The organism is Janthinobacterium sp. GW821-FHT03C08 (genome assembly GCF_059420905.1).
Genome location: NZ_JBWKUP010000003.1, coordinates 344,546 through 391,535, shown reverse-complemented (window position 1 = coordinate 391,535; position 46,990 = coordinate 344,546). Strand labels below are relative to the sequence as shown.

Genomic DNA, 46,990 nt, shown 5'->3' with positions numbered 1-46,990 from the left:
CTGCGTCGAAACCCTTGTTTCATCGAACACTCCTTCTCTGTAGCGAAAAAGTGTCAACTTATTCCAGGATGGGTCACGGACAAGAAAAAAGGCGCCAGAGGCGCCTTTCGGAAGGAGGACGGGACACGTTCAACCGCCCGCCACCACCATGCTCTCGATGAGGATGGACCCGGTCTGCTTGGTGCCACGGCGCAACACGTCGGCGCCGACGGCAACGATGTTGCGCAGCATGTCCTTCATGTTGCCGGCGATGGTGATTTCTTCCACCGGATACTGGATCACGCCGTTTTCCACCCAGAAACCGGAGGCGCCGCGCGAATAGTCGCCCGTCACATAGTTGGTGCCCTGCCCCATCAGTTCCGTCACCAGCAAGCCCGTGCCCAGCTTTTTCAGCATGGCGACAAAATCGTCGGTGGCGGCCGTCTGCGTCGACGTCAGGTACAGATTGTGCGAACCGCCCGCATTGCCCGTCGTCTGCATGCCCAGCTTGCGGGCCGTATAAGTCGACAGGAAATAACCTTGCACCACGCCATCTTTCACCACGTCGCGGCTGACGGTTTTCACGCCTTCCTCATCGAACGGCGCCGAACCGACGCCGCCGATCACGTGCGGGTCTTCGAAGATCTGCACGTGCGACGGCAGCACCTGCGTGCCCAGGGAGTCCAGCAGGAAAGTGGACTTGCGGTACAGGGCGCCGCCCGAGGTCGCTTGCACATAGGTCCCCAGCAAGCCGGCCGCCAGCGGCGCCTCGAACAGCACGGGACAGGTACGCGTGCCGAGTTTACGCGCATTCAGGCGCGACAGGGCGCGCTCGGCGGCGTAGCGGCCGATGGCTTCCGGGCTCGACATCTTGGAGGCGTCGCGCACGGAGGAATACCAGTCGTCGCGCTGCATCTTCGCCCCCTTGCCGGCGATGGGCGCCACGGACAGGGTGTGGCGCGAAAAAGGATAGCCGCCGATGAAGCCGCGCGAATTGGCGGAAACAAAATGCGATTGCTGCACGTGTACGCCCGCCCCTTCGCTATTCGTGATGCGCGGATCGACGGCAAAGGCGGCCGCTTCGGCCCGCTGGGCCAGCGCGACGGCTTCCTCGGCGGAAATGCGCCACGGATAATACAATTGCAAGTCGCGGGGGGCCATTTCCAGCATCTCCGCGTCGGCCAGCCCCGCACAGTCGTCCTCGGCCGTGAAGCGGGCGATGTTGTAGGCAGCATCCACCGTGGCGCGCAGGGCGGCGAGGGAAAAATCGGAGGTGCTGGCATTGCCGCGTTTCTTGCCGACAAACACCGTCACGCCCATGCCCTTGTCCTTGTTTTGCTCGATCGTCTCGATCTTGCCTTTTCGTACAGAAACGGACAGGCCGCCGCCTTCGCTGACTTCAACGGCGGCATCGGTGCCGCCCGCGTCCCGCGCAAAAGACAACACATCACGGACCAGTTGCTGCAATTGCTCTTGACTATGGGTAAATACGGAGTCGTTCATGCGCTGTTTTCTTCGGAAAGCCGCTAAAAAGGTTATCATAGCAGTCGTTTACAGTTTACAGGAGCGGTCCACAAGTCCTCTCCCGCCTTATATATCATGCCAAATCCAAACCGGGGAGCTTGCGGCTTCCAATCGTCCGAATTCGAACAGGAATATGAACGTCCGTCGAAATCGGAACTCAAGCGCCAGATGACCGTCCTGCAAAAGCTGGGCGAAGAACTCGTCAATGAAGCACGCGACCGCGTCAAGCGCGTCCCGATGCCGGAAGACGTGCGCGACGCCATCCTCGAATGCCAGCTGATCAAGGATCACGAAGGCCGCCGCCGCCAGCTGCAATACGTGGGCAAGAAAATGCGCACCCTGGACGAGGAAGAAGTTGCCGCCATCCAACGCACCATCGATAGCTGGAAAGGCTTGTCGAAAGCCGACACGGCCGCCATGCACGCCATGGAACGCCGCCGCGACAAGCTGCTGGCGGACGACAAGGCCCTGACCGTCCTGCTGTCGGAAAACCCGGAACTGGACGTGCAGCACCTGCGCACCCTGATCCGCAATGCCCGCAAGGAACAGGCCGAGAACAAGCCGCCGAAAGCCTACCGCGAAATCTTCCAGATCCTGAAACAGATCGCCAAGAAACAGAACGGCGGCAAGGATGAGGCGGATGAAGACGGCGTCGAGCCGGAAGACGACGAGTAAGCAACTGGGGGCAGGCCCGGCGGGTCTGCCCCCGAAAGCAGCTAAAAACCGGGATCATCCCGGTTTTTTTACGACATAGACAGGTGCCCCATGACCACACTCGAAGACGAATTGATTATCGGCCTCGTGTCGATCTCGGACCGCGCCAGCGGCGGCGTGTATGAAGACCAGGGCATCCCGGCCCTGGAAAGCTGGCTGGCTGCCGCCATCCGCACGCCCTTCCGCCTGGAAAAACGGCTGATCCCGGACGAGCGCTCGCAGATTGAAAATACCCTGATCGACATGGTCGACCTGAACCATTGCCACCTGATCCTGACGACGGGCGGCACGGGTCCGGCGCGGCGCGACGTGACGCCGGACGCCACGCTCAGCGTGGGAAGCAAGGAAATGCCCGGTTTCGGCGAACAGATGCGCCAGATCAGCCTGCAATTCGTGCCGACGGCGATCCTGTCGCGCCAGGTGGCCGTGATCCGCGAAACGCCCGAGCGCGCCGCCCTGATCATGAACCTGCCGGGCCAGCCCAAGGCCATCAAGGAAACCCTGGAAGGCTTGAAGGATGTTAATGGAAATCAATTGGTAAACGGCATCTTTGCCGCCGTGCCATATTGCATCGACCTCATCGGTGGCCCCTACATGGAAACCGACCCGGCCATCTGCAAGGCCTTCCGTCCCAAATCGGCGCTGCGTCCGGCGCAACCTTTACCTGAGGAAAATACATGAGCACCTTGCTGGAAACCATAGAACTCGACAGCGCACCGAATCCCACCGTTTCCATCATCTGGATGCACGGCCTGGGCGCCGACGGCAACGACTTCGTGCCGCTGGTCAAAGAACTCGACTTGCGCGGCTGCCCCGCCATCCGCTTCATTTTCCCCAGCGCCGGCACCATGCCCGTCACCATCAACAACGGCTATGTGATGCGCGCCTGGTACGACATCCTCGTAAGCGACCTCGTGCGCCGCGAAGATGAAAGCGGCCTGCGCGCCTCGCAGGCGCAGATCGAAGCGCTGATCGCGCGCGAAAAGGCGCGCGGCATTCCCGCCAGCCGCATCATCCTGGCCGGTTTCTCGCAAGGCTGCGCCATGACCCTGCAGACGGGCTTGCGCCATCCCGAGCCGCTGGCTGGCCTGATGTGCCTGTCCGGCTACCTGCCGCTGGCCGACAAGACGGCCGCCGAGCGTACGCCTGCCAGCCTGCAGACGCCGATCTTCATGGCGCACGGCACGGCCGACCCCGTGGTGCAGATCGCCCGCGCGCAGCAATCGCGCGACTTGCTCACCGGCATGGGTTACCAGGTGGAATGGCACGAATACATGATGCAGCATTCGTTGTGCCAGGAAGAAATCGATGCCATCGGCGCCTGGCTGAAAAAAGTATTGGCTTAAAATAAAACAGGCGCGGTGTGCGCCGCGCCTGTTGTTGTACGGAACGCCGGGAGCTTAGTTGCTCGCCGGCGTTTTTTCATTCCATATTTTCAACATGTCGGCCGACGCTTCCGAGCGGATGCCGTTGTCCGTCAGCACCGATTCCGTCGCCGCCAGCATCTCCTTGCGGGGCACGACGACCATTTCCGCGTCGCGTTGCTGGAAGCGGAAGGTCAGCAAGTCATCCTTCTGGTCGCGCAGCAAGGCCACCAGGTGCGCCAGGCTGCGCACGCGCACGCCATTGACGGAATCGACGACGGAGAAGAAACGGGTGCTGTAGCCATTCATCAGCTTGTGCGGGAAGAACGGCGCGGCGATCACCACCAGTTCCTCGCGCTCGGCATCGGGCGCATCGCCGCGGCGCGTCGCCAGCGGGTTGCCGGCAAAACTCATGCCCGCCAACATGCCCGCATTGCTGTTCGGCCCTGCCATGAATTCCGTGGTGGCGCGCGAAAACACCATCGGCCCAAAGATGAAATACGAGGGATAGTTGCCCTGCAAGCTAGGAATGAGCATGGGGTGCGATGCCGACACGGGCACGCTGATTTTCAGAGGCGTGCCCTGGCGCACCACCGTCAGCGGCAGCAGGCCGTTTTTCGCCAGTTGCTGCACGCGGTACTGGAAGCGTACGCGGCTGTTGGCATTCAGCTTGACCATGCCCTGGTTATCGATGGGAAACTCGCCGATCTGCGTGATGACGTCCCACTCCTTGAGGGGGTAGGCGGCATCCTGGCTGGCCGGCGTCATCACGACGGCGCCCTCGACGCCCTTGGCCAGCTTCAAATAGGTGCGCAGGGCGGGATTTTCCAGCGTCTGCGTCACGTCCAGTATGGCCGGCTTGCCCTTGGGCGCGCCACTTTCCTGATCGCGCAGGAACAGCTCGATTTCCTCGTTGGGGATGATGTAGCCGATATTTTGCGCATTGAGCATGCCGGCGAAGGCCAGGCCGATCATCTTGTCGCCGGCAATCACGGGGCCGCCGCTATTGCCCGGATTGATGGCCGCGTCGATCTGGATGCGCAGGCCGGAAACGGGGAAGTTGTAGCGCACGAATTCGATGCGCGAGACGATGCCCTTGGTGATCGACAGCGAAGTGCCGCCCGTCGGATAACCGTAGGCCAGCACGGCATCGCGCACGTCCGGCAGGACGTTGGCCCGCGGCACCGGCTTGTGGCTGGCAAAAAAGCTGTCGTCGTCGACCTTCAGCAAGGCCAGGTCCATGCCGCGCGAAATGGCCAGCACCGTGGCGGGAATCTTGTCGCCCGAGCCATTCGCCTGGATCTGCACCTGGCTGGCATAGCCGACCACGTGCGCGTTGGTGAGGATGCGGCGGCCTTCGATGACGACGCCGGAACCCGTCACTTCCTGCGGCTGGGCCTTGCTCCAGGGCTTGTAGGGATCAGGCCCGCGCAGGGTGGAAAATACCTTGACGACGGAATTTTCCAGCGCGGAGGCGCTGGCCGTGGCGCTGGTCTCGGCGGCAAGCGCGCGCACCGTCATCAACGGGCAAAAAGAAAGGGCCAGCGCCAGGAAGGCGCGGCCCATCAGGGTGAAGCACGGACGAGTTTTCATTGAGCAATTTAGCAATGGAAGGGAAGCAAAATTATATATTGAATAATTGCAACTTCATTACATTTTGTCCATCTTCGTCCGAAGAACTCCTCTAATCAGACAGGCAGCGGCGGCACGCCCAGGGCGGGCACGGCCGTCTGCGCGCCGTTCATCACCATGGCCAGGAAAGTGTAGTAGCCATTGATGCCCATCAAGTCCACCACGCCCTGCTCGCCGAACAGCGCCAGCGCCCGCGCATAGGTGGCATCGCTGACCCGCTTGTTCTGCTGCAGTTCGATGCAGAAGTCATGCACGGCTTGCTCGTCGTCTTGCAGAGCCAGCGGCGCGCGCCGCTGCGCGATGGCGTCCACGGCCGCTTGCGCGATGCCGTTCTGCACGGCCAGCGGCGCGTGGATGGCCCACTCGACCTGCTGGTCCCACTGGCGCGCCGTCACGAGGATGGCCAATTCCGACAGGCGCGTGCCGATGGCGCTGCGGTAACGCAAGTATTCTCCCATGCGCTGCGCCGTTTCCATCAGCTCGGGGCTGCGGATCAGGGGCACGAAGGGGCCATACAGGGCCCCGCGCGGGCCGTCGATGATGGCTTGCGCAGCGGCGCGCTGCTGGACGTCGAGCTGGTCCAGGGGCAGCGGCGGCAAACGGTCGATGTCGCTACCGGCCATCAGGCGGTCCAGGCGACGACGTCCTGCTGCTGCTCGCCCAGGCCGGCGATGCCCAGGCGCAGGCTGTCGCCTTTTTTGAGGAAGCGCTGCGGCTTGCGGCCCTGGCCCACGCCCGGCGGCGTGCCCGTGGCGATGACGTCGCCCGGTTCCAGGGTCATGAATTGCGACAGGTAGCTGACGATTTGCGCGACGGTAAAAATCATGGTTTGCGTATTGCCAGTCTGCATGCGCTTGCCGTTGACTTCCAGGTACAGGTCCAGGTCTTGCTCATCGATGACTTCATCGCGCGTCACCAGCCACGGACCCACGGGGCCGAAGGTGTCGCAGCCCTTGCCCTTATCCCACTGGCCGCCCCGCTCCAGCTGGAACGAGCGCTCGGAAATATCGTTGACGACGCAATAGCCGGCCACGTATTTCAGCGCATCGTCTTCGCTCACGTACTGTGCGCGCGTGCCGATGACGACGCCCAGTTCCACTTCCCAGTCCGTCTTTTTCGAGCCTTTCGGCAGCACGACATTGTCGTCGGGACCGTTCAGGCAGCTGATCGCCTTCATGAAGACGATGGGTTCGGACGGGATCGGCATGCCCGCCTCGGCCGCGTGGTCCGCGTAATTGAGGCCGATGCCGATGAACTTGCCGACCTTGGCCAGCGGCACGCCGAAGCGGGGATTGCCGCGCACCAGGGGCAGCGTCTTTTCGTCGAGCTTGGCCAGCTTGCGCAAGGCCTTGTCGGACAGTTGCGCGCCGTCAATATCGGCAATCACGCCGGACAGGTCGCGCAATTTGCCTTCTTCATCGATCAGGCCCGGTTTTTCCTTGCCTGGACGTCCATAACGAACGAGTTTCATAGTCTTCCTTGGAGTTGATCATTGCCGCTGTGCAGGCTGCCATTTTACCGGATGGTCTGGCGCACCTGCAGGGGGCCATGAAAAACACGGGAATCAGGCCATGCCTGCGCAGGGAGACGGCATGTCGCGCCCTCAGGGCACGGGCTTGCCGCCGGCCACGCCCAAGGGGGCCACGCGCGCAAAGGCCACCTCGCTGGCGCGGCTTTCCGTGACCGTGAATCCCTTGCAGTCCTGCGCTGCCAGGCACTGGAACGTCACCAGGCCGAATGGCCAGGGGCCAACGAAGCTCTGCTTGCCGAATGGCGCCAGCGCGATGTCGCCGCGCGCATAGCCCAGCACCACGCTGCCATCCCTGGCCGTGACGGTGTAGAGCGCATGCAATTCGTCGCTGTAGTATTCCCCCAGCAAAGGCTGCAGCTCCTGCGCGGACAGCCGGGCGGGCGCAAGGCGCCTGGCCCGCACGGCCCGCGCGTTACGCAGCCAGGTGCCGCCGCCGATGACGCCGTCCGCATCGGGCGCATCGAAACGGAAGCTGGCGTTGCTCAACTTGACGAAAAACTCGCGCTCGCCGGCCGGGTAGAACTGCATCTTGTCGTCGCCCGCCGTCCAGCCGAACAGATGGTCTTGTTCCCTGACAAAGGTGATCGCCGAACCGTTTTCCAGCGCGTAGGTGCCCAGCAGGGCATCCATTCGGGCGGGCGCGAGCGGCACCTGCACGCCGTCCGAATAAGTGGGCAAAGGTTTCGGCAAGGGTTCCAGCTGGCCATCGAGATAGATGTCGGCGATGCGCTGGCCCAGCCGGCTGGCTTGCACATCGGCACCGTTCGCGGCGACGATGACCGTCAGCCGTTGCTGGGGAAAGTGGGCCAGATAGCTGCGAAAGCCGGCATCGGCGCCGCTGTGATCGATGCTTGTCAAGCCGCGGTACGTGCCGACCTCGACGCCGCCGCCATAGCCGGTAGGCTTGCCATCGTTGAAGACAGCCGATGTTTGCATCTGCGCAAGCAAGGCAGGGCCACCGACCCGGCCATCGTCGAAATTGTTTGCCCACAGCACCAGGTCATCGGCCGTCGTCAACACGCTGGTGGGGCCGACCGTGGAATACGACAGGGCAACACCGGCATAGCCGCCCGCCGGCGCCGGCTGGTAAGACTGCGCGCGGCGCGCCACCAGGGTGGCATATTGCTCACGGAAAACGGTATGCCGCATGCCGAGGGGCTCGAAGATGCGTTCCCGCGCAAACTCGGCCAGCGGCTTGCCGGACACCTTCCGGACGATGGCCGCCAGCAGCGTGTAGCCGGTATTGTTGTAGGCGAAATCGCTGCCGGGCGCGAAATTGAGGGCGCGCTGGCGGCGCACGAGGCGCATCACATCGTCGTCCGTGATGACGTCGTCCATGCGCCAGCCCGCCATCACCAGCAGATTCCACTGGTCGCGCAAGCCGCTCGTGTGGCTCAGCAGGTGTCGGATGCGTATCGTCTGGCCGAAGTCCGGCAGTTCGGGCACATACTTGCGCACGTCATCGTCGAGTGACAGCTTGCCCTCCTGCGCGAGCAGCAGGATCGCGAAGGCGGTGAACTGCTTCGACAGCGAAGCGACGTGGATGGGGGTCAACGACGTCATCGCGCGTCCCTGTTCGATGTCGGCCATGCCGACATTGCCCCGGTAGACGACGCGGCCATCCTGCACCACCAGCACCGCGGCGCCCGGGGAATCGGGCCGGTCCCATCTGGCAAACAGGGCGTCGACCAACTGCCCCCGGGCGGCATCCTGGCTAGCCGACGGCACTGCGGGACTGGCCCAGGCGGACGGCGGCAGCGCCAGCAAAGGAAAAACGAACGCAAGATATGGGAGTAACTTCATGTCGATAATTTCTCTACGGAAATGATTGATAGCGGGGATTGTATAATATTTAATTATCAAAAAATACAAAATATTGATGCACCAGCGAAAGATTGATGCCGCGGGCGGCAATCGGCGGATGGCAGGCGACGGCGCGGGCGAAGCCGGCCTGCCAGCAAGGGTGCGCAGGGGGCAACTGCAATGGCAGGGCAGGATGGTTCCTTGCCCGGTGACGGGCACGGCGGCCAGCGTGGCTAGTCGTCCTTGGCCTTGAGCATGGCCGCCGTACCGGCCCGCAGCGCGCCCGAAGTGCGCGCACGCTGGCGCATGAAATACATCGCCGGGCCCGGCAATTGCAGCGCCACCAGCACGCCGAACGCCGCCTGGTAAGCCTGGGCGGGGTACTGCTGGTGGCTGTTCAGGGGCCAGCAGCCGAGGACCAGTCCGAAACCGGCCTGCACCAGGAAGGCTCCCGTAAAAATGAGCAGGTTCAGGCAGGTGGCCGCCCTGCCCGTCAAACTGGCCGGCATGCTTTGCGCGACGATTGCATACTCGAGTCCCGTGACCGTGCCCAGCAGGGTGAACAGGACGGAGAGCAGGGGCAGGCTGGGCACGGCATTGCACGCCATGGCCACTTGCGCGCCGACAAACAGGACGATGCCGGTGGCGGCAACCTGCATGGTGTCGATGCCGCGCCGGCCCGCCCATTCCGTCAGCATGCCCATGCCGATGGCGCCAAAGATGACGGCAGCCATGCCCAGGTACAACAGATACGCCACGTTATCCTCGGACAGGCCGCCCACGTCGGCCAGCCAGCGCCCTATCCACAAGCCTTGCACGCCAAAAAACACCGTGTGCGGCAACAGGATCAGCGCGATGGTGCGGCGAAATTGCGCGTCGGCATATACGCTCCAGACGCTGGCCTTGCTGGCGGCCGCGGTCGGGACAGGCATGGCGGGCGACAGCAGGCGGATCAGCAAACCGATGGCCAGCGCCGCCAGCGCCAGCCCCAGGAAGACGCCGCGCCAGTCCGTGTAGTGCAGTGCCAGCTTGACGGGCATGGTGGCCGTGGCCGCGCCCAGGCCGCCGACGGCAATCAGGTAGCCGTGCACGGAAGGCAGGCGCGACGGCGCGATGGCGCACGAAATCGCTTTCACGGCGGCCATGAAACAGCCGCCCAACCCCGCCCCCATGAGGGCGCGCGCCCATATCAGCTCGGCAAAACTGTGGCCCCGGCTGAACAGCCACACGCCCAGTGCCGCCAGCGCCATCAGCCAGGCTTGCACGGCGCGGGGGCCGTAGCGGTCCAGCGCCATGCCGACCGGCAATTGCACCAGCGCAAAGGCAAGAAAGAAGGCACTGGTCAGCAGTCCCAGCTGGGCTGGCGTCAGGGGCACGGCGCCCAGCAGTTCGGCCGTCAGCACGGCATTGACGCCGCGCAAGAGACAAGACAGGTAGTGCCCCAGCGCAAACGGCAGGAAGACCAGGCAAAACACGGCCACGCCGGAGCGGGCTGGCGCGCCGGCGGCGTGCATGTTCAGGCCGCCTGCGCCAGGCGGATGACCTTGTGCGGCAGCTGCGGTACAGGCTCATCCGTCTCGAAGAAAAATTTATCGTGGCCAAACGCCGGCTGCAGATGGTCCATCCACGTCGCTTCCGCATCGAACTTCGCATAGAACGGCCGGCGCACCCAGTCCGGGTTACGCGCCTGCAAGAATTGCAGGGCAAACAGTTTCTCGCCATTGATGGTGACGATGCCATCGATGACGATCTTGCCGGGAAAAGCGCTCATGGACGGCCCCCGCACCGTGCGCGACAGGCCGGACACCATCTGGTAGGCGGCCTGGAAAATCTCGTGCGCCTTTGCCAGCGGCAACTCGAAATAACCGCGCGGCCCCGTGTCGCGCTCGACGAACATGTAGTACGGAATCGCCCCCAGGCGCGTGCCCGTCTGCCACAGCTCGGCCCAGCTTTTCGGGTCTTCATTGATGTGGCGGATCAGCGGCCCCTGCATGCGCAGGGTGGCGCCCGTGGAGACGATGCGCTTGACGGCTTGCTGCGCGATGTCCTGGCGCAACTCGACGGCGTGGCTGTAATGGCCCATCACGGCCAGGTTCTTGCCCGCCTTGACGATGCGCTCGAACAGGCGCAGCAAGTCGTCCGCGTCGCGGTCCGAGACGAAGCGCTGCGGCCAGTACGCCACCGACTTGGTGCCGATGCGGATGTTCTGGATGTGTTCCAGGCCCGGCTCCAGCAGCGGCTCCAGGTAGGCAGCCAGCTGCCGCGTGTTCATGATCATCGGATCGCCGCCCGTGATCAGCACGTCGGTCACTTCCGGATGCAGTTTCAGGTAGGCGGCCAGTTCATGCGATTCGCGCGCATCGAATTTCATGTCGTCCATGCCGACGAACTGGGGCCAGCGGAAACAGAAGGTGCAATAGGCGTGGCAAGTCTGTCCCGCGCTGGGGAAAAACAGCACCGTCTGCGCATATTTGTGCTGCAAGCCACGCACGGGGGCATCGTTGACGCGGGGCACGTTATGCGTCATCTGCCCGGCGGGATGGGGATTCATGCCCAGGCGCAAGCCATGCACATAGGCATCGATGGCGGCCTTGTCCTGTTTGACCAGCACCAGGTCGCGCAAGTGCGCGTACTGCTCCGGCGGCAGCATGTCGCGGTGGGGAAAGACGAGGCGGTAGATGGGATCGTCCGGAATGTTGTTCCAGTCGATCAGCTGATCGAGCACATATTCGTTGGTGCGAAATGGCAACACATGCGACACCACTTGCACGGCTTCGCGCTGCTCTTCCGGCAGCCAGGCCCACTGCCGCGCCTGCTGAATGGTTTGCCGCGTATACGGCTTGAATTTGGATGGGAACGGCTCGGTAATGAGTGCGGACACGGTCGGCTCCTTGCCAGTAAATGACGATAACTTCCACGAAATCAGCCCAACATCAGACTATCTCGCCCTGTTTGAGTGCACGCCACGTCACGCGGCATGCTGCGAAAGTCATCATAGTTCTTGCCGCAAGGAACCAAATTGCCACACATCAACAAGCGCTGCGATATGCCGCAAGCTGCCTTCAAGCAACACCTTAGTTTGTTCCATCGCAACTTGATGCCAGCCACACCGACGTAAATTACGACTTGGCAACACATCCCTCGATCTCAAAGGAGTTTTCATGAAACGCTTATTCACGGGTAGCCTGCTGTGCCTGGCATTTGCCAGCGCCAGCGTCAGTGCCGCGGTCGAACCGACGGAAAAAGACGCCATCGCCATGGCCGAACGGGGCGCCGCCTTCATGAAGGCGCATGGCAAGGAAGAAATGATGAAAAAGATCACGGCGAAAGATCCCGATTTCGTGCAGGGTTCGCTGTATGTGGACATGCGCGACATCAAGACGGGCATCGTGCTGGCCCATCCCATCAATCCGTCCATCGTCGGCAAGGACCTGACGGACGTGCCGGATGCGAATGGCAAGAAATACCGCCGTGAAATCATCGAACTGGCGCAAAAACAGGGCAAGGGCTGGGTCGACTACCAGTACAAGAATCCCACCAGCGGCAAGATCGAGCCCAAGACCACGTACATTTTGCGCGTCAACGACGTGGTGCTGGAAGCGGGCATCTACAAGAAATAAGCCCTCCCGGCGCCGTGCGGGCGCGGCAGCTGGCCGCTGCGGCGCCCCCGGCGTGTACAGTCCCACTGGCAGGAGTCAGACATGCTCAATCGACTACGCATCGGACCAAAATTACTGCTGGCGCCCGCCCTCGTGCTGCTGCTGCTGATACTCAGTTCCAGCGGCGCCTGGTATGGCATGGTGCGGCAAAATGCTTCGCTGGAAAACATGGTGCGGGTGCGCATCACGCACCTGAAGGCGGCTTCCGACGTGGCCGGTGACGCCAAGCATGTACACGGCAATATGTACCAGTTGCTGTCATGGACCAATGGCAGCTTCGCCAAGGCCCGTATCGATGCGCTGGAACAACAGATCAAGGCGCGCCACCTCGCCATCGGCAAGCAGCTGACGGCGCTGCGCAGCACGGCCACGGGCGCCGAGCGCAGCTTGCTCGATGCGGCCATCCAGGCCCTGTCCGGCTACCGCAACGCGGTGCTGGAAACCATGGAAATGGCGCAGATGGACCAGTCCATCGCCACCAATTCCATGCAAAAGGCGGAAACGCAGTTCGTCCAGCTCAGTACGCAGCTGGCGCAACTGTCGGCGCTGGAAACCACGCTCAGCAGCCAGGCGCACGCGACGGCCAGCGCGGAATTTCGCAGCCTGGGCTGGAGCATGCTGCTGACCGTGCTGCTCTCCATCCTCGTTTCCATCGTCGTGACCATGCTGGTGCGGCGTGCCATGCTGGGGGAAATCCGCGGCATCGCCGACGCCGTGCAAGACCTGGCGGCCGGCAAGCTGACGGCCGGCGCGCCCAAGCAGGGCAGCGACGAAATCGCCGACACGTCGCGCGTGCTGGACCAGACCATCGCCAACCTGAACCAGACCTTGCGCACCATCATGGATGCCGTGCAATCGATCGACACGGCCTCGCGCGAAATTGCCAGCGGCAACCTGGACCTGTCGGCGCGCACGGAAATGCAGGCCAGTTCGCTGGAAGAAACATCGAGCGCCATGGAAACGCTGACGGAAGCCGTCAACGACAATGCCAACAATGCCCAGCTGGCCTGCGACCTGGCCGCGCAAGCGTCCGGCCTGGCCGTGCAAGGGGGCGCGGCGATGCAGCAGGCGGTGGCGACAATGGCGACGATACGGGCCAATTCGCGCCAGATCGTGGAAATTATCGGCGTGATCGACGGCATTTCCTTCCAGACCAATATCCTCGCCCTGAACGCGGCGGTGGAGGCGGCGCGCGCGGGCGAGCAAGGCCGTGGCTTTGCCGTGGTCGCCTCCGAAGTGCGCACCCTGGCGCACCGCTCGGCGCAAGCGGCCAAGGAAATCAAGACCCTGATCGCCACGTCCGTCACCACCATCGATGGCGGCAGCGTGGCCGTGCAGAAGGCCGGCGACAGCATGGGTGCCATCGTTGCCTCGGTACAGCAAGTCAACGACATCATCCAGCGCGTGAAACAGGCCAGCGCCGAGCAGGCGTCGGGCATCACGGAAGTCAACCAGGCCGTCACGCAAATGGATGATGTCACGCAGCAAAATGCCGCCCTGGTGGAACAGGCGGCCGCGGCGGCGGCCAGCCTGCAGGACCAGGCCGTGACACTGTCGGCCGCCGTGGCCGTGTTTACCCTCGATAGCCAGGCGACATCGCCCACCGTCACTGGCGAGGAGCAGGCGTTCCAGGACCCGGCCAGTCTCGTGACAGGCGCGCATGCGGAACGCCGCGCACTGCACAGTCCGCTGCGCGGCGCCCCCCGCCATGGCGCCACCGCCGGCGCAGGCCGCACCCCGCACCGTCAGCGCGGCGCCTGATACCGGCCCGCGCCCTAGCCCGCAGGCACGCGCATGGGCTTGCTCAAATACGGCGACCCGGCCAGCACGAAGCGCCACGGCGTCTCCATCGCCCTGGAAATGCCGATGCGGGGCCCCGTTTGCACGATCACCTCCTCCTCGCGCGCCAGCAAGGTAAACGGCGGCGCATCGAGCGCCAGGCGGTTCTGCAGGTGGCTCACGCCCAGCGCCTGGCACACCTTGCCCGGCCCCGAGCACAGCAGCCGCAGCGCTTCGATCCCACGCCGTTCGCGCATGATATCGATGCCGGCCAGTGGCTCGATGGCGCGGATCAGCACGCCCGCGCCATGGCCCGGCTCGCGGCAGACAAAATTCAGGCACCAGTGGATGCCATACGAGCGGTACACATAGGCATGCGCGGGCGGGCCGAACATGGCCGCATTGCGCGGCGTCATGCCGCCATACGTGTGCGACGCCGGGTCCAGCCGGTCATACGCTTCCGTTTCCACGATGCGTCCGCCCACGCCATCGACCAGCACGGTCACGCCGATCAGCTGGCGCGCCACCGTGCTGGAATCGGCCGCGAAATCTATACCGGCGAGAATTTTTTTCATGTGGCAATTGTAGCGCCGCCCTGCCCCATGCACGCGCCCGACAGCCTTGAAAACAAATAAAGCTTACCTTTTCAACCATGGGAACCGCTGGAATGGGCGTCGCAAAACGGCGAAAAGCAGGCGCTAACGGGAGAAAAAGGGGGATTTTTTCATCAAACCATTGCTGAGATGAACTATTGCCATGCATAAACAGCGATAATCGTCCGGCACTGCGCTGCACGCCCCGCGGCGGCCGGCGGCAGCGCACGACAGAATATCCACCAGCAATGCAAAGACAACGATGATGAGAGCGGCAGCGCAAGCCCAGATAGTGCAGGAAGATCCGGTCGACGCCCTGATGCGTTCCATCCGTATCCCGCCGCGCCCCAGCCTGCTGGTCGACCTGCAGCGCGAGCTGGCCGAGGAGGACCCGTCGCCGCGCCGCATCGCGCGCATCATCGCCGACGACGTCGGCATGTCCGGTGCCTTGCTGAAGCTGGCCAATTCGCCCTTCTATGGCGCCGCGCGCAAAGCCAAGTCCGTCGAGCAGGGCATCAACTTTCTCGGCATCAACCAGTGCAGCGCCATGATGACGGGACTGCTGGCGCGCCAGGCGCTGGAAGCGGAAGGCGTGGAACTGACCAATTTCTGGGACGTGTCGGCCAAGCGCGCCCGCGCCGTCGTGTTTACCTCGCGCAAGCTGCGCATCGCCCCGCCCGACATCGCCCACACTTTCGGCCTGTTCTGCGATATCGGCGTGCCCCTGCTGATGAACCGCTTCCCCGACTACGTCAACACCTATGCGGCGGCGGCGAACGATGCGCACAACTGCTTTACTGCCCTGGAAGACGCGCGCCACCAGACCAACCACGCGGCCATCGGCTGTCTGCTGGCGCGCAACTGGGGCCTGTCCTCCGACGTCTCGTGGGCAATCTTGCACCACCACGACTACACGGTGCTGGCGGACCCGTCCACGGACGATGCCATCCGCTCGCTCGTCGCCCTGTCCCTGCTGGCCGAAAAGGGCATTCAGCGCTACCATGGCAACAGTACCTCGCTGGAGTGGGACAAGGGCGGCAGTCTTGCTTGTCAGCATCTCGGCCTGTCGGAAGAAGAGGCGGCCGACCTGCTCGACGAACTGCACGAGATGTTCGATACCGACCATTGATGTCCCAGGCTGTATGATCTGTCCCGGCGCCAGGCCCAGCCTTGGCGCCCGTTCCCGTTTGCCTGACCCGAATTACTTAACCTGTTGATCGCCATGCCCAAAAATAAGCGCCCTGTCCCCCGTAAATCCGCCAACACGCCTGAAGATAAGGATGAAGCCGTCACGCGCATGCTGTGCACGATGGCCCTGAACCTGGCGGAACAGGAAGACAGCGAATCGCAGGGCACGGTGCTGGCCGAGCAAGCCGTCGAGTTTGGCCGCATCATCCGCAAGGCCTTGAATCAAAAGAAGGATGAAATCCTGTACGACGCCATCGAGCGTTCCAAGTACGAAGACGTGGGCGCCTGGCAGTACCTGCGCAGCCATATCGAGGAAGCGGCCTCCATTTCCGTGATTCGCCGCGACAACGCGCCCGCCATGGAAATCAACGCCTTCGTCGTGCCCCTGCTGGTGCAAAGCACGGGCGGCCTGAAGGAGGAGGACAGCTTCCAGGACCAGGATGCGTTCGAAGCGCTGGTGCAGAGTTTCCAGCAAGCCGAACTGGAAAGCGCCAAGGCCAAGGTGGTCCTGATGAGCCATGCCTACGACCTCGATGAAATCGACCGCATCACCTACAGCCACCTGCATGAAATGGTGCGCGATGCCTACGCGTCGATGACGGACAAGAAGATCGTCGCCGCGCCGGGCCTGGAAAGCAGCATCGTGGGCTGGAGCGCAACGGCCTTCGGCGCGCAGGACACGGCCGTCGAGCTGCGCTTCCTGCTGGGCTTTGCCCTGAAACGCGTGGACGACCCGTTCTATGCGGAACCGCAGGATGAAGCGGCGCTCGACGCCTGGTTCGACGCCCGCATGGCGCGCTACCAGCAGTGGACGACGAAAGTGGGCGATCTGGTGAAACGCTGCCTGGCGCCGGCCGGCACGGCGCTGGAAGTGAGCTTCTTGTACCAGGACCTGTTCCACGGCGGCAAGGAACAAGGCATGAGCGAATACGCCATGCTGCAGATGATGTCGGGCATCAACCACGCCCTGGCGGAACACGAAGTGGATGCCGCCGACGCCGCCGTGGTCGTGGGTCCGGCCGACGAGCATGGTGAAATGTTGCTGCGTGTCAACGTCCATGCGGCGGGCGGCGCCCTGCTGCACAGCGCCGACAAGCCGCTGGACCTGGCCGCCGACCTGCAGGACGAAGTCGACGACATCTGCGACGCGCTGGCCACCATCGGCGTGACGCAACTATCGGTGGCGCTGCGCTTCGACGCCCAGGGGCAGCCGTTGGAAGTGCAGGCCTACACCCCGGCCGCCTGACTCACCGTTCCAGCTTGAACAGGCTGACCAGCTCCGACAGCTGATGCGCCTGTTCCTGCATGGCCTGGGCGGCAGCGGCAGCCTGCTCCACCAGGGCCGCGTTTTGCTGGGTCACGTCGTCCATGCTGATGATGGCCTGGTTGACCTGCGCGATGCCCTCGCTTTGCTCGTGCGTGGCCGTGCTGATGTCGTGCATGAAAGCCGTCACCTTGGCGATGCTGTCGACCACGTGCTGCATCGCGGCGCCCGCCTGGCCGGCCAGCTCGCCGCCCGCCTCCACCTGCGTCACCGACACGCCGATCAATTCCTTGATTTCCTTCGCCGCGCCGGCCGCGCGCTGCGCCAGGCTGCGCACCTCGCCCGCCACCACGGCGAAGCCGCGCCCCTGCTCGCCCGCGCGCGCCGCTTCCACGGCCGCGTTCAGGGCCAGGATATTCGTCTGGAAGGCAATCGCGTCGATGACGCCCGTGATGTCGGCGATCTGGTTTGACGACTGGCGGATGGCGCCCATGGTGTCGACCATGCGCGCCACCACGGCGCCGCCCTGGCACGCCAGCTGCGAGGCATCGCCCGCCAGCGCGCTGGCCTGCTGCGCATTGCCCGCATTCTGGCTGACGGTGCCCGTCAGTTCCTCCATCGAGGCCGCCGTCTGCTCGAGCGAGCTGGCTTGCGCTTCCGTGCGCGCCGACAGGTCCAGGTTGCCGTTGGCGATTTCCTGCGATGCCGTGGCGATGGCCGAGGCGTTGCCGCGGATCTGGCGCACGGTGCCGGCCAGGTCCTGCTGCATGCGGGCGATGCTGTGCAGCAGGCTGGCATTGTCGCCCGCCCGCAGGTCCACGGGGGCGGACAGGTCGCGCCCGGCGATGCGCCGCGTGACGTCGCCCGCGTAAGCCGGCTCGCCGCCCAGGGCGCCCAGCACGCTGCGGATCACCTGCCAGCCCAGCGCCGACATCACGGCCAGGGCGGCGAGGAAGAACCACAGGAACTGCATCGCCGCATGCCAGAAGGCATTCTCGATATCGTCATTGAAAAAACCCGTGCCTATCCACCAGCCCCAGGGCTGGAAGGCGATGATGCCATTGAGCTTGGCGACCAGCTGGCCTTCACGCTTGCTCTTGACCGTCACCAGGCCCACCTCGCTGCTGGCCAGCGCCTCGACGTAGGCCTGCGAATCGGGCCGGCCATCCATGGTTTCGCCCTCGGCGATCACGCCGATATTCTTCGGATTCGGGTGCACCAGGTTCAAGCCGTTCGGCAGGCGCGCCCAGTAATAGCTTTTGCCGTCATTATTGAGCTGCGTCAATGCCTCCTTGGCGGCCGCCTGCGCCTGCTCGCGCGTCAGCCGGCCCGCCAGTTCCTCGGCGTGGTAATGGGCGGCCAGGTGTTCGCCCATCTTGAGCATGTTGACGATCTGCGCCTCGCGGTCATGCCGCATGGCCTGGTACAGATTGCGCAGGCTGTAGGCGCCCAGCAGGGCCATGCCGAGCAGGGCGGCGCCAACCAGCAGAATCAGACGGTGAGAGACTTTCATGGGTATCCTTTGGAGCAATCAGTGTGCATGGCTGCGCGCCATCGGCCACGACAGACGTGGCTATCCTTGCCCGTCAGCCGGCAGCGGCCGGCGGGCAGGCGCGGGGGCGCGCAGGGACGCTAGCGTTTGGGTTTGACGGCGAGATGCGGCATGAAATATTCAGGCCGCAGTTTGCGGGTAATTTCCAGCACCGGCAGCACATGGTCGAGGTGGCTGCGCATGGCCGTGACGGCGTGCTGCGGATCGCCCGAGGCGACCGCTTCCACCACGTCACTGTGTTCGGCCATGACATCGCTCATGCGCCCTGCCAGGGGCAGGGTCAGCTGGCGATAGCGGTCCATCTGGGTCTTGGCCTGCAGGATCATGGGCCACACGCCGGGATAGCCGGACAATTCGGCGAGGGCGGCATGAAAGCTCTCGTCGGTGCGGTGAAACCCGCGGATGTCGTTCTGCGCGATGCATTCGGCCTGTGCCGCCAGGATGGCGCGCAGGCTGGCGATGCCTTCCGGCGTCGCCCTTTCCGTGGCCTTTTCGATGATGGCCGTCTCCAGGGCGCAGCGCACGAGCATGGCTTCTTCCAGCGAGTCGAGCGGGATGCGCGCGACAAAGGTGCCCACGCGCGGCAGCACTTCGATCAGGCCTTCCTCGGCCAGGCGCTGCACGGCTTCATGCACGGGCGTGCGGCTGGTGCCCAGTTCATCGGCCAGCTCCTTTTCCACGATGCGCGTCCCCGGCAGCATGCTCATGTCGACGATACGCTGGCGCAGCAATCCATACACGCGGCGCGCGGCGCTGACACCGGTTTCGCCATCGGCAGGAGGAAGAGAGGACGTCAGATTCATAGACTTATTTTAGCGAAACGGCAAAGTTAAACAGGAAAAACAGTGTAATCGATGATACAGGGTCTGCGATCATCCGGCAGGCATTTCCGTGCGCGCGATGATGGCGCCGCGCTGGCCGATCACGCAGGCGGCGAGGCGGTGCCCCGCGGCGGCGGCCATGGCTGGCGCTTGTCCCGCCAGCCGCGCCGCCACATAGGCTGCGCCGAACGAGTCGCCGGCCGCCGTGGTATCCACCACCTTGGCCACCGGCCGGGCCGCGACTTCCTCCACGACGCCGTGGAAACTGACGATGCAGGGCTGCGCACCGCGCTTGAGCACGATCTCGGGCACGCCCAGGGCGCCGGTGCGCGCCAGCACTTGCGCCACGTCCGCCGGGCCATACAAGGCGTCTTCGTCGTCCAGCGTCAGCAAGGCCAGCGACGACAGGCTCAGTACGCGATGGTAGACCGAGGCGGCCGCATCGGCGCTTTCCCACAGGCGCGGACGGTAGTTATTATCGAAGATGATCTGTCCCCCCTGCGCCTGGCACTGCGCCAGGGTCGCCAGCAGCAGTTCACGGTCGGCCGGCGACAGGATGGCCAGGCTGATGCCGGACAAATACACGTGGCGCGCGCCGGCCAGCTGCTGCAGGATGGCCGGCGCCTGCTGTCCGCGCAGCCAGTGGCGCGCGGCCGAATCGCTGCGCCAGTAATGGAAGCGGCGCTCGCCCCGCGCATCGGTCTCGATCAGGTACATGCCTGGCAGCTTGTCGGCCAGGCGCTGCACGCAGCGCGTGTCGATGCCCTCGTCCTGCCAGCTGGCGCACATCTCGTCGGACAGGCTGTCGCTGCCCAGCGCCGTCACGTATGCCACCGCGTGCCGGCCCGCGTCGAGCTGGCGCGCCATGTACACGGCCGCGTTCAGGGTGTCGCCGCCAAAGCGGTAGGCCATGGCCTGTTCCTGCTCCGCACGCTGCAATTCGATCATGCATTCGCCGATGACGAAAACGGTTTGTGGTGCTTGCATTGCGGTGTCCTCCCGATTTTTCATCGATTCAGAGCGGCGCCGCGCCGGCATCCCGAAAGATGGCCGGCGCGGCGCGTGCTACGTTTGTGCTACCCGGGCCTGCGTGGCAGGCTTACTTCTTGTCCCAGGTCGAACCGAACAGGTTCGACTGGCCGATGGCCGGGAAGTCGACAAAGGCCTTGCTGCAATCGACCACTTTTTCCACGTCGACCGCCTGCGTCGCCGTGCCGCTGACCGTCACGCGCTCGGCCGCATTGGCGAAGATCGGCAGGTTGGTGCCCTTGATCGTCAGGTTGGCATCCGACGAGGTCATCGTCGTGGCGTTCGGCGAATCCGTCACCACGTTGTTCAAGGTCATGACCAGCGGATACTGCGGATTGTCGAAGCCGCCCGTGTTGGCCTTGAAGCCCTGCAGCTTGATGGCCGTGTTGCCCAGAATACGCACGTTATCGAGGGTGATGTCGTGGAAGTTCGGGTACAGGGGACCTGCCGTTGGCAATGCCTTGGTGCTGTAGTAGGTGGTAAACAACAGCGCATTTTGCGCATCGCGGATGCAGATATTGCGGTAGTGGACGTTGCTCACTTCGCCGCCGCGCGCGTAGTCGGACTTGATGCGCAAGCCTTCTTCCGAATGCGTGAACGAGTTGTCATACACCTCGACGTTGGTCACGCCCGCATTCGTTTCGCTGCCGACGGAAATGCCATGGCCCCAGTAGATGTGGTTATGCGCGATGACGATGCCGTGCTTGCGGTCCGAGCGCACGTCGCGCTTGCCGTCGATGGCGAACAGGCCCGAGCCGGCCGGCGACGGATTGGCACTGCCTTTCAGGGCCACGTCATCGTCGCCCGTGCTGACGAAGTTGTACGCGAAGACGAAGTTCTTCAGGTAGCCGTCGAACGACACGGCGCCCGTCGACGTGGTCTTGCTGCCCGTGGCCAGCTTGCCGGAAATGGCCTTGCTTGCCGCGCCCGGATCGAAGGCGTCCGTGTTCTTGACGTTGTCCGCGTTCCAGGTTTCGCCGTTGTACAGCGGGTTGCCGTTGCCGGCCGGGTTGGCGAATGCCGCCAGGGTCGGCGTCTGCACCTTCACGCCCCACACCGTCAAGCCATCGACGCCACTCGGCACGACGTGGAAGTTGGCGCTGTTATTGAGCGAGATGCGGTACAGGGTCAGGTTTTTCGCGTAGTTGAAGACCATCATGCGGAAGTTCGACTGCGAGCCCGTGCCCGTCACGCCGTTCTGCACCATGTTGCCCAGGAAGGCCAGGTCCCACCAGCTCATGTTGCGCGCCGAGGATTTGGAATCGACGATGGTGCCGCCGTTATCGCACGACACGCCGTCGGCCGCCTGCTTGCCCGTGGCATACATGGCGTAGGTGTTCGAGCAGGTCATGTCGACCTTCATCAGCGGATACAGCTTGTTGGTGGTGACGATTTCCGCGTAGGCGCGGCTGTCGATGGAGCCATCGCCCATGACTGCCGAGTTGACCAGGTTGGAGCCGTTGATCAGCGCCGAGCAGTTGCCCGAGCTGCCAGCCTTGCTGGAGCTGACGGCCGTGTTGCCGCAGTACGGGCCGGCCGGATTCGGCGAGTAGGTGGTGACGTCGCGCGAGGCGTACAGGGTCACTCCCTTGTCGATCCACAGGGTCACGCCCGACGGCAGGGTCAACGGACCGCTGATGAAGCCATCGCCCACGCCGGAGCTGTTGACCACCAGGCGCACGGCAAACTTGCTGCCGCGGTATTCCGGCTTGGCCAGTTCCTCGCCCGACACGCCGGCGATATTCACGTTCTTGACGTTGGCGGTCTTTTGCGCGGCCGTGGCGGCGGCATCGGCGGCGGCGATCTTCGCGCCCACTTCGGCATCGACGGCGGCGCCGCAGGCGTCCAGCGCGGCCTGGATGCGGGCCTGGTCCGGATTGGCGGTGGCGGTGGTGACCACCGCGCCCACGCCCGGCTTCGACGGGTCGGCTTCCGGCGGCAGCGAGCCGTCCGGACGGCGCACCAGGTTGCTCGACGCTTCCAGCGTGGCGCATACCTGCGTGTCCTTCGGCAGGGTCGGTTCTGCCGGCAGGTCCGGGTCGAACGAGGTCGTGCCTACCTGGTAGACGCTACCCGGGTTATACGTGGTCGACGTGGCGCCGTCGGTGCTGCCACCGCCGCCGCAAGCGGCCAGCATGGCGGCCAAGGGCAATGCGACGCATGCCTGCGTCCAGCCTGAGTTGAGTTTTTTGCTACCTGACTTCATGAATGCATCTCCTGATATAAGCGCCGCTCTGAGGTGGCAACGCTGTATAAATAAGCCGCTCACGCGGTTCCGCTGGAACCGGTGGCCGGCGGTGTCCCGGCTTGCGCCGGACTACTTCAGAAACGGGCGATGAAGCCGAAACCGACGGCGCGCGGCGAATTGCCTGGCGCGAGGAAGGCATCGTCCTGGCCCGAGTTATTGCTGTGCAGCGGCGACTGGCCCAGGTTGACGTTTTGCTGCGACTTGTTGTTGATGCGCGTGAAGTACACGTAGGGCATGAACTGCTCGTCGATCTTGTAGGTCGCGCCCAGAGAAATCTGCGTCGCGCCGAAATCGTCCGGCTTGGCGAAGGTGGTGTTGTCCAGCTTGCCCAGCTTGCCGGCGGCCAGCATCACGGTCACGTCGTAGCCCACTTCCTGGCTCAAGGAGGCCATCACGGAGCGCTGTTTCATGCTGCCCGTGGTCAGCGAGGTGTAGATGTTGCCCGGGGTGGGCAGCGACTGCACCGCATAGCCATAGCTGCCCGACTCGAAACCGAGGCCGACCGAGGTCTTGGTGGGGAATTTGTACGTCGCCAGCACTTTGTAGAACGAGGTGTTCACGCCGCTGACGGTGGTGTTGCGCATGCCGAAGCCCTTCGACAGGTTTTCCACGTCCACGCCCGTGTTCTGCTGGCGGTCGTAGCCGGCGCCGATGGAAAACGCGCCGATGCTGTACTTGGCCGCCAGCGAGTAGCGCGCGCGGTCGTCGCCCGTCGTGCGCTGCTCGTCAAAGCCGTAGGAAGCGCCAGCCTGGAAGCCGCGCCATTCCGGCGACAGGTAGTGCGCCGAGTTCTTGTAGCGCGCTTCGCCGCGGCCGAACAGGCTGTCGGCGTTGCCGCTCAACTGGGCCGAGGTGTTGTTCCACACGTCGACGCCCTGCACCGTCAGGCCCAGGTTGCCGCCCAGGGCGCCGCCCGAGCCCACCAGGCTGCGGTAGACGGAGTCGTTATTGCCGACGATGAAGCGGCCGAAGCGCTTGCTCTCGATACCGACAAAGGTATTGCGCGATTCGATGGTGGCCGACTTGCCCTGGCCATTCACGCCGCCTTCGTCGAAGTTGTTCAGGCTGCCCTCGATCTGCCAGATGCCGCGGAAATCGTCGCGCAGGCCGATCGAACCGGCGAAGCCGATGCGCGAATTGCCGTCCGAAATGCGGCCACGGCTGGCGTACGGCGTGGCGCCGCCGACGGCTTTCACCGATTCGATCTCGCCGTTCAGGAAACCGTAGATACGGGTCTCGACGTGGCGGTTTTCCAGGATGCCTTCGGCCAGCGCGCCGCCCGACAGGGCGGCCAGGATCGCCGCCGCCAGGACCCGGCGGGTGCAACGGTTGTTCTGTGGTGTCATGTGCTTCTCCTCTTCTCGCGCCTTCATTGGCGCATATGTATAAACATCAAAAAAACGGCTCCCCGCCGCACCGCGTGGTGCAGGAAAACGGCGGGGAAAATTCAGGGGTGGTCGTCAGGTACTGAAGGCAGGCTTGGCCAGCGGTACGCCGGGCGCCATCTTTTCGCGGATCAGCAGGCAGACGACGGCGGCGGCTACCAGGTCGAACACGGCCAGCAGCATGAACAGTGGGCTGTAGCCGACCAGCGTCACCAGCACGCCGAACACCAGCGTGAAGATGGTGGCGCCCAGGTAGCCGGACATGCCGGCCAGGCCCGTGGCCGTGGCCACTTCATTCTTGCCGAAGACATCGGAAGTGATCGAATACAGCGCGCCGGACAGCGTCTGGTGGGCAAAGCCGCCCACGCACAGCAGGGCGATGGCCGCGTACGGGCTGGCCACCAGGCCGATGCAGGCCGGGCCGATCATGCACACGGCGCCGACGACGACGACCAGCTTGCGCGAGGTGAACAGCGACACCTTCCAGTACTTGTGAAACCACGGGCTCAGGTAGCCGCCCAGCACGCAGCCGATGTCGGCGGCGAGGAACGGCAGCCAGGCGAACATGGCGATTTCCTTGATGTTCATGTTGCGCTCGGTGGCCATGTACAGGGGAATCCAGGCATTGAAGGTTTGCCAGGCCGGCTCGGACAGGAAGCGCGGGATGGCGATGGCCCAGAAATTGCGGCTGCGGACGATCTGGTGCCAGCGCGCCTTGAGCGCCTTGTCGCTGTGGTGGGTCGCTTCCTGGCCTTCCAGGATGAAGTCGCGCTCCTTGTCCGACAGCAGTTTCTGGTCGCGCGGATGCTTGTAGAAGGCCAGCCACAAGCCCGTCCAGACGATGCCGATGGCGCCGACGATGACGAAGGACATCTGCCAGCTGCCGTGCAGGATGGTCCACACCACCAGCGGCGGCGCGCACAGGGCGCCGATCGAGGAGCCGATGTTGAACCAGCCGATGGCGATCGAACGCTCCTTGGCGGGAAACCACTCGGTGGTCGCCTTCACGCCGGCGGGAATGCCGGCCGCCTCGGTCAGGCCCAGCATGCCGCGGAACAGCGCCATGCTTTGCCACCCCGTCGCCATGGCCGCGCAGGCGCAGGCCACGGACCAGGCCAGGGCGAAGACGGCAAAACCGATCTTGGTGCCGATGGCATCGATGACGTAGCCGGCGATGGGCTGCATCAGCGCGTAGCACACCTGCCACGCCACCACGATGTACGAGTACTGCTGCGTGGTGATATTGAGCTCGCTCATCATCGTGGGCGCTGCCACCGACAAGGTATTGCGCGCCAGGTAATTCACGATCAGTCCAGCCGTCACCAGGCCGACCATCCACCAGCGCATGCCGCGTATTTTAGTCATGTTGTCTCCCTCTATCCATCCAAGGCGGCGCAGCTGCGCCGCCACTTTTTGGGCCGTTCAGCCTTCCTGGGGAAGTGCCTTCGGCCTCGGTTCTTATGGGTGCTGCGGTAGTGCTGTGTTGCGGTCCGGCTGTCCTACACGGCCTGCAAGGCGCCGCGCATGCCCTGCGAGGCGATGTCCTGCAAGGCCGTGGCCACGGCGTGCGCCAGGCCTGGCACCGCGTTCAAGTCGCGGCCCCACACTCTTTCCTGCGCCAGCCAGCCCTGCGCCAGTTGCGGCACGCTCAGGTGGCCGGCATCGACATCTGCCCAGGCCTGGCTGAACCACGCCAGGGTGGCGGGATCGTCGGCCAGGGCGATGACGTCGCCGCGGTACAAACGCATGGTGGCGGCCAGCGCCAGCACCAGGCGTTGCGGCAGGCGGCCATGCAGTTCCACGTAGCGCAGCAGCTGGGGCGCGATGCGGGCGGCGAACTTGCTCCAGCTATTCAGCGCGATGGACGCCAGGCGGTGCTGGATATAAGGGTTGCGGAAGCGCAGCAGCACATCGCGCGCGAACTGCTGCAATGCGTCCTGCGGCAGGGGCAGCGCGGGAATGATTTCCTGCGCCAGGGTGTCGGCCAGGTAGCCGCCCACCTGCGGGTCGTTGACCGCCGCGCCCACCGTCTCGAGTCCGGCCAGCAAGGCGACCGGCACGAGCGCCGTATGGCCGCCGTTGAGGATGCCCACCTTGCGCTTCTTGTAGGGCGTGATGTCGTCGACCAGCACGATATTCAAGTCCGCACCCGCCAGTTTCAGTTCATCGGCCAGCGATGCCGGGCCTTCGATGACGAACAGATAATAGTATTCGGCGGCCACGAGGAACTGGTCGCGGTAGCCGAGCTGCTCCTCGATGGCGGCGGCGTCTTCCTGCGGATAGCCGGTGACGATGCGATCGACCAGGGTCGAGCAAAAGACGCAGGCATTGCCGATCCAGTCGGCAAAACCCGCCTCGAGCTGCCACAGGCGGGCAAAGTGCAGCACGGCCGCCTTCAGGGCCGGGCCATTCTGTTCGATCAGCTCGCACGGCAGCAGCACGACGCCTTTCGTGCGGTCGCCCTCGAAATACGCGTAGCGGTCGAACAGCAGGCGCGCCAGCTTGGCGGGAAAGCTCGACGGCGGCGCGTCGTCGAAAGCATCGCTGTCGTTGGTGACGATGCCCGCTTCCGTGGTGTTCGAGACGATGAAGCGCAGCTCCGGCAGGCTGGCCAGCGCCAGGTAGTCGCCATACATGGTGGCCGGATCGATTTCGCGCTGCACGCAGGAGATGGTGCGGCAGGTGCTGACGGCCTGGCCGTCTTCGTCGAGGCCGCGCACGACGGTGGTAAACAGGCCGTCCTGCACGTCGAGCAGGGGTGTAGCGCTGCCGCCGCGCGGACGCACCACCACCACGCCCGCGTTCAGGCCCGTGCGTTCGTTGAGCAGGTCGACCTGCCAGTCAAAAAAGCCGCGCATGAAATTGCCCTGGCCGAATTGCAGGATCTTGATCGGCAGGTCGAACGGCGCGCTGCGGCGCAATGCTTGCATGGGGATGTCGTTCACAGTGAAATGTCGCGTTTCCAGAAGATGAAGTCATATTGCTGCAGGCGGTCCGCCTTGGCCTGGTACTGGCCGCCGGCGGTGGCCACCACCATGTCGAACAGGCCGTTGGCCACTTCCGGCAGGGGCGTGCCGTCGATCACGGGGCCGCAGTCGTAGTCGATCAGGTCCGACAGCTTTTTCGCCACCCGCGTGTTGCTGGAGATTTTCAGCACCGGCACGATGGGGTTGCCCGTCGGCGTGCCCAGGCCCGTGGAAAACAGCACCACGTTGGCGCCGGAAGCCACGATGCCCGTCACCGACTCGACGTCGCCGCCCGGCGTGCACAGCAGCGACAGGCCCGGTTTCGGACTCTGCTCGCCGTAATCGAGCACGGAAACGATGGGCGAGGTGCCGCCCTTCTTCGCCGCGCCGGCCGATTTCATGGCGTCCGTGATCAAGCCGTCGCGGATGTTGCCGGGGCTGGGATTGTCGGCGAAATGCGTGCCCACGGCTTCGGCGCGCGCCTCGAAATCGCGCATCAGGCCCAGGAAGCGGCGCTTGTCGTCGTCGTTTTCGCAGCGTTCGATCAGGTTCGCCTCGACGCCGCACAATTCCGGGAATTCGGCCAGGATGGACGAGCCGCCCACGGCCACCACCATGTCCGACACCAGGCCCATGGCCGGGTTGGCGGAGATGCCGGAAAAGCCGTCCGAGCCGCCGCACTTGACGCCAATTTTGAGGTGCGACAGCGGCACCGGCTGGCGCCGCACCTTGTTCGCTTCCTTCAGCTGCGCCAGGGTATCCGTCAGCACGGCCTTCATCATGGCCTCTTCGCTGTCCCATTTCTGCTGTTCATAGATCAGGCAGGGCTTGTCGAAGTGCGGGTTCTGTTTCGCCAGCGCGTCCTGGAACATGGCGATCTGCGCGTTCTGGCAGCCGAGGCTGAAGACGGTGATGCCGGCCACGTTCGGGTGGTCGGCGTAGGCGGAGAGGATCTTGCACAGCGAGCGCGCATCGGCGCGCGTGCCGCCGCAGCCGCCGTTGTGCGTGATGATGCGCACGCCGTCCAGGTTCGGGAACGGGCGCACGACGGGCTTCGGCGCTTCCATGTCCTCGCCCAGCAGGGAAAGGGTAAACGACGCCAGGTCGTTGCGCGTGTAGCCCAGCGGCGCCTCGAGCGCGTTGCGCAGGTGCTCGACGTTGCGGTTTTCGCAGAAGACGAGGGGGAAGATCAGCCAGTAATTGGCCGTGCCCACGCGGCCGTCGGCGCGCACCACGCCGGGGAAGGTGGCGCCATCGAGACGCGCCACGTCGGGCGGCGTCCAGCTGTACGGCGCTTGCGGCGCGAGTTCCACTTCGGCCGCGTAATGGTGCAGGTTTTCCGTGGTGACGGCTTCGCCGCGGCGGATGGCCAGCGTGGCCTTGCCGACTGGCACGCCGTACAGGCGCAGGATGTCGCCGGCCGCGAAGGCGCGGCGCGCCAGCTTGTGCTTGGTCTTCACGGCACTGCTGATGAGGATGGACTCACCCTCCCAGTTCACCACCTCGCCGGCGGCCAGATCGGACAAGGCGACCAGCATGTCGTCTTCTGGATGGATACACAACACTTTTTGCATGACTAATTCCTGGCGGCGGCTAAGGGCTTACAGCTGAAAATACTTCTGCGCGTTTTCGTAGCAGATGCCGCGCACGATGGTGGCCAGCGCCTCGAAATCGTTCGGGTATTCCCCGCCGTGCACCCATTCGCCGATCTGGCGGCACACCAGGCGGCGGAAGTAGTCGTGGCGCGGGTAGGACGCGAAGCTGCGCGAATCGGTCACCATGCCGACGAACACGCCCAGCACGCTGTGGTTGCCGAAGCCCACCAGCTGCTGCAGGTTGCCTTCCTTGTGGTCGTTGAACCACCAGGCCGGGCCGAATTGCAGCTTGCCGGCCACCGTGCCGTCCTGGAAGTTGCCCACCATGGTAGACAGCACTTCGTTCATGTTCGGATTCAGGCAGAACAGCATGGTCTTCGGCAGGCGGTCGTCCAGGTCGAGCGCGTTGAGCAAGGAGGCCAGGCCGGCGCTGCAGCTCATGTCCGAGATCGAGTCGTAGCCCGTGTCAGGGCCCAGCAAGCCGCGCATGCGGTCGTTGTTGTTGCGCTGCGCGCCGATGTGCAGGCACATGGTCCAGCCGTAGTTCGCATACACGCGGCCAATCGCTTCGAGCAGGCCGCGCAGGTACAGGCCGTTTTCCACGTCGGTCAGCAAGGTGCCTTGCAGGCGCTTGGCGAACAGCGCTTCGAGTTCCTCGGCGCTGGCCGCCTGCACGGGCAGGGTCACGTCGACGGCGTGGTCGGAGATGCGCGCACCGCGCGAATGGAAGAATTCCACGCGCACGGCCAGCGCGGCGATCAGCGAGGCAAACGAGGTGACGGGAACATCGGCCACGGCGCTCAGGCGCTGCAGGTACTCGGGGAAGCGCGGCTGGTTGATGCGCATGGCCTTGTCCGGACGGTAGGCGGGCAGCACGCGCGTCTTCAGGCCGGAGGCGGCGATTTCCGCGTGCTGCAGCAGGTCGTCGGCAGGATCGTCGGTGGTGCAGGCGATTTCCACGCCCGCCTGTTCCAACAGAGACCAGGTGTCCATGGTGGCCAGCATGGCATTGGCCTGTTCCCAGATGGCGTCCGCATTCGCTTCGTTGATCAGCAGGTCGATATTGAAGATGCGGCGCAGTTCCAGGTGGCTCCAGTGGTGGATCGGATTGCCGATGGCCAGTGGCAGCACCTTGCAGAAGGCGCGGAATTTTTCCTGGTCCGAGCGCTCGCCCGTGATGAATTCCTCGGCCACGCCGGCCGTGCGCATCAAGCGCCATTTGTAGTGGTCGCCAGCCAGCCACAGCTCGGCGATGTTGCGGAAGGTCTTGCGGCTGGCGATCTCGCCCTGCTGCAAATGCGAATGGTAATCGATGATCGGCAGGTCGGCCGCCACTTCATGGTACAGCTTGCGGGCCGTCTCGGTGGTGAGAAGAAAATCCTGATTCATGAACTCGGTCATCGTAGCCATCTCCTTGCTGCGCGCGACTGGCATCGCACTGTGTTTTTGTGGTGGCACCAAACTGGCGCATTCTGATATATCAGGATATTAAATGTAATATATCAGTAAAGGCAAGCGCAAAAAGCAAGTGGGGGTGGTCGATGGGCGTGGAAACAACAGACCGAGCAAAGGAGGCACCTTCTTCCCGGCATCGCCGTTGACCTGAAGAAGGAGGCCAGCGTCGCTCAAGCTGATGCCGCTGAATCTGTCAAGCCGGGCGAAGTACAATGGAAAATCCCTGGAACGCTTGCACAGCAATCGCAGATGGAAAATGGCTACGGTGCGCCTGCCGGCTCCCCCTGCAACAGGGAACCGGGCGGCGCACGGACACATTGGAAGTTGTCGATACTGAGCAACGATAGCGACCTCGCACAGTCGTGCTCCCGCCACATTGCCATCAGAACGCGTGCCCGTGCATCCACTGAAACGCGCCGTTTTACCTCTTGTGCAGACCTTATCCGCCATTACTCGCGCAACAGCTGGCAGAGCCGCAATTTTTCAGAATCGGGCAGAGTGTCGGCAGGAATGCTCGGCGGCGGCTGAACGAAGCGATAGCGTATCGCATGCCCGGCGCTTTCCGGGCCAGGTGCACCGCCGTGGCGCCATTAGCGGCGATAGTGGCCAGATCGGGCAAGTGAGAAAGCAGTGCGAGCAGGTGATTGTCATTGCAGTGGCGCAGGCTACCCTGTGATGTGCTTCTACAACCACATCCCACCATCCACGATGCCGCGCCCACACGGCATGGTGGCGTGCGGCAGGACGAGCGGCAGCACCTCCGCACCCGCCGATTCCAACATCAACAAGCCGAAGCGCTTGATATCTTGGCCAATGTGACACCGGCGCAATAGACGCGGAGTTTTTCCATCAAGCGCACGGCTCGCTCGGCATGGACTGGCTCGCTTGCAGTAAAACTCTTTTATGTAATCACTGGCTGATCAAATTAGCCTACCGAGTTTGCCTCAGCACTTCCTGCACGCTCACGGCACGCGTCTTGTCGCTGAGCAGCTCCGGGTTCTGCACGCAGACTATGGGAGCCTGCTTGCCTGGAATGACATAATCGGCAATCTCACGAGGACCGCTGGGTACGATAATGGGAATATAAGTGGCGCCCACCGTGCGCATAAATCGGCTTACGTCGCTGTCCTCACGGCGCACTGCCTTTTCATCGATGAGAATGCGCTCGCCGACATAGCGCATTTCCACGAAGTACTTTTCATGCATGCTGGAGCACAATTGTGCCGCCCTGGTTTTCCAGCCATTTTCCACCCACGCCAAATCCGTTTTACGGCTGCCGAAAACAGCCACATACCAGGACTTTTCCGCCAACGGAATTTCCTGATAACCGGTATCGCCGGCAAATGGACCAAAAAGTATTGCGGCAGACGCGTCCGCCGCACAGGCCCCCTGGACTGCGCCGCCCATCAGTGCCAAGAAAAGAACGGTGATATTGAGTTTCATCCTGAATTCCTTAAGCGGATTGTTTCGAACTGGCCAGATACCAACGGCGCAATTGATTCAACATGGGGTACAAGGCTTCCGAGTCGAAGTTATTCCATACTGTACGAGGATGATTTACCGCCAACAGCACTGTTCCCGTCCGGCCATCAGTCACGCGTACGCCCACCATCATTCTGGCGTCGCCAACGAAACGATAAACGGCTTCAACCAGTAAAACAGGCGCCACGGTATTCGAAAAACGCTGAATTGCGGTGCCGTCCAGCTTATCGCCGTCAAACACGACATGGCGATCTGCGGCAAATTTCTTGAACTCCGCCGGGTTAAACACATCCGTGGCATTCAACTGGGCCAGTGCCGTCCGCATTGTGAATTCGAAAATGGAAGCGCGATTATTGGAATTTGCAACCAGCAGCACGACCGGGAAGATCTTGGGATTCACCTGGGTGTTGTAAGCGAGCACGCCACCCGGATCCACCTGGGTCGAAGTTGGATACGCCAAGGATTTTTCATCCAGATGTAACGGTACATATTGATGGGCACATCCTGACAGCATTATGCAAGCAAGTAATGAACATAAGCACCAATGGCGCATTCGGCATCCTTTATGAATTGAGTTAACTGCCAAAGAATATCATTAGTATCTACATGGCAACAACATTCAGCACAGCTAATTGCCGCGCCAGAGAAACACTTCCAGTCATGAATGCCGACATCAGTACCCACGTAACACCTGCCACCGCCGTAATTTTTCAACGTAAGACAAGGTATAAGCCGGGCTGCTCGACGGCAATTCCACGATCCGATAATGCGCGGCGCCCGCATCGAGTATCTTCCTGCCCACCTTGGCGGCCGTGCCGCCGTTGAAGGCGATGGCACGGATGCCTGGGAAGCGCGCCAGCAGGCCGGGCAGGTCGTTGTCGTCGCGGTTGCGGATATTGCTGTCGAGACTGCCAGTGCGGTGCGCCTGCGCCACCACGTCCCACAAGCCCACGCCGTGCGCCAGCACGGTGGCCAGGCGCCGCTCGTAGGGCAGGCTCGTCAAGTCAACGTCCAGCACCTCGCCCAGCAGCATCCAGAACCTGTTTTGCGGATGGGCGTAGTACTGGCTGTGTGCCAGCGATTTTTCGCTAGGCAAGCTGCCCAGTATCAGCAGACGCGTGCCGGCGTCGATCACGGGATCGAAGCAGCGCTTGCGCGTATCGTCCAGCGGCGCTGGCGCGGAAAGGGAAGAGCTCAAGGCGGAGGTCCCGGCAAGATCAAAGGGAAGCATTTTACCTGCTGCCCGGCAGCAAGCCAGGGGCAACACGCCGGTGTAGAATTACCGGATAACCATTCCTACAAGAGACGGCCCCATGCGTACCATCGACACCCTGCTGGCCCGGTATGGCGAGAGCCACCGCAACCACGTCAATGAATGGGTGCACATCGTCTGCGTGCCCCTCATCGTTTTCAGCCTGCTGGGCCTGCTGTGGAGCGTGCACGCCAGCGTGGCGCTGCTCGGCAGTATTGTTGCCCTATACTATTATTACAAGCTGTCGCCGCCGTTTGCAGCGGGCATGCTGGGGATGCTGGCCGTCATGCTCGCCATACTGCTGGCCATGCCGGCGATGACCATCTTGCCCGTATCGCTGGCGCTGTTCGTGCTGGCCTGGATAGGCCAGTTCATCGGCCACCAGATCGAAGGCCGGAAACCGTCGTTCCTCGAGGATCTGCGCTTCTTGCTGATCGGTCCGCTGTTCGTGCTGGGTTTCCTGTACCGCCGCCTGCGCCTCGCCTATTGAGCAGCAGACGGCCGCACGTGCCCGTAACAGATTTTTACTATTCGCAACTAGTTATCTTAGGCAAGTGTCCTTATGATAAGTCATGACTTTTTTTCATTGCCGGTCGATGCAATCGGCATACCAACTTTTGTCCAAGGGAGTTCCATATGAAAGCACCAATTATTGCAGTGGCATTGCTCGCCACCCTGGCCGGCTGCGCCGTTCAACCGAACTCGGCGAATATTTACAATGCACGCCAGGCACAAAATGAGCAATCCGTCCGCATGGGTACGGTTGAATCCGTCCGAGAAGTGACCATCGACAAGGGCGAAACGGGCACCGGCGTGCTCGCCGGCGCGGCCCTGGGCGGCGTGGCCGGTTCGGCCGTGGGCGGCGGCAAGGGCGCCATCGCGGCCAGCATCCTCGGTGCCGTCGCTGGCGGCATGGCCGGCCAGAGCATCGAAGCGAATGCCGCCAACAAGCGCGGCCTGGAAATCACCGTGCGCCTGGACAATGGCGACATGCGCGCCATCGTGCAAGATGCGGACGAGCTGTTCCGCCCGGGCGAACGCGTGCGCCTGCTGTCGGACGGCCGCAAGACCCGCGTCACCCACTGATCCAGTGGCCAGCTTGCCGGCGCATGCGCCTTAGCCGAAGGCGCCGGCAGCCATCAGCCAAGCCGAGGGCGACATGCCCTCATGCAGCCAGATGGCAAGCAAGGTGGCGACAATGACGTAGACAAGCACGCTCCAGACTTTGATGTGCAGCGAGGCTGGCATGATGCGCTCCCTTACTGATGCAATTAAGAAAATATTTACTTAATAATAATATAAATATTTTCATTAATTCAACATTTCTTCTGCAGCACTGCGCTGGCTCAAGGTCCGCCTGCCTCCTGCCCGCGGATTTCACCGGGTCGCGCCCGTTCCTCCCCGCGCATCCGTAAGCAAGCCCGACCGGGACTCGCTATCCCCGCGCGATGTCCGTATACTTGCGCGATGTCCTCTCCTCTCCTCTTTATCATTGCCTGCCTGATCTGGGGCTCCACCTTCTGGGCCATCACCTTGCAGCTGGGCGATGTCGCCCCCGCCGTGTCCGTGGTCTACCGCTTCGGCCTCGCTTCCGCCACCCTGTTCGCCTGGTGCGCCCTGCGCGGCGACACCTTGCGCCTGCCCTGGCGCGCACAAAAATGGATGCTGCTGCAGGGTCTCGCTTCGTTTGCCCTCAGTTATGTGTGCACCTACAGCTCGGAGCAATACCTGGTGTCCGCCCTCGTCAGCGTGCTGTTCGCGCTGATGGTGTTCTGGACGCCCTTGCTCAACCGCATTGCCTTCGGCACGCCCATCACCTGGAGCACCTGCTGCGCGGCCTTCGTCGCCATCTGCGGCATCGTGCTGCTGTTTTACCAGTCCATCGGCGCGGCGCTGAGCGATATCATGGGCGGCGGCAATGGCCACTTCCTGCTGGGATTCGTGCTGGCGCTGGTGGCCACCATCTCCAGCACCGCCGGCAACGCCCTCGTCATGAAGGTGCGCGAACAGTCCGGCAACGTAATGCTGACCATGGCCTGGACCATGCTATGGGGCACGCTGATGGTGGCCATCTGGGCTTGCGCCACGGGCCAGCCCTGGCACTTGCCGACACGGCCCAGTTACTGGATGGGCTTGATGTACCTGGCCATTTTCGGCTCGGTGATCGCCTTCAGTGCGTATTTCACGCTCATTGCCCGCATCGGCACGCAAAAGACCGTGTACATCGGCGTCGTCACGCCCGTCATTTCCGTGCTGCTGTCGGTACAGTTCGAGCATTACCGGCCTGCCCCCATCGAATGGCTCGGCATGGCCTTGTGCCTTTCCAGCGTGGCCTGGGCTTTGACCACGGGCGCGCGCAAGACGGCCGCCGCCGCTTCCCTTTCCACCTCTCCCTCAGCAAAGGCAACATGAACAGCTCCGTATCCCCTCTCGCCATCCGTCCCGCGACCGCATCCGACGTGGCCGCCATCTTCGGCATGATCCATGAACTGGCCGTGTTTGAAAAACTCGAACACATGATGATCGCCAGGCAATCCATGCTGCACGACAGCCTGTTCGGCCCGCACCCTGCCTGCGAAGCGCTGGTGGGCGAGGAAGACGGCAAGGTCGTCACCTTCGCCCTGTTCTTCCACAATTTCTCCACCTTCCTGTGCCGCAAGGGACTGTACCTGGAAGACCTGTATGTGCAACAGGCGGTGCGCGGCAAGGGGTATGGCAAGCAGATGCTGGTGGCGCTGGCGCAACTGGCCGTCGAGCGCGATTGCGGCCGCTTCGAATGGTCAGTGCTGGACTGGAATGAAAACGCGATCAATTTCTACAAGGGCATGGGCGCGGACGTGATGCCGGACTGGCGCATCTGCCGCGTCGCTGGCGATGCCTTGACGCAATTGTCGGCGGGTACGCCAAAGCCGGCCTGATTGGAAAGGGAACGGTAGCGAGCGGATGCGGTGTGTGGCCGGGAAGCGGAACGGTACGCGAGTTACTGTGAGCATCGCAGGCCGCAAGGCGCGCCGCGCAGCAACTTTCCAAAAAAAATCCCCGCGGGCTAGCGGCACCGCGGGGTGAACCCATTGTCAAGTGGGAGGGGGAGAATGCAATCAACGGTTATCAATATAAACGCTACGACTGGTCACCGCCCGGACCTTTACATTTGCTTACCGGGCCTTACATTTCCCTTAAACCTGCTAACAAATGGCCATCCCGGGGCCACCATGGGCGCCAGTTTATTTCCGTGGCTCAATCAATGTGCCATGCAAGCCGATATGTTGTTGCGCAACACCACCACTGCCCTGCGATTTTCTATAGATTTGGTACACTGTCAGGCAGGCGATGCAGCCAGCAACCACGGCAAAAATGACCATGCGACGCTCCTTGAGTATGCTTGAAGGTATCGGGCCTGCGGCAGATACTGGGTAGTGCAGGCAGAGAAGATTCAGTGTGGCATCTTCGGCTGGTGGGGCATTGCGGAATATCAAACGCGCGCCGTTGGCGGCACAATCGCGTTTGATGCGACGCAAAATGGCAGCATTCCGCTCACACAAAATGAACGAATCGCTACGCACTGGAGCCACATCATGAATGTCTCTGCCAAACCGCTCGTCATGAAAATCTACCGCGCCTATCTGCGTTCCCGCCTGGAACGCTACACGCGCGACTTGCAAGCCATCGCCGAACAGCGCGAGAACGACTTCCAGGCCGAACGCATCCTGCACCAGGCCGTCGTTTCCGTGCGCTCGAAACTGCACTCGCTGTAACCGTGATGCCGTCAGTGCTGCCGGCCGGCCACGGCCCAGCGCTCCACCAGCTCGAACAGGCCTTGCGTCAGCAGGGCCAGCACGGCTGCGGGGATCGCACCGGCCAGCAGCATGGCATTGTCATTCAGCGCCAGGCCGATGGTGATGCGTTCGCCGTAGCCGCCCGCGCCGATGAAGGCGGCGATGGTGGCCGTGCCCACGCTCATCACGGCCGCCGTTTTGATGCCCGCCAGTATCACCGGCATGGCCAGCGGCAAGTCCACGTGCAGCAGGCGGTCGCGCCGGCTCAAGCCCAGCGCCAGGGCCGCCATGCGCAAGCCGTCCGGCACCTGCAAGATGCCCGTGCACGTATTGCGCACGATGGGCAGCAAGGCATACACGAATAGGGCCACCAGCGCCGGCACGGTGCCGATCATGCCCAGCACGGGAATCAATATCGCCAACAGCGCCAGCGACGGCACCGTCTGCAATACACCGACGAAGGCCAGCACCGTTTGCCGCAGCGGCGCCGAAAACGCCGCCAGCACACCCAGCGGAATGCCGAGCGCGCACGCCAGCGCCACCGACAGCAGCACCAGCGTCAGGTGCTGGCGCGTCAGGGTCCACAGATCGTCACCGATGATTTTATCGAGCAGATTGCTGCGCACGGCGGCCGCAGGTGTATTTGCCTGCGTGCCGGAGGCCAGCCACTGCCGCGCCACGTCCGCAAAGCTCTTGCCATCGATTTCCACAGCCGCATTCATGGCGATCATGTCGCCCTCGCTGATGCGCCCCTGCAGCGCTTGCAAGGCTTGCCAGGCGGCGGGAAAGCGCGGCGGCAGGTCGAGCCGGTACAGCAGCATGGCGTCGTAGCGGGGAAAATACTGCTGCGTGTCGGCCAGCACGCGCAAACCATACTGGCGGATCTTCGCATCCGTCGAATAAATATCGATCACGTCCACCTGGCGCTGCGCCAGCGCTTCATAGGCGATGCCGTGATCGAGCCCGCGCGGGCGCTGCGGCAAGCCATAGCGGGCGGCCAGGCCGGGCCAGCCGTCGACCCGGCCGATGAATTCATGCGACAGGCCGAATTTCAGGGCGGGATGCTGGGCCAGCTGCGCCAGGCTGGCGATGGATTTTTCATCGCCGCGCATGGCCAGCGCATAGGTATTGTTAAAGCCCAGCGGCACGGCCACGCCCAGGCCCAGCGACGCCAGCTCGCGCCGCATCTGTGCCAGGTCAATGGCCTTGTCGTGCTTGAGGATTTCGCTGGCGATGGTGCCCATGTATTCGGCATACACGTCGATGCTGCCCGCCTGCAGCGCGGCCAGCACGATGGCCGTGTTGCCCAGGCCCTGGCGGTGCTCCGCCTTGACGTGCGGCGCGGCGCTCTGCTTGATGATTTCGCCGAGGATGTAGGATTCCGTAAAGCGTTTCGAACCCACCTTCACGGTGCCGCCGTCCAGGGCAAGGGAGGACATGGGTGCGGCGGCGAAGACCAGTAACAACAGCAAGTAAAACGGCAAATAAGCAGCACGCACGCGGCGCTCCAGGGCGGATGATCAATCCGGCAAGCTTACCACCGGCGCGCGCCAGACACCGCCATGCACCACGGCCGCGCACGGGTTCAGGCCCAGCGCATAGGCCAGGTCGGCCGGACGCGCGATGCGCCACAGGGCGAAATCGGCGCGCTTGCCGATGACCAGGCTGCCCGTTTCCTGCTGCAGGCCTAGCGCGCGCGCCGCATGGAGCGTGCAGCCGGCCAGCGCTTCCTGCGGCGTCAGGCGCCACAAGGTACACGCCATGTTCATCGCCAGCAGCAAGGACGTCATGGGCGAAGTGCCCGGATTGCAATCGGTGGACACGGCCATCGGCACGCCGGCCGCGCGCAGCGCCGCGACAGGCGGCGGCTGCGCCTCGCGCAGAAAATAATACGCGCCAGGCAGCAGCACGGCCACCGTGCCGTGCTGCGCCATGGCGGCGACGCCGTCTTGCGACAGGAATTCCAGGTGATCGGCCGACAGCCCCCCATAGCGGGCGACCAGGGCCGCGCCGCCCAGGTCGGACAGCTGCTCCGCATGCAGTTTCACGGGCAGGCCCAGCGCTTGCGCCGCGTCAAACATGCGCTGAGTTTGCGCCGGCGTAAAGCCGATGCGCTCGCAAAAGGCATCGACGGCGTCGACCAGGCCATCGCCGGCCAGCGCGGGCAGCATCTGCGCGCACAGCAGGTCGACATAGGCGTCCGCCTGGCCCGCATACTCGGGCGGCAGCGCATGCGCGCCGAGGAAGGTGGTGCGCACGGATACTGGCAGCGTTTGTCCGATCCTGCGCGCCACGCGCAGCATCTTCGCCTCGCTGTCCGCAGCCAGACCGTAGCCGGACTTGATTTCCAGGGTGGTCACGCCCTCGGCCAGCAGCGCCAGCACGCGGGGCAGGCTTTGCCGCAGCAGTTCGTCATCGCTGGCCGCGCGCGTGGCCCGTACGGTGGACATGATGCCGCCGCCGGCGCGGCTGATGTCTTCATAGCTGGCGCCATTCAGGCGCGCCTCGAATTCGTCGCTGCGGTTGCCCGCATGGACGATGTGCGTATGGCAGTCGATCAGGCCGGGCGTCAGCCAGCAGCCCTGGCCGTCGAACAGGACCGCGCCGCTGGCGGGCAGCTCGTCGCCGGGGCCGAACCAGGCGATGCGGCCATCCTTGACGGCGATGGCCGCATCGAGCAGTTCGCCGTAGCCATGCTCCATGGTGGCCAGGTGGACGTTATGGATGACCATATCCCAGTCTTGCATCTGCTTTCCTTCACATGAATAAATCGACGCGCAATATGGCCGTGCGCTGCAGGGCGTCGAGCTGCCATTCCTGCGCATCGTCGGCGTCGAGCAGCAGCGCGTCGTAGCGGGCCAGCGCGAACTGCTGGCCGTTCGCGCGCGCCAGCACGGCACCGTCGCCGGCGACAAACAGCAGGGTCGCCGCACTGCGCCGCGTCAGCTTGCCCGGCGCCGTGATTTTCTCCAGCTGGTGGCGGCAGCGGTCGCGCCGCGTCATCACGTTGAAATCCGTCGTGATGCCCTTGACCTGAGCAAGCACGGCCGCCTCGCCGGGAAACCACAGCATGGGCTGCGCCGCTGTCAAGGCCACCGTGCGCGCACCGTCCAGCGTCAGCTGCACGCCGGGGCCATCGACCAGCATCAGGCTGCGGTCGATGCCGGGAAAGCTGGAAAAGGGCCCGTCGGCCGTGATCGTCGCCAGGCTGATACGCCAGTCAAAATCGTCGAAACCGGCGTCCGGGGGAGAAATGGCGATTTCCGTCGTGCTGCCGCCGCCATTTTTCCACGGCGCGGCACGCAGGCATTCATGGGGGATGAAGGTGGCCATCAGAGCGTCCTCAGTTGCGCCAGGGTGCGCTTGTAGGCCGCCGCGATGGCATCCTGCGCCACGTGACGCCCGCCGCGCACCTGCCACTGGCCGCCGCACAGCACGTCGCGCACCAGCTTGTCGTTGCCGCAGAAGAGAAAACTGCCCAATACATCGTCGATGGCCACGCCGCACAGGTTCACGTGGGCGTCGTCGAGTACCAGCAGGTCGGCGCGGCAGCCTGGCGCCAGCGCGCCCAGCTTGCGCCCTGCCGCCTGCGCGCCGCCCCGCAGGGCCGCCTGCCACAGATAATCTCCCACGCGGCGCTGGTCCGGCGTGGCGGCGACATTGCGCTGCTGGCGCTGCAAACGCTGGCCATATTCGAGCCAGCGCAATTCCTCGACGGGCGACTGCGACACGTGGCTGTCGCTGCCGACACCGAAGCGCCCGCCGGCGGCGATGAAGTCGGCCAGCGGAAACAGGCCGTCGCCCAGGTTTGCCTCCGTCGTCGGGCACAGGCCCGCCACGGCGCCGCTGGCGGCCATCAGCGCCACCTCGTCGGATTGCACATGCGTGGCGTGCACCAGGCACCAGCGCGCGTCGACATCGACCTGGTCGTACAGATACTGCACCGGGCGCATTCCGCTGTAGTCGAGGCATTGGCGCACCTCGCCCTGCTGCTCGGCGATATGGATGTGGATGGGGCGATCCGCCGGCAGCGCTGCCACCACTTCGCGGATCTGTGCCACGCCGGCGGCGCGCAGCGAATGCGGGGCAAAGCCCACTTCCACCTGCCCGCCGCGCTGCGGCGCCAGCGCCTCGACGATGCGCAGCACCTCCTGCGCATCGGTGCGGAAGCGCGCCTGCTCGGGCTTGAGGGGCTGCTCGCCGAAGCCCGCATGGCTGTATAGCACGGGCAGCATGGTCATGCCGATGCCGCTGACGCGCGCCGCCGCCAGCACCCGCTCCGCCGTTTCGGCGGGGCGCGCATACAGCGCGCCGGCCGCATCGCGCTGCAGGTAGTGAAATTCGCACACGGCCGTGTAGCCATGGCGCAGGCATTCGGCAAACAGCTGCGCGGCGATGCTTTCCATCTGTTCCGGCGTGATGTGGCGCGCGAAGCGGTACATCAAGTCGCGCCAGGTCCAGAAACTGTCCGGCCCGTCACCCGCCATCTCCGTCATGCCGCCCAGCGCCCGCTGGAAGGCATGCGAATGCAGGTTGACCATGCCGGGCAAGACGTATTGCGCCACCTCAATACCAGGCGGCGGCGCGGCGTTCTCTTTAATGTGCGTCAAATCGCCCGCCGCATCCCATTCCAGCAGCACGTCGCGGCGCCAGCCCTGCGGCAACAGTGCGTGGCGGGCAAAAAGGGCCGTGCTCAACGCGCCACCCATGCCACGGCCGCTTCCATCGTGCGGCGCAGCAGCGGCTGCACCTGCGCGGCCAGGTCGGGCCGGTAGCCGAATGGCGCTGTCTCGTCCATGTACAGGCACTGGCACATCTCGAGCTGGATCGCATGCACGCGGCTGGCCGGCTGGCCGTAATGGCGCGTGATGTGGCCGCCCTTGAAGCGGCCATTGAGCGCCACCGTAAACTGTTCCTGCGCGCGCGCGAAATCGACCACGGCGGACGTCAGGCCCGCATCGCAGCTGGCGCCATCGGCCGTGCCAAAGTTCAGGTCGGGCAGCTTGCCGTCAAAGAAGCGCGGCACGCGCGAGGCGATGGAATGGGCATCCCACAGCACCACGGCGCCATGCACGCGCAGCAGGCGGTCCAGTTCCGCGCGCAGCTGCCGGTGGTACGGCGCCCAGTAGCGCTGCAATCGGTGCTGCACATCGGCCGCATCGGGCTCCTTGCCGGCCAGGTACAGCGGCTCGCGGTGGAAGGTATCGCTGGGCAGCAGGCCCGTCGTGTCCTGGCCCGGGTACAGGTTCGTGTCTTCCTGCGGGCGGTTCAAGTCGATGGCGTAGCGCGACCAGCGCGCCGACAGCACGGACGCGTCCATCTCCTGCAAAAAACCGTACAACTCGCGCAGATGCCAGTCCGTGTCGGCCTTGAGCAAGGCCTGCGGCGTCATACGCGCGGCGATATCGTCGGGTATGTCGGTGCCCACGTGGGGCATCGACACGAGCAGCGGGATGCTGCCTTCGTTGAAGCGGAAATCCATGCTTGTCTCCTCGCGCCCGGCGCTTGCCCGAGGGCCGGCCGGGCGTCAGTTCATGTCTAGGCGTACAGCGGGGCGAACAGGCTCTTGCAGGTGGTACTCAGCTCGCCCCGCAGCACCATCTGCTTGGCCGCTTCGATGTCGGGCGCGAAGAAGCGGTCGGCATCGAAGAACGGCACTTTCTGGCGCAGTTGGTGGTGTACGTGCTCCAGGTGCGGCGAGGTTTTCAGCGGACGGTGGAAATCGATGCCCTGCGCGGCGGCCAGCAGCTCGATGCCGACGATGACGGCCGTGTTGTGCGCCATGTCGTCCAGGCGGCGCCCGGCGAAGGTGGCCATGCTCACGTGGTCTTCCTGGTTGGCGGACGTGGGCAGGCTGTCGACGCTGGCCGGATGCGCCAGCGACTTGTTTTCCGAGGCCAGCGCGGCGGCCGTCACGTGGGCGATCATGAAGCCGGAATTGACGCCCGGGTCGCGCACGAGGAAGGGCGGCAGGCCGGACAAGGTGGCGTCGATCAGCAGGGCGATGCGGCGCTCGGCCAGCGCGCCGATTTCCGAGATCGCCAGCGCCAGCGTGTCGGCAGCAAAAGCCACCGGCTCGGCATGGAAATTACCGCCCGAGACGATTTCCGCCTGGCCGTTGGGACCATCCTGGAAGATCAGCGGGTTATCCGTGACGGCATTGGCTTCGATCAGCAGGGTGCGGCCCGCGTTGCCGATCAGGTCCAGGCAGGCGCCCATGACCTGCGGCTGGCAGCGCAGGCTGTACGGGTCCTGCACGCGCTCGTCGCCTTCCAGGTGCGAGGCGCGGATGGCGCTGTGCGCCACCAGCTGGCGGTACATCTGCGCGGCGAGGATCTGCCCCGGCTGTCCCCGCACGGCGTGCACGCGCGCATCGAACGGCGCATCGCTGCCCTTGGCCGCGTCGAGCGACAGGGCGCCCGTGACCATGGCCGCTTCCAGCAAGCGCTCGGCCATGAACAGGCCATGCAGTGCCAGCGCGTTCGACACTTGCGTGCCGTTGATCAGCGCCAGGCCCTCTTTCGCCGCCAGCACCACGGGCGCGATGCCCGCCTGCGCCAGCGCCTCGGGCGCCGCCATCAATTCGCCGTTGACGCGCACCTCGCCCACGCCCAGCATGGCCAGGGTCATGTGCGACAAGGGCGCCAGGTCGCCCGAGGCGCCGACGGAGCCCTTGGCGGGAATGGCCGGCATGATGCCCGCGTTGTACAGGGCGATCAGGGTGTCGACGATCAGCGGACGCACGCCGGAAAAGCCGCGCGCCAGGCTGCCGATCTTCATCAGCATGATCAGGCGCACGACGGCGTCCGACAGCAATTCTCCCGTGCCGACGGAGTGCGACAGGATCAGGTTGCGCTGCAATTGCTCGAGCTTTTCATCGGGAATGCGCGTCTTGGCGAGCAGGCCGAAGCCCGTGTTGATGCCGTAGGCCGCATCGCCCTTGGCGACGATGGCCTGCACGGCGGCGGCCGACGCCTCGATGACGGGATAGGCCTCGGCGGCGAGGATCAGTTTGGCGGGTGCGGCCCAGACGGCGCGCAGGTCGGCCAGGGTCATCGCGCCCGGCTTCAGGGTCCAACTTTTGGCATGCTGTGTCATAGTCATTCGCATCAAGGTCTCAAGGAAGCATGGGAAGAATCAGGCCGTTGCGCTTGGCGCAGGCGGCCGCCGTTTCATAGCCGGCATCGGCATGGCGCATCACGCCGGAACCGCTGTCGTTGACCAGCACGCGCGCCAGGCGTTTCGCCGCGCTTTCCGTGCCGTCGGCCACGATGACCATGCCCGCATGCTGAGAATACCCCATTCCCACGCCGCCGCCATGGTGCAGCGAGACCCAGGTGGCGCCGCCGGCCGTGTTCAGCATGGCGTTGAGCAGCGGCCAGTCGGAAACGGCGTCCGTGCCGTCCTTCATGCTTTCCGTCTCGCGGTTCGGACTGGCGACGGAACCCGTGTCCAGGTGGTCGCGGCCGATGACGATGGGCGCCTTCAGCTCCCCCGTGCGCACCATCTCGTTGAAGGCCAGGCCAGCGATGTGGCGCTCGCCCAGTCCCAGCCAGCAGATGCGCGCCGGCAGGCCCTGGAAGGCGATGCGCTCGCGCGCCATGTCCAGCCAGTGGTGTACCTGCCTGTGGTGCGGGAACAGCTGCTTGATCTTCGCATCCGTTTTATAGATGTCTTCCGGGTCGCCCGACAGGGCCACCCAGCGGAACGGACCGCGCCCCTCGCAGAACTGCGGGCGGATGTAGGCGGGCACGAAGCCGGGGAAGTCGAAGGCGTTCTGCACGCCCTGGTCGAACGCCACCTGGCGGATGTTGTTGCCGTAATCGACAGTGTGCACGCCCATGGCGTGGAAATCGAGCATGGCCTGCACGTGGGCGGCGCAGGAATCGGCGGCGGCCACCGTCAGGCGCGCGTGGCGCTGCGGGTCCTGCTGCGCCGCCTTCCAGTCCGACACGCTCCAGCCGCGCGGCAGGTAGCCGTTGACCAGGTCATGCGCGGACGTCTGGTCCGTCACCAGGTCGGGCACCAGGCCGCCCGCCTTCGCGCGGCGCACCAGTTCCGGCAGCACTTCGGCCGCGTTGCCCAGCAAGCCGATGGAAATGGCTTCCTTGCGCTCGGTGTGGTATTTGACCAGTTCCAGGGCTTCATCCAGGCTGGCCGCCTGCTTGTCCAGGTAGCGCGTGCGCAGGCGGAAGTCGATGCTGCTTTGCTGGCATTCGATGTTGAGCGAGACGGCACCCGCCATGGTGGCGGCCAGCGGCTGCGCGCCGCCCATGCCGCCCAGGCCCGCCGTCAAAATCCAGCGCCCGCCCCAGTCGCCGCCGAAATGCTGGCGGCCCGCTTCGGCGAAGGTTTCATACGTGCCCTGCACGATGCCCTGCGTGCCGATGTAGATCCAGCTGCCGGCCGTCATCTGGCCGTACATGAACAGCCCCTGGCGATCGAGTTCGTTGAAGTGTTCCCAGTTGGCCCATTTCGGCACCAGGTTGGAGTTGGCGATCAGCACGCGCGGCGCGTCCGCGTGGGTCTGGAACACGCCCACCGGCTTGCCGGACTGTATCAGCAAGGTCTGGTCGTCTTCCAGCTCGCGCAAGGAGGCGAGGATCTGGTCAAAGCAGGCCCAGTTGCGGGCGGCGCGGCCGATGCCGCCGTAGACGACCAGGTGCTGCGGGTTTTCCGCCACTTCCGGGTCCAGGTTGTTTTGTAACATGCGGTAGGCCGCCTCGGCCTGCCAACTCTTGCACGCCATGACCGTGCCGCGCGGGGCGCGGATAACACGGCTGGCATCAAAGCGTGGATCGGTGTCCATTGTGCTGTTCATGCTGTCTCCTCGTAGGGGGCGAGCGGACATGCGTGGTCCGCTCTGGTACTCCCAGCATAGGTTGTCTATACAACCAAGTCAACAGGTTTTTGTTGGTACAACCCAAGAGCAATAGGACCGGGGTCGGACCCTCAGGGTCCGCCCCCGGCATCTGAATTTCGGGCTTACAGCATTTTATTTTTTCTCGAACACGCGCTTGCCCGCCACCCACGTCTGCAGCACCTGCGTCTTGCCGATGGCCTTGGGTTCGACGGTGAACAGGTCCTGGTCGACGACGATGAAATCCGCCCATTTGCCCGCTTCCAGGGTGCCGATGACCTTTTCCTGGTGCGCCGCCCAGGCCGCGTCCAAGGTGAAGCAGCGCAGCGCCTCGGTGACCGTCATGGCTTGCTGCGGATACCAGCCGCCGGCCGGGAACCCTTCGCTGTTTTGCCGCGTGACGGCCGCGTGGATGCCCTCGAACGGGTTCGGCGACTCGATGGGGAAATCGGAGCCGCAGGCGATGCGCGAACCCTGCTTGAGGAAGGTGCGCCACGCATACGCGCCCTTGATGCGTTCGTGCCCCACGCGCTGCTCCGCCATGTTCTGGTCCGACGTGGCGTGCGTGGGCTGCATCGACGGCACGATGCCCAGGCTTTTGAAACGGGGGATGTCGGACAACTGCACCACCTGCGCGTGCTCCATGCGGTGGCGCAGGCCCACGCTATGGTATTGCGCGATCAAGGCTTCATAGCCGTCGAGGATTTGATGGTTGCCCGCGTCGCCGATGGCGTGCACGTTCACCTGGTAGCCGGCGCGCATGGCTTTTTCCATCTTCGCGCGCATGGCGTCGTCCTTGTAGAACAGCAGGCCGCGGGTGGTCGGATCGTCGCTGTACGGCGCCAGCAGGGCCGCGCCGCGGCTGCCCAGGGCGCCGTCGGACAGCAGTTTGACGGCGCGCAAGGCGTACATGTCGCGCGCATAGCTTTTTAATGGGCCGCTTTTCGACAGCGCGTCGAAGTCTTCCGTCGTGTCGGCAATCATGCCGTAGACGCGCACCGTCAGCTTGCCGTGGTCCGCATAGTCGCGGAACAGCCGGTCCTGCATCTGGCCGATGCCCGCATCGTGCACGCTGGTCAGGCCCGCCTGCGACAGCTGCGCCAGCGCGCCATCGAGGGCGGCGCGGTTTTCCACGTCGCCGGGCTTGGGCAGCACGGCGTCCATCAAGTCCATGGCGCTGTCGACCAGCACGCCGGTGGCGTTGCCATCCGCGTCGCGTGCAATCTTGCCGCCGGCCGGGTCGGGTGTGGCGCGGGTGATGCCGGCCAGCGCCAGCGCGCGGCTGTTGGCCCAGCCCGCGTGGCCATCGACGCGGCGCAGCCACACGGGCCGCGCGCTTTCCGCCGCATCGAGTTCCGCCGCCGTGGGAAAGCGTCCCAGCTTCCAGATTTCCTGGTTCCAGCCGCTGCCGATGATCCAGCCGCGCTCGGGATGCGCGCGGGCGAAGTCGCCCACGGCCTGCACGGCGGCCGGCAGCGACGCGGAACCGTACAGCATCACGCCGCTGGCGATCGTCCCCAGGCCGAAGACGTGGCCGTG

42 protein-coding genes (1 of these 42 only partly in view) are annotated in these 46,990 nt (G+C 64.2%); 12 read left to right on the top strand and 30 right to left on the bottom strand.

The window, feature by feature from the left end:
• Positions 1-129 precede the first annotated feature (129 nt).
• Entirely contained in the window at positions 130-1,482 is a 1,353-nt protein-coding gene (pmbA, locus tag AC07VL_RS06235; protein WP_494805064.1) for a metalloprotease PmbA, read from the bottom strand.
• Between the two features lie 96 nt (positions 1,483-1,578).
• Here pmbA and yjgA point away from each other — a divergent pair, with 96 nt between their 5' ends.
• From yjgA to AC07VL_RS06220, 3 genes are all read left to right on the top strand, one after another.
• Positions 1,579-2,178, top strand: coding sequence for a ribosome biogenesis factor YjgA (yjgA, locus tag AC07VL_RS06230; RefSeq protein WP_290603151.1), 600 nt, complete (start codon positions 1,579-1,581; stop codon positions 2,176-2,178).
• A 90-nt stretch (positions 2,179-2,268) separates the two neighbouring features.
• Positions 2,269-2,898 (top strand): molybdopterin adenylyltransferase, encoded by a 630-nt coding sequence (mog, locus tag AC07VL_RS06225; protein ID WP_494805063.1) that lies wholly within the window; start codon positions 2,269-2,271, stop codon positions 2,896-2,898.
• Positions 2,895-3,563 carry an alpha/beta hydrolase gene (locus tag AC07VL_RS06220; protein WP_494805062.1) on the top strand — a complete coding sequence of 223 codons (669 nt, stop codon included), beginning with the start codon at positions 2,895-2,897 and terminating at the stop codon, positions 3,561-3,563. Before mog ends, AC07VL_RS06220 begins: the two co-directional genes overlap by 4 nt.
• A gap of 54 nt (positions 3,564-3,617) precedes the next feature.
• Here AC07VL_RS06220 and AC07VL_RS06215 read toward each other — a convergent pair whose 3' ends face one another.
• The 6 genes from AC07VL_RS06215 to AC07VL_RS06190 all read right to left on the bottom strand — a co-directional run bounded on the left by AC07VL_RS06215 (position 3,618) and on the right by AC07VL_RS06190 (position 11,428).
• Complete coding sequence (locus AC07VL_RS06215; protein ID WP_494805061.1) at positions 3,618-5,174, bottom strand: S1C family serine protease; 1,557 nt, start codon at positions 5,172-5,174, stop codon at positions 3,618-3,620.
• A 95-nt stretch (positions 5,175-5,269) separates the two neighbouring features.
• Complete coding sequence (locus AC07VL_RS06210; RefSeq protein WP_494805060.1) at positions 5,270-5,836, bottom strand: carboxymuconolactone decarboxylase family protein; 567 nt, start codon at positions 5,834-5,836, stop codon at positions 5,270-5,272.
• Positions 5,836-6,684 (bottom strand): fumarylacetoacetate hydrolase family protein, encoded by an 849-nt coding sequence (locus tag AC07VL_RS06205; RefSeq protein ID WP_494805059.1) that lies wholly within the window; start codon positions 6,682-6,684, stop codon positions 5,836-5,838. Before AC07VL_RS06205 ends, AC07VL_RS06210 begins: the two co-directional genes overlap by 1 nt.
• A gap of 132 nt (positions 6,685-6,816) precedes the next feature.
• Positions 6,817-8,547: a serine hydrolase domain-containing protein gene (locus AC07VL_RS06200; RefSeq protein WP_494805058.1), complete on the bottom strand. Its 1,731-nt coding sequence runs from the start codon at positions 8,545-8,547 to the stop codon at positions 6,817-6,819.
• A 233-nt stretch (positions 8,548-8,780) separates the two neighbouring features.
• On the bottom strand, positions 8,781-10,061 hold the full coding sequence (locus tag AC07VL_RS06195) for an MFS transporter (protein ID WP_494805057.1): 1,281 nt from the start codon (positions 10,059-10,061) through the stop codon (positions 8,781-8,783).
• 2 nt (positions 10,062-10,063) lie between these two features.
• Positions 10,064-11,428 (bottom strand): KamA family radical SAM protein, encoded by a 1,365-nt coding sequence (locus AC07VL_RS06190; protein ID WP_494805056.1) that lies wholly within the window; start codon positions 11,426-11,428, stop codon positions 10,064-10,066.
• A gap of 280 nt (positions 11,429-11,708) precedes the next feature.
• Here AC07VL_RS06190 and AC07VL_RS06185 point away from each other — a divergent pair, with 280 nt between their 5' ends.
• Complete coding sequence (locus AC07VL_RS06185; protein ID WP_290603160.1) at positions 11,709-12,167, top strand: cache domain-containing protein; 459 nt, start codon at positions 11,709-11,711, stop codon at positions 12,165-12,167.
• Between the two features lie 81 nt (positions 12,168-12,248).
• On the top strand, positions 12,249-13,967 hold the full coding sequence (locus AC07VL_RS06180; protein WP_494805055.1) for a methyl-accepting chemotaxis protein: 1,719 nt from the start codon (positions 12,249-12,251) through the stop codon (positions 13,965-13,967).
• 14 nt (positions 13,968-13,981) lie between these two features.
• Here AC07VL_RS06180 and AC07VL_RS06175 read toward each other — a convergent pair whose 3' ends face one another.
• Positions 13,982-14,560 (bottom strand): DNA-3-methyladenine glycosylase, encoded by a 579-nt coding sequence (locus tag AC07VL_RS06175; protein WP_494805054.1) that lies wholly within the window; start codon positions 14,558-14,560, stop codon positions 13,982-13,984.
• Positions 14,561-14,840: 280 nt separating this feature from the next.
• Between AC07VL_RS06175 and AC07VL_RS06170 the strand changes: the two genes are divergently transcribed.
• On the top strand, positions 14,841-15,707 hold the full coding sequence (locus AC07VL_RS06170; RefSeq protein ID WP_494805053.1) for an HDOD domain-containing protein: 867 nt from the start codon (positions 14,841-14,843) through the stop codon (positions 15,705-15,707).
• 93 nt (positions 15,708-15,800) lie between these two features.
• Entirely contained in the window at positions 15,801-17,012 is a 1,212-nt protein-coding gene (locus tag AC07VL_RS06165; RefSeq protein ID WP_494805052.1) for a hypothetical protein, read from the top strand.
• A gap of 1 nt (position 17,013) precedes the next feature.
• On the opposite strand, the gene AC07VL_RS06160 is transcribed toward AC07VL_RS06165, so the two are convergent.
• From AC07VL_RS06160 to AC07VL_RS06105, 12 genes are all read right to left on the bottom strand, one after another.
• Positions 17,014-18,543, bottom strand: coding sequence for a methyl-accepting chemotaxis protein (locus AC07VL_RS06160; protein WP_494805051.1), 1,530 nt, complete (start codon positions 18,541-18,543; stop codon positions 17,014-17,016).
• Between the two features lie 119 nt (positions 18,544-18,662).
• Entirely contained in the window at positions 18,663-19,385 is a 723-nt protein-coding gene (locus AC07VL_RS06155) for a GntR family transcriptional regulator (protein WP_494805050.1), read from the bottom strand.
• A gap of 69 nt (positions 19,386-19,454) precedes the next feature.
• Complete coding sequence (kdgK, locus tag AC07VL_RS06150; protein WP_494805049.1) at positions 19,455-20,390, bottom strand: 2-dehydro-3-deoxygluconokinase; 936 nt, start codon at positions 20,388-20,390, stop codon at positions 19,455-19,457.
• 112 nt (positions 20,391-20,502) lie between these two features.
• Positions 20,503-22,638: a glycoside hydrolase family 28 protein gene (locus AC07VL_RS06145; RefSeq protein ID WP_494805048.1), complete on the bottom strand. Its 2,136-nt coding sequence runs from the start codon at positions 22,636-22,638 to the stop codon at positions 20,503-20,505.
• A gap of 116 nt (positions 22,639-22,754) precedes the next feature.
• A complete protein-coding gene (locus AC07VL_RS06140) occupies positions 22,755-24,026 on the bottom strand; it encodes a porin (RefSeq protein ID WP_494805047.1) in 1,272 nt (423 codons plus the stop codon).
• 114 nt (positions 24,027-24,140) lie between these two features.
• On the bottom strand, positions 24,141-25,430 hold the full coding sequence (locus AC07VL_RS06135) for an MFS transporter (protein ID WP_494805046.1): 1,290 nt from the start codon (positions 25,428-25,430) through the stop codon (positions 24,141-24,143).
• Positions 25,431-25,564: 134 nt separating this feature from the next.
• A complete protein-coding gene (locus AC07VL_RS06130; protein WP_494805045.1) occupies positions 25,565-26,995 on the bottom strand; it encodes a tagaturonate reductase in 1,431 nt (476 codons plus the stop codon).
• Positions 26,996-27,006: 11 nt separating this feature from the next.
• Positions 27,007-28,605 (bottom strand): UxaA family hydrolase, encoded by a 1,599-nt coding sequence (locus AC07VL_RS06125; protein WP_494805044.1) that lies wholly within the window; start codon positions 28,603-28,605, stop codon positions 27,007-27,009.
• A 27-nt stretch (positions 28,606-28,632) separates the two neighbouring features.
• Positions 28,633-30,027 (bottom strand): glucuronate isomerase, encoded by a 1,395-nt coding sequence (gene uxaC, locus AC07VL_RS06120; protein ID WP_131373509.1) that lies wholly within the window; start codon positions 30,025-30,027, stop codon positions 28,633-28,635.
• Positions 30,028-31,011: 984 nt separating this feature from the next.
• On the bottom strand, positions 31,012-31,524 hold the full coding sequence (locus AC07VL_RS06115) for a hypothetical protein (protein WP_494805043.1): 513 nt from the start codon (positions 31,522-31,524) through the stop codon (positions 31,012-31,014).
• 10 nt (positions 31,525-31,534) lie between these two features.
• The gene (locus AC07VL_RS06110) at positions 31,535-32,023 is read right to left on the bottom strand and encodes a hypothetical protein (protein WP_494805042.1); all 489 of its coding nucleotides are present in this window, start codon (positions 32,021-32,023) and stop codon (positions 31,535-31,537) included.
• 213 nt (positions 32,024-32,236) lie between these two features.
• A complete protein-coding gene (locus tag AC07VL_RS06105; RefSeq protein ID WP_494805041.1) occupies positions 32,237-32,761 on the bottom strand; it encodes a DNA-deoxyinosine glycosylase in 525 nt (174 codons plus the stop codon).
• A gap of 115 nt (positions 32,762-32,876) precedes the next feature.
• On the opposite strand from AC07VL_RS06105, the gene AC07VL_RS06100 reads away from it, so the two are divergent.
• Together AC07VL_RS06100 and AC07VL_RS06095 are read left to right on the top strand one after the other, a co-directional pair.
• On the top strand, positions 32,877-33,305 hold the full coding sequence (locus AC07VL_RS06100; RefSeq protein ID WP_494805040.1) for an Mpo1 family 2-hydroxy fatty acid dioxygenase: 429 nt from the start codon (positions 32,877-32,879) through the stop codon (positions 33,303-33,305).
• Between the two features lie 146 nt (positions 33,306-33,451).
• Positions 33,452-33,901: an outer membrane lipoprotein gene (locus AC07VL_RS06095; RefSeq protein WP_494805039.1), complete on the top strand. Its 450-nt coding sequence runs from the start codon at positions 33,452-33,454 to the stop codon at positions 33,899-33,901.
• A 30-nt stretch (positions 33,902-33,931) separates the two neighbouring features.
• Here AC07VL_RS06095 and AC07VL_RS06090 read toward each other — a convergent pair whose 3' ends face one another.
• Positions 33,932-34,063: a hypothetical protein gene (locus AC07VL_RS06090; RefSeq protein ID WP_290607631.1), complete on the bottom strand. Its 132-nt coding sequence runs from the start codon at positions 34,061-34,063 to the stop codon at positions 33,932-33,934.
• A gap of 219 nt (positions 34,064-34,282) precedes the next feature.
• On the opposite strand from AC07VL_RS06090, the gene AC07VL_RS06085 reads away from it, so the two are divergent.
• The gene (locus AC07VL_RS06085; RefSeq protein ID WP_494805038.1) at positions 34,283-35,227 is read left to right on the top strand and encodes a DMT family transporter; all 945 of its coding nucleotides are present in this window, start codon (positions 34,283-34,285) and stop codon (positions 35,225-35,227) included.
• The gene (locus tag AC07VL_RS06080; RefSeq protein WP_494805037.1) at positions 35,224-35,733 is read left to right on the top strand and encodes a GNAT family N-acetyltransferase; all 510 of its coding nucleotides are present in this window, start codon (positions 35,224-35,226) and stop codon (positions 35,731-35,733) included. Before AC07VL_RS06085 ends, AC07VL_RS06080 begins: the two co-directional genes overlap by 4 nt.
• A gap of 306 nt (positions 35,734-36,039) precedes the next feature.
• Here the strand turns inward: AC07VL_RS06080 and AC07VL_RS06075 are convergent, their stop codons facing one another.
• The gene (locus AC07VL_RS06075; RefSeq protein ID WP_494805036.1) at positions 36,040-36,378 is read right to left on the bottom strand and encodes a hypothetical protein; all 339 of its coding nucleotides are present in this window, start codon (positions 36,376-36,378) and stop codon (positions 36,040-36,042) included.
• Between the two features lie 12 nt (positions 36,379-36,390).
• On the opposite strand from AC07VL_RS06075, the gene AC07VL_RS06070 reads away from it, so the two are divergent.
• The gene (locus tag AC07VL_RS06070) at positions 36,391-36,570 is read left to right on the top strand and encodes a hypothetical protein (protein ID WP_034746290.1); all 180 of its coding nucleotides are present in this window, start codon (positions 36,391-36,393) and stop codon (positions 36,568-36,570) included.
• A gap of 11 nt (positions 36,571-36,581) precedes the next feature.
• On the opposite strand, the gene AC07VL_RS06065 is transcribed toward AC07VL_RS06070, so the two are convergent.
• From AC07VL_RS06065 to AC07VL_RS06030, 8 genes are all read right to left on the bottom strand, one after another.
• Positions 36,582-38,030 (bottom strand): glycine betaine ABC transporter substrate-binding protein, encoded by a 1,449-nt coding sequence (locus AC07VL_RS06065; RefSeq protein ID WP_494805073.1) that lies wholly within the window; start codon positions 38,028-38,030, stop codon positions 36,582-36,584.
• A gap of 81 nt (positions 38,031-38,111) precedes the next feature.
• Positions 38,112-39,338 (bottom strand): imidazolonepropionase, encoded by a 1,227-nt coding sequence (gene hutI, locus AC07VL_RS06060; RefSeq protein ID WP_494805035.1) that lies wholly within the window; start codon positions 39,336-39,338, stop codon positions 38,112-38,114.
• 10 nt (positions 39,339-39,348) lie between these two features.
• Entirely contained in the window at positions 39,349-39,924 is a 576-nt protein-coding gene (locus AC07VL_RS06055; protein ID WP_494805034.1) for a HutD/Ves family protein, read from the bottom strand.
• On the bottom strand, positions 39,924-41,300 hold the full coding sequence (locus AC07VL_RS06050) for a formimidoylglutamate deiminase (protein WP_494805033.1): 1,377 nt from the start codon (positions 41,298-41,300) through the stop codon (positions 39,924-39,926). The genes AC07VL_RS06055 and AC07VL_RS06050 overlap by 1 nt, the downstream gene beginning before the upstream one ends.
• Positions 41,285-42,073 carry an N-formylglutamate deformylase gene (gene hutG, locus AC07VL_RS06045; protein WP_494805032.1) on the bottom strand — a complete coding sequence of 263 codons (789 nt, stop codon included), beginning with the start codon at positions 42,071-42,073 and terminating at the stop codon, positions 41,285-41,287. Before hutG ends, AC07VL_RS06050 begins: the two co-directional genes overlap by 16 nt.
• Before the next feature lie 56 nt (positions 42,074-42,129).
• Positions 42,130-43,689, bottom strand: a complete 1,560-nt coding sequence (gene hutH / locus AC07VL_RS06040; protein WP_494805031.1) for a histidine ammonia-lyase — start codon at positions 43,687-43,689, stop codon at positions 42,130-42,132.
• A gap of 19 nt (positions 43,690-43,708) precedes the next feature.
• Complete coding sequence (gene hutU, locus AC07VL_RS06035) at positions 43,709-45,412, bottom strand: urocanate hydratase (protein WP_494805030.1); 1,704 nt, start codon at positions 45,410-45,412, stop codon at positions 43,709-43,711.
• A 174-nt stretch (positions 45,413-45,586) separates the two neighbouring features.
• On the bottom strand, positions 45,587-46,990 hold the 3' portion of the coding sequence (locus tag AC07VL_RS06030; RefSeq protein WP_494805029.1) for an amidohydrolase. Its footprint extends 270 nt past the window's final position; only the last 1,404 of its 1,674 coding nucleotides appear in the window; its start codon lies off the right edge, out of view; its stop codon occupies positions 45,587-45,589.

Excerpts from the sequence above, each read along its gene's own strand:
- AC07VL_RS06100 (WP_494805040.1), top strand. The coding sequence starts at position 32,877 with ATGCGTACCATCGACACCCTGCTGGCCCGGTATGGCGAGAGCCACCGC.
- AC07VL_RS06090 (WP_290607631.1), bottom strand. The coding sequence starts at position 34,063 with ATGCCAGCCTCGCTGCACATCAAAGTCTGGAGCGTGCTTGTCTACGTC.
- AC07VL_RS06085 (WP_494805038.1), top strand. The coding sequence starts at position 34,283 with ATGTCCTCTCCTCTCCTCTTTATCATTGCCTGCCTGATCTGGGGCTCC.
- AC07VL_RS06170 (WP_494805053.1), top strand. The coding sequence starts at position 14,841 with ATGATGAGAGCGGCAGCGCAAGCCCAGATAGTGCAGGAAGATCCGGTC.
- uxaC (WP_131373509.1), bottom strand. The coding sequence starts at position 30,027 with ATGACCGAGTTCATGAATCAGGATTTTCTTCTCACCACCGAGACGGCC.
- AC07VL_RS06055 (WP_494805034.1), bottom strand. The coding sequence starts at position 39,924 with ATGGCCACCTTCATCCCCCATGAATGCCTGCGTGCCGCGCCGTGGAAA.
- AC07VL_RS06135 (WP_494805046.1), bottom strand. The coding sequence starts at position 25,430 with ATGACTAAAATACGCGGCATGCGCTGGTGGATGGTCGGCCTGGTGACG.
- hutG (WP_494805032.1), bottom strand. The coding sequence starts at position 42,073 with ATGGATTTCCGCTTCAACGAAGGCAGCATCCCGCTGCTCGTGTCGATG.
- AC07VL_RS06210 (WP_494805060.1), bottom strand. The coding sequence starts at position 5,836 with ATGGCCGGTAGCGACATCGACCGTTTGCCGCCGCTGCCCCTGGACCAG.
- hutH (WP_494805031.1), bottom strand. The coding sequence starts at position 43,689 with ATGACACAGCATGCCAAAAGTTGGACCCTGAAGCCGGGCGCGATGACC.
- hutU (WP_494805030.1), bottom strand. The coding sequence starts at position 45,412 with ATGAACAGCACAATGGACACCGATCCACGCTTTGATGCCAGCCGTGTT.
- AC07VL_RS06200 (WP_494805058.1), bottom strand. The coding sequence starts at position 8,547 with ATGAAGTTACTCCCATATCTTGCGTTCGTTTTTCCTTTGCTGGCGCTG.
- AC07VL_RS06070 (WP_034746290.1), top strand. The coding sequence starts at position 36,391 with ATGAATGTCTCTGCCAAACCGCTCGTCATGAAAATCTACCGCGCCTAT.
- pmbA (WP_494805064.1), bottom strand. The coding sequence starts at position 1,482 with ATGAACGACTCCGTATTTACCCATAGTCAAGAGCAATTGCAGCAACTG.
- AC07VL_RS06165 (WP_494805052.1), top strand. The coding sequence starts at position 15,801 with ATGCCCAAAAATAAGCGCCCTGTCCCCCGTAAATCCGCCAACACGCCT.
- kdgK (WP_494805049.1), bottom strand. The coding sequence starts at position 20,390 with ATGCAAGCACCACAAACCGTTTTCGTCATCGGCGAATGCATGATCGAA.
- AC07VL_RS06185 (WP_290603160.1), top strand. The coding sequence starts at position 11,709 with ATGAAACGCTTATTCACGGGTAGCCTGCTGTGCCTGGCATTTGCCAGC.
- AC07VL_RS06180 (WP_494805055.1), top strand. The coding sequence starts at position 12,249 with ATGCTCAATCGACTACGCATCGGACCAAAATTACTGCTGGCGCCCGCC.
- AC07VL_RS06095 (WP_494805039.1), top strand. The coding sequence starts at position 33,452 with ATGAAAGCACCAATTATTGCAGTGGCATTGCTCGCCACCCTGGCCGGC.
- AC07VL_RS06205 (WP_494805059.1), bottom strand. The coding sequence starts at position 6,684 with ATGAAACTCGTTCGTTATGGACGTCCAGGCAAGGAAAAACCGGGCCTG.
- AC07VL_RS06145 (WP_494805048.1), bottom strand. The coding sequence starts at position 22,638 with ATGAAGTCAGGTAGCAAAAAACTCAACTCAGGCTGGACGCAGGCATGC.
- AC07VL_RS06155 (WP_494805050.1), bottom strand. The coding sequence starts at position 19,385 with ATGAATCTGACGTCCTCTCTTCCTCCTGCCGATGGCGAAACCGGTGTC.
- yjgA (WP_290603151.1), top strand. The coding sequence starts at position 1,579 with ATGCCAAATCCAAACCGGGGAGCTTGCGGCTTCCAATCGTCCGAATTC.
- AC07VL_RS06130 (WP_494805045.1), bottom strand. The coding sequence starts at position 26,995 with ATGCAAGCATTGCGCCGCAGCGCGCCGTTCGACCTGCCGATCAAGATC.
- hutI (WP_494805035.1), bottom strand. The coding sequence starts at position 39,338 with ATGCAAGACTGGGATATGGTCATCCATAACGTCCACCTGGCCACCATG.
- mog (WP_494805063.1), top strand. The coding sequence starts at position 2,269 with ATGACCACACTCGAAGACGAATTGATTATCGGCCTCGTGTCGATCTCG.
- AC07VL_RS06220 (WP_494805062.1), top strand. The coding sequence starts at position 2,895 with ATGAGCACCTTGCTGGAAACCATAGAACTCGACAGCGCACCGAATCCC.
- AC07VL_RS06195 (WP_494805057.1), bottom strand. The coding sequence starts at position 10,061 with ATGCACGCCGCCGGCGCGCCAGCCCGCTCCGGCGTGGCCGTGTTTTGC.
- AC07VL_RS06115 (WP_494805043.1), bottom strand. The coding sequence starts at position 31,524 with ATGAAACTCAATATCACCGTTCTTTTCTTGGCACTGATGGGCGGCGCA.
- AC07VL_RS06065 (WP_494805073.1), bottom strand. The coding sequence starts at position 38,030 with ATGTCCTCCCTTGCCCTGGACGGCGGCACCGTGAAGGTGGGTTCGAAA.
- AC07VL_RS06160 (WP_494805051.1), bottom strand. The coding sequence starts at position 18,543 with ATGAAAGTCTCTCACCGTCTGATTCTGCTGGTTGGCGCCGCCCTGCTC.
- AC07VL_RS06125 (WP_494805044.1), bottom strand. The coding sequence starts at position 28,605 with ATGCAAAAAGTGTTGTGTATCCATCCAGAAGACGACATGCTGGTCGCC.
- AC07VL_RS06175 (WP_494805054.1), bottom strand. The coding sequence starts at position 14,560 with ATGAAAAAAATTCTCGCCGGTATAGATTTCGCGGCCGATTCCAGCACG.
- AC07VL_RS06050 (WP_494805033.1), bottom strand. The coding sequence starts at position 41,300 with ATGGGTGGCGCGTTGAGCACGGCCCTTTTTGCCCGCCACGCACTGTTG.
- AC07VL_RS06215 (WP_494805061.1), bottom strand. The coding sequence starts at position 5,174 with ATGAAAACTCGTCCGTGCTTCACCCTGATGGGCCGCGCCTTCCTGGCG.
- AC07VL_RS06080 (WP_494805037.1), top strand. The coding sequence starts at position 35,224 with ATGAACAGCTCCGTATCCCCTCTCGCCATCCGTCCCGCGACCGCATCC.
- AC07VL_RS06140 (WP_494805047.1), bottom strand. The coding sequence starts at position 24,026 with ATGACACCACAGAACAACCGTTGCACCCGCCGGGTCCTGGCGGCGGCG.